At 45.7% G+C, this 52,388-nt stretch carries 51 protein-coding genes; 20 read left to right on the top strand and 31 right to left on the bottom strand.

From position 1 onward, the window contains the following. The 8 genes from ACNKW2_RS13765 to ACNKW2_RS13730 all read right to left on the bottom strand — a co-directional run. Window positions 1-1,431: thiamine pyrophosphate-binding protein (locus ACNKW2_RS13765; RefSeq protein ID WP_419149079.1), on the bottom strand; the 1,431-nt coding region annotated here is incomplete at its 3' end. 70 nt (window positions 1,432-1,501) lie between these two features. Next, window positions 1,502-3,490, bottom strand: a complete 1,989-nt coding sequence (locus ACNKW2_RS13760; protein WP_419149078.1) for an FAD-dependent L-amino acid oxidase — start codon at window positions 3,488-3,490, stop codon at window positions 1,502-1,504. A 388-nt stretch (window positions 3,491-3,878) separates the two neighbouring features. Further along, window positions 3,879-5,048 carry a glutathionylspermidine synthase family protein gene (locus tag ACNKW2_RS13755; RefSeq protein WP_419149077.1) on the bottom strand — a complete coding sequence of 390 codons (1,170 nt, stop codon included), beginning with the start codon at window positions 5,046-5,048 and terminating at the stop codon, window positions 3,879-3,881. Window positions 5,049-5,152: 104 nt separating this feature from the next. After that, on the bottom strand, window positions 5,153-5,737 hold the full coding sequence (locus ACNKW2_RS13750) for a DUF1190 domain-containing protein (RefSeq protein WP_336567050.1): 585 nt from the start codon (window positions 5,735-5,737) through the stop codon (window positions 5,153-5,155). A 9-nt stretch (window positions 5,738-5,746) separates the two neighbouring features. Then, window positions 5,747-6,151, bottom strand: coding sequence for a DUF350 domain-containing protein (locus ACNKW2_RS13745; RefSeq protein ID WP_336567049.1), 405 nt, complete (start codon window positions 6,149-6,151; stop codon window positions 5,747-5,749). Between the two features lie 16 nt (window positions 6,152-6,167). Next, entirely contained in the window at window positions 6,168-6,533 is a 366-nt protein-coding gene (locus ACNKW2_RS13740) for a PilZ domain-containing protein (RefSeq protein WP_336567048.1), read from the bottom strand. Between the two features lie 201 nt (window positions 6,534-6,734). Then, window positions 6,735-8,399: an energy-dependent translational throttle protein EttA gene (gene ettA, locus ACNKW2_RS13735; protein WP_336567047.1), complete on the bottom strand. Its 1,665-nt coding sequence runs from the start codon at window positions 8,397-8,399 to the stop codon at window positions 6,735-6,737. A 156-nt stretch (window positions 8,400-8,555) separates the two neighbouring features. Then, window positions 8,556-9,035 carry a hypothetical protein gene (locus tag ACNKW2_RS13730; RefSeq protein WP_419149076.1) on the bottom strand — a complete coding sequence of 160 codons (480 nt, stop codon included), beginning with the start codon at window positions 9,033-9,035 and terminating at the stop codon, window positions 8,556-8,558. Window positions 9,036-9,563: 528 nt separating this feature from the next. Here ACNKW2_RS13730 and ACNKW2_RS13725 point away from each other — a divergent pair. The 3 genes from ACNKW2_RS13725 to ACNKW2_RS13715 all read left to right on the top strand — a co-directional run bounded on the left by ACNKW2_RS13725 (window position 9,564) and on the right by ACNKW2_RS13715 (window position 11,091). Beyond that, window positions 9,564-10,100, top strand: a complete 537-nt coding sequence (locus tag ACNKW2_RS13725; RefSeq protein WP_419149075.1) for a hypothetical protein — start codon at window positions 9,564-9,566, stop codon at window positions 10,098-10,100. Between the two features lie 74 nt (window positions 10,101-10,174). Beyond that, complete coding sequence (locus ACNKW2_RS13720) at window positions 10,175-10,666, top strand: hypothetical protein (protein WP_419149074.1); 492 nt, start codon at window positions 10,175-10,177, stop codon at window positions 10,664-10,666. Window positions 10,667-10,704: 38 nt separating this feature from the next. Continuing rightward, entirely contained in the window at window positions 10,705-11,091 is a 387-nt protein-coding gene (locus tag ACNKW2_RS13715) for a rhodanese-like domain-containing protein (RefSeq protein WP_419149073.1), read from the top strand. A gap of 71 nt (window positions 11,092-11,162) precedes the next feature. Here ACNKW2_RS13715 and ACNKW2_RS13710 read toward each other — a convergent pair whose 3' ends face one another. The 4 genes from ACNKW2_RS13710 to ACNKW2_RS13695 all read right to left on the bottom strand — a co-directional run bounded on the left by ACNKW2_RS13710 (window position 11,163) and on the right by ACNKW2_RS13695 (window position 17,071). After that, window positions 11,163-11,969 (bottom strand): methyltransferase domain-containing protein, encoded by an 807-nt coding sequence (locus ACNKW2_RS13710; RefSeq protein WP_419149072.1) that lies wholly within the window; start codon window positions 11,967-11,969, stop codon window positions 11,163-11,165. An 8-nt stretch (window positions 11,970-11,977) separates the two neighbouring features. After that, a complete protein-coding gene (locus tag ACNKW2_RS13705) occupies window positions 11,978-12,733 on the bottom strand; it encodes a Nif3-like dinuclear metal center hexameric protein (protein ID WP_419149081.1) in 756 nt (251 codons plus the stop codon). A 136-nt stretch (window positions 12,734-12,869) separates the two neighbouring features. Next, entirely contained in the window at window positions 12,870-13,946 is a 1,077-nt protein-coding gene (locus ACNKW2_RS13700; RefSeq protein ID WP_419149071.1) for an efflux RND transporter periplasmic adaptor subunit, read from the bottom strand. Between the two features lie 14 nt (window positions 13,947-13,960). Then, the gene (locus ACNKW2_RS13695; protein WP_419149070.1) at window positions 13,961-17,071 is read right to left on the bottom strand and encodes an efflux RND transporter permease subunit; all 3,111 of its coding nucleotides are present in this window, start codon (window positions 17,069-17,071) and stop codon (window positions 13,961-13,963) included. Between the two features lie 255 nt (window positions 17,072-17,326). Here ACNKW2_RS13695 and ACNKW2_RS13690 point away from each other — a divergent pair, with 255 nt between their 5' ends. Then, complete coding sequence (locus tag ACNKW2_RS13690; RefSeq protein ID WP_419149069.1) at window positions 17,327-17,764, top strand: hypothetical protein; 438 nt, start codon at window positions 17,327-17,329, stop codon at window positions 17,762-17,764. 20 nt (window positions 17,765-17,784) lie between these two features. On the opposite strand, the gene ACNKW2_RS13685 is transcribed toward ACNKW2_RS13690, so the two are convergent. The 7 genes from ACNKW2_RS13685 to dinG all read right to left on the bottom strand — a co-directional run bounded on the left by ACNKW2_RS13685 (window position 17,785) and on the right by dinG (window position 23,504). Further along, the gene (locus tag ACNKW2_RS13685; protein ID WP_419149068.1) at window positions 17,785-18,570 is read right to left on the bottom strand and encodes an NPP1 family protein; all 786 of its coding nucleotides are present in this window, start codon (window positions 18,568-18,570) and stop codon (window positions 17,785-17,787) included. Between the two features lie 81 nt (window positions 18,571-18,651). Continuing rightward, window positions 18,652-18,819, bottom strand: a complete 168-nt coding sequence (locus ACNKW2_RS13680) for a DUF2496 domain-containing protein (protein ID WP_419149067.1) — start codon at window positions 18,817-18,819, stop codon at window positions 18,652-18,654. Next, window positions 18,816-19,088, bottom strand: coding sequence for a late competence development ComFB family protein (locus tag ACNKW2_RS13675; protein ID WP_419149066.1), 273 nt, complete (start codon window positions 19,086-19,088; stop codon window positions 18,816-18,818). The genes ACNKW2_RS13680 and ACNKW2_RS13675 overlap by 4 nt, the downstream gene beginning before the upstream one ends. 63 nt (window positions 19,089-19,151) lie before the next feature. Then, on the bottom strand, window positions 19,152-20,057 hold the full coding sequence (locus ACNKW2_RS13670) for a histone deacetylase family protein (protein ID WP_419149065.1): 906 nt from the start codon (window positions 20,055-20,057) through the stop codon (window positions 19,152-19,154). Further along, window positions 20,057-20,656: a primosomal replication protein gene (locus ACNKW2_RS13665; protein WP_336567029.1), complete on the bottom strand. Its 600-nt coding sequence runs from the start codon at window positions 20,654-20,656 to the stop codon at window positions 20,057-20,059. The genes ACNKW2_RS13670 and ACNKW2_RS13665 overlap by 1 nt, the downstream gene beginning before the upstream one ends. After that, on the bottom strand, window positions 20,653-21,432 hold the full coding sequence (locus tag ACNKW2_RS13660; RefSeq protein ID WP_419149064.1) for a TSUP family transporter: 780 nt from the start codon (window positions 21,430-21,432) through the stop codon (window positions 20,653-20,655). Before ACNKW2_RS13660 ends, ACNKW2_RS13665 begins: the two co-directional genes overlap by 4 nt. A gap of 2 nt (window positions 21,433-21,434) precedes the next feature. Continuing rightward, window positions 21,435-23,504, bottom strand: a complete 2,070-nt coding sequence (dinG, locus tag ACNKW2_RS13655) for an ATP-dependent DNA helicase DinG (RefSeq protein WP_419149063.1) — start codon at window positions 23,502-23,504, stop codon at window positions 21,435-21,437. Window positions 23,505-23,684: 180 nt separating this feature from the next. Here dinG and ACNKW2_RS13650 point away from each other — a divergent pair, with 180 nt between their 5' ends. The 4 genes from ACNKW2_RS13650 (at window position 23,685) to ACNKW2_RS13635 (ending at window position 30,197) form a co-directional block, all read left to right on the top strand. After that, window positions 23,685-26,021, top strand: a complete 2,337-nt coding sequence (locus ACNKW2_RS13650; protein ID WP_419149061.1) for a DNA polymerase II — start codon at window positions 23,685-23,687, stop codon at window positions 26,019-26,021. A gap of 388 nt (window positions 26,022-26,409) precedes the next feature. Next, window positions 26,410-29,178 (top strand): TonB-dependent receptor plug domain-containing protein, encoded by a 2,769-nt coding sequence (locus tag ACNKW2_RS13645; RefSeq protein WP_419149060.1) that lies wholly within the window; start codon window positions 26,410-26,412, stop codon window positions 29,176-29,178. 41 nt (window positions 29,179-29,219) lie between these two features. Then, window positions 29,220-29,906: a putative 2OG-Fe(II) oxygenase gene (locus ACNKW2_RS13640; RefSeq protein ID WP_419149059.1), complete on the top strand. Its 687-nt coding sequence runs from the start codon at window positions 29,220-29,222 to the stop codon at window positions 29,904-29,906. Window positions 29,907-29,918: 12 nt separating this feature from the next. Continuing rightward, the gene (locus ACNKW2_RS13635; protein WP_419149058.1) at window positions 29,919-30,197 is read left to right on the top strand and encodes a hypothetical protein; all 279 of its coding nucleotides are present in this window, start codon (window positions 29,919-29,921) and stop codon (window positions 30,195-30,197) included. 126 nt (window positions 30,198-30,323) lie between these two features. Here the strand turns inward: ACNKW2_RS13635 and ACNKW2_RS13630 are convergent, their stop codons facing one another. Then, a complete protein-coding gene (locus ACNKW2_RS13630) occupies window positions 30,324-32,657 on the bottom strand; it encodes a DEAD/DEAH box helicase (RefSeq protein WP_419149057.1) in 2,334 nt (777 codons plus the stop codon). A 109-nt stretch (window positions 32,658-32,766) separates the two neighbouring features. Between ACNKW2_RS13630 and ACNKW2_RS13625 the strand changes: the two genes are divergently transcribed. Continuing rightward, complete coding sequence (locus tag ACNKW2_RS13625) at window positions 32,767-33,594, top strand: M90 family metallopeptidase (RefSeq protein ID WP_419149056.1); 828 nt, start codon at window positions 32,767-32,769, stop codon at window positions 33,592-33,594. A gap of 78 nt (window positions 33,595-33,672) precedes the next feature. Here the strand turns inward: ACNKW2_RS13625 and ACNKW2_RS13620 are convergent, their stop codons facing one another. The 5 genes from ACNKW2_RS13620 to olsF form a co-directional block, all read right to left on the bottom strand. Then, window positions 33,673-35,472 (bottom strand): DEAD/DEAH box helicase, encoded by a 1,800-nt coding sequence (locus ACNKW2_RS13620; RefSeq protein ID WP_419149055.1) that lies wholly within the window; start codon window positions 35,470-35,472, stop codon window positions 33,673-33,675. Between the two features lie 129 nt (window positions 35,473-35,601). Further along, window positions 35,602-35,865: a GrxA family glutaredoxin gene (locus tag ACNKW2_RS13615; RefSeq protein ID WP_336567018.1), complete on the bottom strand. Its 264-nt coding sequence runs from the start codon at window positions 35,863-35,865 to the stop codon at window positions 35,602-35,604. 104 nt (window positions 35,866-35,969) lie between these two features. Then, entirely contained in the window at window positions 35,970-36,248 is a 279-nt protein-coding gene (locus ACNKW2_RS13610) for a peptidylprolyl isomerase (RefSeq protein WP_419149054.1), read from the bottom strand. Window positions 36,249-36,334: 86 nt separating this feature from the next. Then, on the bottom strand, window positions 36,335-36,817 hold the full coding sequence (locus tag ACNKW2_RS13605) for a TlpA family protein disulfide reductase (protein WP_419149053.1): 483 nt from the start codon (window positions 36,815-36,817) through the stop codon (window positions 36,335-36,337). Window positions 36,818-36,912: 95 nt separating this feature from the next. Next, complete coding sequence (gene olsF / locus ACNKW2_RS13600) at window positions 36,913-38,634, bottom strand: bifunctional ornithine lipid synthase OlsF (RefSeq protein ID WP_419149052.1); 1,722 nt, start codon at window positions 38,632-38,634, stop codon at window positions 36,913-36,915. Between the two features lie 115 nt (window positions 38,635-38,749). Here olsF and ACNKW2_RS13595 point away from each other — a divergent pair, with 115 nt between their 5' ends. Together ACNKW2_RS13595 and ACNKW2_RS13590 are read left to right on the top strand one after the other, a co-directional pair. Next, window positions 38,750-39,676 (top strand): 2-hydroxyacid dehydrogenase, encoded by a 927-nt coding sequence (locus tag ACNKW2_RS13595; RefSeq protein WP_419149051.1) that lies wholly within the window; start codon window positions 38,750-38,752, stop codon window positions 39,674-39,676. 326 nt (window positions 39,677-40,002) lie between these two features. Continuing rightward, window positions 40,003-40,137, top strand: a complete 135-nt coding sequence (locus ACNKW2_RS13590; RefSeq protein ID WP_336567012.1) for a hypothetical protein — start codon at window positions 40,003-40,005, stop codon at window positions 40,135-40,137. A 30-nt stretch (window positions 40,138-40,167) separates the two neighbouring features. Here the strand turns inward: ACNKW2_RS13590 and smrA are convergent, their stop codons facing one another. Continuing rightward, a complete protein-coding gene (smrA, locus tag ACNKW2_RS13585) occupies window positions 40,168-40,749 on the bottom strand; it encodes a DNA endonuclease SmrA (protein ID WP_419149050.1) in 582 nt (193 codons plus the stop codon). 70 nt (window positions 40,750-40,819) lie between these two features. Continuing rightward, the gene (locus ACNKW2_RS13580) at window positions 40,820-41,059 is read right to left on the bottom strand and encodes a hypothetical protein (RefSeq protein WP_336567010.1); all 240 of its coding nucleotides are present in this window, start codon (window positions 41,057-41,059) and stop codon (window positions 40,820-40,822) included. A 363-nt stretch (window positions 41,060-41,422) separates the two neighbouring features. On the opposite strand from ACNKW2_RS13580, the gene ACNKW2_RS13575 reads away from it, so the two are divergent. The 6 genes from ACNKW2_RS13575 (at window position 41,423) to ACNKW2_RS13550 (ending at window position 48,636) form a co-directional block, all read left to right on the top strand. Then, window positions 41,423-43,033, top strand: coding sequence for a diacylglycerol kinase family protein (locus tag ACNKW2_RS13575; RefSeq protein ID WP_419149049.1), 1,611 nt, complete (start codon window positions 41,423-41,425; stop codon window positions 43,031-43,033). Between the two features lie 81 nt (window positions 43,034-43,114). Then, window positions 43,115-44,497: a sigma-54-dependent transcriptional regulator gene (locus ACNKW2_RS13570; RefSeq protein ID WP_419149048.1), complete on the top strand. Its 1,383-nt coding sequence runs from the start codon at window positions 43,115-43,117 to the stop codon at window positions 44,495-44,497. A gap of 15 nt (window positions 44,498-44,512) precedes the next feature. Next, on the top strand, window positions 44,513-44,728 hold the full coding sequence (locus tag ACNKW2_RS13565; RefSeq protein ID WP_419149047.1) for a histidine kinase dimerization/phospho-acceptor domain-containing protein: 216 nt from the start codon (window positions 44,513-44,515) through the stop codon (window positions 44,726-44,728). Further along, window positions 44,725-46,209: a sensor histidine kinase gene (locus ACNKW2_RS13560; protein ID WP_419149046.1), complete on the top strand. Its 1,485-nt coding sequence runs from the start codon at window positions 44,725-44,727 to the stop codon at window positions 46,207-46,209. Before ACNKW2_RS13565 ends, ACNKW2_RS13560 begins: the two co-directional genes overlap by 4 nt. After that, complete coding sequence (locus tag ACNKW2_RS13555) at window positions 46,199-46,648, top strand: response regulator (RefSeq protein WP_419149045.1); 450 nt, start codon at window positions 46,199-46,201, stop codon at window positions 46,646-46,648. The genes ACNKW2_RS13560 and ACNKW2_RS13555 overlap by 11 nt, the downstream gene beginning before the upstream one ends. A gap of 20 nt (window positions 46,649-46,668) precedes the next feature. Continuing rightward, a complete protein-coding gene (locus ACNKW2_RS13550) occupies window positions 46,669-48,636 on the top strand; it encodes a response regulator (RefSeq protein WP_419149044.1) in 1,968 nt (655 codons plus the stop codon). Window positions 48,637-48,805: 169 nt separating this feature from the next. On the opposite strand, the gene ACNKW2_RS13545 is transcribed toward ACNKW2_RS13550, so the two are convergent. The 4 genes from ACNKW2_RS13545 to ACNKW2_RS13530 all read right to left on the bottom strand — a co-directional run bounded on the left by ACNKW2_RS13545 (window position 48,806) and on the right by ACNKW2_RS13530 (window position 50,766). Further along, window positions 48,806-49,063 carry a hypothetical protein gene (locus ACNKW2_RS13545; protein ID WP_419149043.1) on the bottom strand — a complete coding sequence of 86 codons (258 nt, stop codon included), beginning with the start codon at window positions 49,061-49,063 and terminating at the stop codon, window positions 48,806-48,808. Then, window positions 49,044-49,478 carry a hypothetical protein gene (locus ACNKW2_RS13540; protein WP_419149042.1) on the bottom strand — a complete coding sequence of 145 codons (435 nt, stop codon included), beginning with the start codon at window positions 49,476-49,478 and terminating at the stop codon, window positions 49,044-49,046. The genes ACNKW2_RS13545 and ACNKW2_RS13540 overlap by 20 nt, the downstream gene beginning before the upstream one ends. 2 nt (window positions 49,479-49,480) lie before the next feature. Then, complete coding sequence (locus ACNKW2_RS13535) at window positions 49,481-49,801, bottom strand: hypothetical protein (protein WP_419149041.1); 321 nt, start codon at window positions 49,799-49,801, stop codon at window positions 49,481-49,483. A 383-nt stretch (window positions 49,802-50,184) separates the two neighbouring features. Beyond that, complete coding sequence (locus ACNKW2_RS13530; protein WP_419149040.1) at window positions 50,185-50,766, bottom strand: BON domain-containing protein; 582 nt, start codon at window positions 50,764-50,766, stop codon at window positions 50,185-50,187. A gap of 526 nt (window positions 50,767-51,292) precedes the next feature. Here ACNKW2_RS13530 and ACNKW2_RS13525 point away from each other — a divergent pair. Genes ACNKW2_RS13525 through ACNKW2_RS13515 form a run of 3 tightly spaced genes read left to right on the top strand, consistent with a single transcriptional unit; the run spans window position 51,293 to window position 52,146 of the window. Then, the gene (locus ACNKW2_RS13525; protein WP_419149039.1) at window positions 51,293-51,739 is read left to right on the top strand and encodes a PA2169 family four-helix-bundle protein; all 447 of its coding nucleotides are present in this window, start codon (window positions 51,293-51,295) and stop codon (window positions 51,737-51,739) included. A 9-nt stretch (window positions 51,740-51,748) separates the two neighbouring features. Beyond that, on the top strand, window positions 51,749-51,925 hold the full coding sequence (locus ACNKW2_RS13520; protein ID WP_419149038.1) for a DUF1328 domain-containing protein: 177 nt from the start codon (window positions 51,749-51,751) through the stop codon (window positions 51,923-51,925). A 29-nt stretch (window positions 51,926-51,954) separates the two neighbouring features. Then, complete coding sequence (locus ACNKW2_RS13515; protein WP_419149080.1) at window positions 51,955-52,146, top strand: hypothetical protein; 192 nt, start codon at window positions 51,955-51,957, stop codon at window positions 52,144-52,146. The last annotated feature ends 242 nt before the right edge of the window (window positions 52,147-52,388 follow it).

Raw genomic sequence — 52,388 nt, 5'->3', positions numbered from 1 at the left:
TGCAAAATTCGCAGTTTTCGCGCAATTCGCGTTAAGTTTTCGCGCGCGGCAACAGCAGGTTTCATGGAAGGCGCCATCGCCTACTACAACCATAGCGCGCTTCTCGGGAAAAGCGCATTTTACACCGGTCCCTGCGGGGACTGAATAGCCAATAGATAACCAAGAGGCTTGTGCGATAAAGCCATCTTGAGCTGGGATTGTTACTGACTGTGCTGCGATCAAGGGAAAGCCAGCATCCACGGTCAATATGTCATCTTTAGTTAGGAATTGCCCTAATGCATTAAAAAAGCTGTCGTAGCCGAGCTCTACTGTGCTTGCGTTATTTGTAACTCGGTGTGGTTGCTGTAAACGAAGTCCTTTGAGTTTTGCACTGTCGTGTCTTATCGCCTTAAATGCTTCAGTAAGGCTTTGTAAGTAATCGTTTAATTGCACAGATGGAAAGAACTTAGCACCAACATAGACTCCCTGATGCGCAGCAAGCACAGTACGCTCACTGCGGATATCTTTATTGCCAGTATCTTTCCCTGTGGTCCATGCGCCAATACCGACTAAAACACCGTCTTGTGAAACCAGCTTATCTACTTCATCGGGAGACAGGGTAACGCAAGCTTCAAACTGTGGGTGTAACTCAGAGATCACAGACTTACTCATCGCCGAGGTGACAAAGCGGATATCACCATGCTCCACGCTATGATGACTATTGATTTCATCTAACAGCTGTAAAAACTCTGCTTGTAAACCATAGCGCTGTAGTTCAACACCGGCCCAAAATATACTCTTGGGACGGCTCAACATTAACTCTACCGTTGCCGCAGCAGCAGCTTTGGCTTCACTGAATGTCAACGTGGTGCCACTGCCGGAGTGAATATTAGCGCTTGGGGCATTACAGGTGCTGCGCCATACATCCTCGGTCACCTCAAGGTAAACCGGCCTTTTATGGGTTAACATTGCGGTTAATGCGGAGTCAATTTGATACGGTGCCTGAGCGGCATTAGTAATGCGCTCAGCGGCCACCGTAATGGGTTTGAACATATGGATATCGACAAACTCATAACCAGTTGTATGGGAGTACAGCAAGCCTGCTCTTTTTGACGTTTGATCTTCTTTATTGGTCGGTGCACCATTAATAAGAATTACGGGCACTTGCTCAACATAAGAGCCGGCGATGGTGTTAAGTAGGCTAAATGCCCCAACACTGTAGGTAACATAAAGTGCTGTTGGTCCTTTTAAGCGAGCGTGGGCATCAGCCGCAAAACCAGCACAGATCTCATTGGCGTTACCTGAAATCGTAATTGGCGAAGCTTCATCTGCCAAAATAGTATCCAGCAGTGCAGCGGTGTAGTTACCGGCAACACCAAACATTTGTGCCACACCCACTTGCTCTAAACGCAGTTTTAAATACTCTGCAACGGTAAAATTATGATTACTCATGATCAATCCTTTTAACTGATAAAGAGGAGGGTTGCTCCTCTTGTCTATTTAGTTTGCTGTGATCAACTGCTTATTTTGCTTCTGATGTATCGAAATAGCTAAGATCGACGCCAAGTACGCTCTCGGGTTGCTTACGACTGGCTTTGCTCTTGTTCGCGCAGTTAGGCTTAAAGTTAGGATCAATGTACTCCATTATCATGCTATCGGAATTTGCTAGGTAAGCTTCTTGGATAGCTTCGGAGGAGGTTTTACCTGTGGGGTTTTGTTGCTGGAATACTTTATCAAAAGGTGCTAAGCCAAAGCCCTTATTTAAGGCTAAATCTGCTGAGCGTAGCGCGCCCTCAACCCAACCTTGATAGTCAGAGAAAGCTTCACCGCAGGTGTATAGCTGAGGTAAAGGCTCAACCAAAGTGGACATGGCCTCTTTATCATCGGTACCAATTGCCCATTGGTGAACCCCAAAGCCAAATTGAAACTGCTCTGGGATGTTGAAATTAACATTCCCTTCCCAAATACGCGCACTGGTAAGAATTGGCTCAGGCACATAATGGGTATTAAAGATGTCTTTAAAGAACTTTGTGGCTTGGTTTACAACCGCTTCGGTGGCTGGGTAAATATCGCTAGGAACTGGCTGCTCAATGAACTCAGCTTCTCTGGGGTGGTGATATAAAGCGCCCTTATTTTGCAAGGCACTCCAAAAGTTGATATTGAGATAATCACAATAGATGGTAAGTGCCGCGGGTCGACTGTATTTTTGCGCTTCGATTAAATCGAGCTTCGCTTGGGTCTCTTTATCTGGGTTGGCATCGCGCTCGTCATACATCAATGCCGCAGCTAATGGGTCATCCAGAGCATAAAAAGGATACACAGAGCCGGTGGGTAAGTCGGCAAAGTTAGGGCCAAAAGACACCGCAGGGCGACCAGTCATACCCGTCCCCCACCAAGCCGAGTCATAATAGAGGTTGATTTTTAGCAAAGGCTGATTGGTTGTACTTTGTAGTGTATCCCATAGGTGATCGCGAGTATTGGCTTCTAGCCGTTGGAATGCGTCTGAACGGAGAAAGAGCTTTTCCAGCGCAAGGCGGGGTAAGGCTAAAATCACCTTATCTGCTGCAACCGTGGCTTTAGGTTGGTCGGGTTGATCCGCTTGACTGTAGTGTAAGATATACTCTTTACGGTTAGCATCAAAACTGATGCTATCGATCTGTGTTTTTAGGTGGATGTTATCTTTACCAATTTTATCCACTAGGGCATTGGGGAGGGTACTAAAGCCATCTTTAAAAGTTTTAAACTCAGCGCTAGCGGGAAAGTCCTCCAGCAATTGGTAGGCAACACCGGCGTTCATTTTGGATAAAAATGTGCCGTTGAAGCCCAATACTCGATAAAGCATAGTGATGCATTCTTGGCTATAGCCCATGTCACTGAGCAGATCCCATAGAGACCACTCATACAACGGTTTGTCTTGCCATTGGCACTCAAGCCGAAATGCCTGCCAAAACTCAGGTCCGCGTACAGTTGGGCGGCCATCAAACTGAGGGTTAACCTGTAAAATACGGTTAAACACCACATTGATGATGCTTTTTGGGTTTACGCCTTGCTCATTGGCATCAAGATTATAGAGTGCCGACCAGATTTGGTAATCTGACTCTTGTGCCTCTTTGGCAGAAAAACTCGTACCGCGAAAGAAGAGGCGGTTATTGCCGTCACTGTTCATTGGAAAAGGGACAATTTGATCTTCTAAGCCCAGAGTTAAAAACAGCGCCATTAAATCGTCCATGCCCTCGAATAAAAAGCGCATCCCGCCTTGTTCTTCTTTAACGGTAATGGTGCTATCAGGGGCTGCACCAGCTCGTTTGTCCTTAAAATGGATCAAGTCCGAGTCCAGTCGCCCGCCAGTTCTATTGCTGCGCTCAAAGATGGCAATATCATCGATATTGGCTTCATTTTGTAGTCGCCAAGCGCTATATAGCCCCGACATACCTGCGCCAACAATGGCTACTTTGACTTTAGACGGAATGGTTTGTGGTTTGATTTCTTTACCAAGTTTATAGTGAGTCATAACAGTTCCTTATACGATGATGTCTCACACTTTTGAGGCAGACTGCTTTTACTTCCTAGCTCGTCAAGTGGTTATGATGGTTGTAAAAATAGCTTTTTATTAATGCGCCGTGCTGGTGTATTGCTGCTTTACTAAACAGCCTTTATTCATTGCCAATGGACTATTTACCACGGCAAAGGTTATTAAGGTTGAGAATAAGACTGCTACTCGAAGTGCAATACCCCAGTGAACATCGCGAATGAGCTAATCGAACTTGGGGCTTACTGTGCAACTGCATAGCATTACCATCACAACAGGGGAGGTTGTTGTTGCAGTAGGGCCATGGATCCGCTCAACGCTTTGGTACTATATACTGTAGTACAAAGGTTAAGTTTGTGTTAATTTTTATTTACCCAAGGATGATGTGAGGTAAAAATCGGCTTAAATCTTGGGTGATGAGACTACTGTCTTCTCTGACGCCGATACCCACGGCATTATCGCCAACCATCCATGATCCTATCAAGGTACGCATATCAGAAAACTCTGGTAAGGCATGGTAGGCTTGGTAGATATAGCCTTCAGCGCCATAGTCACCAGAAGATTGCGCCAGCAACTGACCATGACGATAAATGTCGATATTAGCGCCTTCACGAGAAAATAAGGGCTTTTTGACATAACCACTGGGGTGATGCTGGAGCTTACTTTTGTCTGCTTCAAAATAGGCTGGCAGTAAGTTCGGATGGTTCGGAAAGGTCTGCCACAGTAAGGGCAGTATCGCTTTATTTGATAAAATGGCTTTCCATGCCGGCTCAAGCCATTGGGTATTACTCGCCGTCAGGGAGTGGCTATATTCATCAGTAAACATAAACTCCCAAGGGTATAGCTTAAACATCCAATGGATTGGTTGTGACTGGAGGTCAACAAACTGGTCTTCAATGAGGCCAATATCCTCTATAAAACCTTCTCGTGTTTTCAATCCTGCCGCCATAGCACAACTGCGCATATATTGAATTGTGCCTAAGTCTTCGCTGCTGTTTTTGCAGCAGGCAAAGTGAAGCGGCTGGCCGCGGTGGAATTTATGTAACTGATAAAAACGCTCAATCAATGCTTCTTGCAGGCTGTTAAATTGATCTGCGTTTCTTGGTAGCTGACCGGCGTCGACTTGCTGTTGCAGCCACAGCCACTGCCAGTAGCCAGTTTCAAATAACGACGTGGGAGTATCATAGTTGGCCTCAAGCAGTTTAGCCGGTGATTTGCCATCGTAGCTAAAGTCAAAGCGACCATAAAGGGCTAAGTCACGGCGTCGCCATGAGCGGGTAACCAGTTCCCATTGCGACTGTGGTATCGCGAATTGTTGTAACAGGGCTTCGTCATTGCAAACCAACTCCACTACATGGAGCAACATTTGATGTAACTCTTCGCTAGGAGCTTCGAGGTCTTGCTCAATTTGTTTCAGAGAAAACTGGTAGTAGGCGCTTTCGTCCCAATACTTTTCACCGTACATGGTGTGAAATTCAAACCCATGGGCTTGGGCTTGTGCCTGCCAATCGGGCCGCTCTTTGGCTGTTATTCTAAACATGGCGAGTATCGCTTAATTATTCTTGTGAGCCATTGCTGTTTTGCTATACCACTTGGTTGGTCTAATTAAGAAGTGTGGCGGCAGGTATGGAGCTAGGGAATTCCCTAGCTTCCCCAGCTGCTTCTAGAGGCACTGCGGCCAAAGCCGCCACGGCTTCTGGTGACTGATTTTGCTCTGGGTTTATAATTGAGCTTGGAACTTTTTACGGTGGTTGTGCCAGCAGTTCGAGAAGAAGCAACAAAGTCGTTTTGCGAGTTGCGATAGCTAAAAAAGTCGTCTCTTGCTCGGTATAATGGCTTGGCACCTGAGTAGTAGCCACCGCTTAGAAAGGCCGCTTTTTTGCGTTTGCGCTTTTTCATCATGTCCAAGCCTTCGTCGACGGCTTCAGCAAGGGCCGCGACCATAAAGCCAGCCATGATGGGGCGCCAAATACCACCAGATTCTTCACAGCGGTCGTAGCCAAAATCACTTTCACACAAGCGTTCAGCAGCGTACTTGGGGGCTTCCTGCTGATGGTTTTGTAAGGCTTGCTGGTATTGGTACTGACAAGCTTCTTGCTCGACACCAAAAGAGGTACACTCATCAACATCTTGAAAAATAAGTGCTGACTCGTCGCGGTCACCACAGGCTGTAAGGCCACCGGTTGCGCCCATTAATAAAGTCAATTTGATTGATTTACTCCTTTTCATCTCGACTCCTTAATAGGTCATACACGCGGCATTTAGAATTCCAGTCGCCAACGAGGCACCGCCTAAAAATAGCCCTGCACTGATATGGTTACTTTCGATTTTTTCCGACAGTTTGGGCATGTACAGTCTAACGATAAAGAAAGTAATTAACTGCATAACCCCAGCAATAACACCCCATACAGCAAAGTCGATTAGAGAGACGGCGTTGACGGCGGCGCTAGCAATAGGCAAAACAAAACCAATGATGGTGCCACAAAACGCAGTGGCAGCCGCAGGATTATTTTCTTTGACTAACTTCCACTCACAGTGAGGAGTAATCTTGGTGTATACAAACAAAAATAACAGCGTCAGAAGGTAGGCTAGGCCAAAGTAGGTAATAAAGGGAATAAATCCTTGTAATGACTCCAATATCATAGTTTTCTCTTATTTTTTAATTATCTTCATGGGTAAGCTGCTCCAGCTCACGATGCAGTATATCATCATCCCCTAGGTTCAATTCAATCAAACGTTTTAAATGTGACACACTTTCCAAATCAATTTGGCGACAATGCAAGCCTAAATGGCCCAGTTCAACATGGCGTACCTCTACCTCCATGGTGATTTTAATGTCACTGTCAGGCAAGTAAAAAGTAAGGCTAGCGGGATCATTTTTCAGTGGCACATAGCCATCAGGCAAGGTGACTAAGGCGCCATTGAGTGAAAGGTCTAAAATTTCGCAGGTAAAGTCACCACTCGACGCCATAAAGCGCGCCTCATTGGTAAAGGTTACTCTGGAAAAACGTCTGCGTTCTTTCATACTCGATCCTAAAAAAAGTCATAATTTAATAATAGCTTATTTAACGCAAATGAGAAAACTCGAGCGCTTTTAAGCTGGCTAAGCAAAACGTTAGCGATGAATTACAAGGGTAGTATTTGTGTTGATAAAAACAAAGCCGAGCGGGAGATTTATGGTAATAAAAAAGCCCCAATCAATGGGGCTCTTTTATGGGGTTGGTGATTAACCAATTTTTTTGTATTTGATGCGCTTAGGCTCTGCCGCTTCTGCACCATAGGTTTTCTTCAACCACTCTTCGTATTCGGTGTAGTTACCATCGAAGAAGTTTACCTGCCCTTCATCACGGTAGTCGAGAATATGAGTGGCAATACGGTCTAGGAACCAACGGTCGTGGGAAATACACATTACGCAGCCTGGGAATTCCAAAATGGCGTTTTCTAGGGCACGAAGGGTTTCGACATCGAGGTCGTTGGTTGGCTCATCCAGTAACAGTACGTTACCGCCAGCCTTCAGTAGTTTCGCTAAGTGGAGACGGTTGCGCTCACCCCCAGAAAGCTCTTTGACAAACTTCTGCTGGTCATTGCCTTTAAAGTTAAAGCGGCCGACGTATGCCCGGCTTGGTACTTCAAAGTTGCCAATTTTTAGAATATCTTGGCCGTTAGAGATCTCTTGGAATACGGTGTTGTTGCCGTCCATATCATCGCGGAACTGCTCAACTGTAGCAATTTCAACAGTCTCACCAATGGTGATATCACCGCCGTCAGGTTGTTGCTCACCGCTTAACATTCTAAACAGAGTGGATTTACCTGCACCGTTGGCACCGATGATCCCAACAATTGCACCTTTAGGCACAGTAAAGCTTAAATCATCAATTAATAAGCGGTCGCCAAAACCTTTGCGTAAATTATTCACTTCAATGACCTGATCGCCTAGACGTGGACCCGGTGGAATAAATAGCTCGTTGGTCTCGTTACGCTTTTGATAATCGTTTTGCTGCAGCTCTGTAAACTGTGCCATCCGAGCCTTAGATTTTGCCTGACGGCCTTTAGGATTTGAGCGCACCCACTCAAGCTCTTTCTCAATAGACTTTTGTCGCGCTTTTTCTGACTTTTCTTCTTGCTTCAAGCGTGCATCTTTTTGCTCAAGCCATGAAGAATAGTTACCTTCCCATGGAATACCATGGCCGCGGTCAAGCTCTAAAATCCAACCTGCAACATTATCAAGGAAGTAGCGGTCGTGGGTAATGGCAACCACGGTGCCTTCATAGTCGTGTAGGAAGCGTTCTAGCCAAGCAACCGACTCGGCATCTAAGTGGTTGGTAGGCTCATCCAGAAGAAGCATATCTGGCTTTTCTAATAGTAAGCGACAAATGGCCACACGGCGGCGTTCCCCCCCTGACAGGTGCTCAATTTTAGCGTCCCACTCAGGTAAACGCAGCGCGTCAGCGGCACGCTCAAGGGCGTTATCGAGGTTATGACCATCGTGAGCTTGGATAATCGCTTCCAGTTCACCTTGCTCTTTAGCTAGCGCATCAAAATCCGCATCTTCCATCGCGTATTCGGCGTAAACTTCATCTAACCTTGCCAGAGCTTGTTTTACTTCACTCACTGCCTCTTCAATGGTCTCGCGCACGGTTTTACTTTCATCAAGTACCGGCTCTTGCGGCAAATAACCAATTTTAGTACCAGGCTGAGGGCGTGCTTCGCCTTCAAACTCGTTATCAACGCCAGCCATAATGCGCAGTAGCGTCGATTTACCCGCACCGTTTAGGCCTAAAACACCAATTTTAGCGCCAGGGTAAAAGCACAGTGAAATATCTTTAAGAATAGTGCGCTTAGGTGGCACAACCTTGCTCACCCGCGACATGGTATAAATATATTGAGCCATGAGTTTCCAATCTCTAATTTGATTTAGTTGTATTTTAGAGAAAGCCTTACGGGGCTGCAATGTTGACAGGAAACTTTGTTATTGTGCTAGCAACAGGCGGTGAGTAATGAAATAAGCTGTGATGCCTAAATAGACTTCGTTGAGGGAAGAAGCGAGTTACTTAACTAACACCGAATACTCAAAATCATTATGCTGTGAGTTGGCGGCGATCACTACCTGATAGGTTTTTTTACCTAGCATGACATAATTGACTTTGCCGACCTTCAATGGCTTAGGAGTGCTGTCAATATCCATTAACCAGACGCCAGCTTCGGTATCTGCGGCTAAATTGATGAGCGGCCTGTCGCCACTGTTGGGGATGTACAATGCAGCATGATGGCTTTTGCCCCAAATCGCTTTGAGGTCATCGTTTTCTTTTATTAAGGTATAACTGGCGGGGCCCGATGGTCGGATTTCATTGTGCTGACTGACTTGGCATTGACTGCAAGCGATTTTGGCAGCAGTGCGGCTGGTTTGCAGTTGACCGTTGAAAATGATCCCTTGGCCATCGATTTGCCATAACGGTTGACCCTCTTGATATTGATTGCAGGCAATCAACATCGTCATCATCACTGCTATGCTTAAGTGCTTTTTCACTTTAGCCGCTCCAAAGGACCTAATTATTCATTCCATAAAACAAGCTAACGATAACTTATTTCCCCTCTATGTTTATAATAGCGAAACGCTATGTATGCTGTATAGATACAAACGTTAACGAATGTAAAAACAAAAAGAGGACTTCGCCAGACAAATACCGATACGGCACTTAGGCTTTTCTGAGGTTGAGAAGTGACTTAACTGGTGTACTTTAGATAATCAACTAGCACTAAGATGGCTGGCCTGGTAAGGTTTTTGTCGCTCCCTCATAGGTGCCTTGCCAAAGTGGAATATGACCGTTTCGGATGGAGTCATTCCTAAAAAAGGCTATACAAACATACTTCCTAGCCGAGTTAGCTTGGCGCTTATTCTCTCCTGTTAATGTGACATTTACGTCGCAAAATGATGTCTATTTGAATACAGCAGCACAGAACGGCAGAGCGATAGGCGATGAGGCTATTTTATATCTCAAGTTTTAGTTGTTTGTACCGATAAAAACCTAGCTTTACTAAGGAAAGAGGAAAGCCTATGACCATTCAAATTCAACCACTAGCAAGCTGGCCCAGCCTCAGCAAAAAGGCGAAGGTATCCGCGGCTCAGACGCCAGCGTCTTCAGCAAGCAATACCAGCTCTACTCAGAAAAGCTCAGAAACATCGCCTACGGCTGTGTTGTTGTCTAAGGAGTTAGATGACGAAGCGGCTGGCTATAAAGAAGATAATGCGGTGTTCAAAGAAGACTATGAAGCACTCGAACAAGCCATGGAGCTGGTACAAGCACAAATGACCCAATTGCAACAGCAAATTACCACCCTGAAACAAGCACCAGCACAGCGTTACCTCAATATCGATAGCTCACAACAAGATGTCGAGTCTACTGAGCGATTGCAGCTCGAGCATGTGGGCAGCAAGAAGTATCGAGATGCGACCAAAATTGATGAAATTAAACACTTAGAGCAGCAACTGTCAGAGCTCAAGCAGCTGCAAGCAGAGCTCAGAGTGAATATGTTAAAAATGATTTTAGCAGAGCGTAAGCGGCTGGAAGAGTTGGCGCGCAAAAATCGCTAAAGTAAGAAATTAGGGTGGCACATAGCTCTTGAACTATGCTTTAACACCTGTGTGAGTTATTAAAAGGACATAAGATGAAGAGCAAAGCGGCAGTGGGTATGCTGTTATTTAGCTTCTTTAGTCATGGGAACTGCCAAAAAGATGAGCACCGTCAATTTGATTTTTGGTTGGGGCAATGGCAAGTAGTGCGTGACGATGGCCAACTGGCCGGCAGTAACCAGATCACCAAAGGCTATAATGGCTGCGTGATTAAAGAGCGCTATCAGGCGGTATCGGGTTTTCATGGTGAAAGTGTTAACATCTTTGACGTCACCACTGGGCGTTGGCATCAAACCTGGGTCGACAGCAGTGGACTGTTATTACAATTACAAGGCGGCTGGGAAGATGGCGAGATGGTGCTGCAGGGTGATCGCCAAAACCTGCAAGGCGTAAAGATACAAGACAAGATCACTTGGCGGGTAAATGGCGATGGTTCAGTCCGTCAGCTGTGGCAAAGTAAAGTGGCCGGTGGTGACTGGCAAATCACCTTTGATGGTCACTATCAACGCCAGCATCAAAGCCAGTAACACAGGCCCTATAAACATAAATTACAATGAGGTTTTAAATGAAAAAGTGGATACTATTCACCCTACTAATAATCAGCAGCACAGCGTTTGCGGCCAAGTTTGAGTCTGTGTCACAGCAGCAGTTGTTGGTCAATCAAATGAGCGCTGAGCCAGATGTGATTGTGGATGTTAGAAGCCCTCAAGAATACGCCGCTGGTCACATCAAAGGCGCCATCAATATCCCATTCAATCAACTTGATAAGTATCAGCAGCAATTGCAAGCTCTCAAAGATAAAACCCTGGTGGTGTATTGTCGCTCAGGCAGAAGAGCAGGGATTTTTATTGACGCTTTGCAGCCTAAGGGCTATTCATTAAAACACCTTGAAGGGGATATGAACGGCTGGCAAGCCGAGTCGTTACCCGTTATCCGCGAAGACAACAAATAGAGCAATTATTGCCGAGAGCGAGAAGGAGTTAATGGCCGCAAAGAGCGCAAGTTAACCCCTTCATGGCTGTTTTAGCGCTTGTGCTGTAACATCAGGTGGGTATAACGACCTATCGAAGCATACGGCTCGCAGCGATTGTATTTCAGTTCTAACGCCAGCAAACTAGTAAAGTCCTCATCGGCCTTGTTTAGCTCTCGCAGGTAATCGTGGAAGCATCGCACCCCGGTTTTTTGCAAAGTAATGAGGTTGGCCTGCTGCAGCCATAGGTTAACATCCGCCGCTTGCAGCGGTTTATTCGGGCTCAGGCCTACCTTTTGTTTTACTTTCAGCCCTTTGTTGACGTAATCAAAGTTGCCATACACCATATTTGCCATCACTTGCGCTTCGTAATTGAAATACATCAGCGACAAGTAGCCATCGGCGCTTAGCTGGCGCTTGAGTAAATCGATGGCTTGTTGCTGCTCAACCAGCCATTCCAATACCGCATGGCACAAGACTAAATCAAATTGCCCCAACGCCAGTTGCTCGATATCTTGCAGTGGTGAGTGGATAATGGTCACTTTATCGCTGAGACCCGCCTGCTGGGCTTTTTGTGCAGCAATATCGAGCATTTCTTGGGAGATATCGACTAGGGTCACATGATGGCCCTGAGCGGCCAAAAACAAGGCTAACTGACCTTGGCCACCGCCCAAGTCTAAGATGCGTTTGCTGGGGTCCTGACCAAGCCAGCCCACTTGCTCCTGAATATCGCGTTTAAGCACTGCTTCGCGGATTTTCCCCTTATTGGTGCCATAAATGTTTTGCTTAAATTTATGGCTGAGTTCAGTAAAGTTCCTATCGCTCAGCGGGGCTTTATTAGCGTGTTTTTTCCTAGCCATGGGCAAGCTTATACTGGGTTATCGATATCAATAAATTCAACTTCAAGATCATATTGCGCCGCTAAGTATTCGCCTAACGCTTTCGCACCATAACGCTCAGTGGCGTGATGTCCGGCGGCGAAAAAGTGAATTTGCTGCTCGTTTGAAGAGTGAATGGTTTGCTCTGACGCTTCACCAGTAAGGTAAGCATCAACCCCTTGGCTGGCGGCTAAATCAATAAAGCCTTGTCCGCCACCGGTACACCAAGCGATAGTTTTTATTTCATGCTCGCCTGCAACGTTTAACAGTGGCTTACGCTGTAATTTTTGTTCTATTAGCGCGGCGAATGCCTCAGCCGTCATAGGTTGTTTTAGCTTGCCTTTGACTGCCACGCTGTTTTTATTCCAAGGCTCAAGAGGGCGCTCATATTCAATGCCTAATAAATCCCCTAACTGGGCGTTATTACCAAGCTCGGGGTGAATATCTAAGGGCAAGTGATACGCCAGTAAATTAATATCGTGAGCGAGTAAGGCTTGGATGCGGCGTTTTTTCATACCGGTGATGCACTGATCTTCGCCTTTCCAAAAGTAGCCATGGTGGACCAAGATGGCATCGGCGCCACGCTCAATAGCGGCATCAATGAGAGCTTGGCTTGCGGTCACGCCGGTGACAATTTTTTTAATTTCTTCTTTGCCTTCAACTTGTAAGCCATTTGGGCAGTAATCACTGATCTGAAATGGTTTAAGTAACTCGGTAAGTTGGTTGACTAATTTTGTGCGTTTCATCATATCCCCCAATAGTTAATGGCCGCTAGTTTAACTGTTTTAAGGGAAAAGAAAAAAGGGCGGGGAGAAAAATAGAAAAATGAGCCAGTTCATCCATGAAGTGGCTCATTGGGCTAGTAATTTTGTCATTGACCACTTAAGGGCGAGTTTGCACCTCAACTTGTTGACCGCTCTGCAGTCGTTCGGCGCCACGAATTGCCACTTTATCGCCCGGATTTAAGGCATCGGCTGTACTTGGGATCACTTCCACCCATTGGCCTTTACCGCTACCAACACGAACCGGTACTTGCTGCGCTTTATTCTCGGTGTCAATTTTAACCACATGCGTACCTTGCTTACGTAAGATTAAGGCGTCTCGATTGACTAGTAATGCCGCTTTGGCACTGGCCAGTGGTACTGTCACATCAACCAATTGACCCACCGCCCAGCTACTTTGCTGTTGCGGTGCGAGGGCGGCTCGGATCTCCACCGTTTGAGAGCGAGGATCGGTGGATGGGATCACCGCAGACACCACGGCGTTGCTGCGCTGGGGTTGTGATAGGTCTCCGGTGCTAATGGGCAATTCCAGACCTGGCTGGAGGTAGCGCAAATACTTAACTGGCACATACAGGCGTACTTCTAAGTTTTCAAGATCAAGTACTGACAACAGCGGCTCTGCGCGATTTACATCGCGACCGGGTCGCTTCAAGCGCTCACTCACAACGCCGTTAAAAGGGGCGTTAATGGTGGCACGGCGTAGCTTATCTTCAATCACTTGCAGTTCTACTTTAGCGAGCGCAATATCCGATAATGCCAAATCGTGTTTGTTTTGCATGGCATCAACCTGGCTCTTTGCAGCACTACTGCTTTCGGCCAGTTGTTGCAGGCGTTTAAGCTCTTGGCGGTATAATCGCACGTTAATTTCAGCCCGTTTTAGCATTTCTTGTTGCCGTGCTTTATCAAGTTCCAGAGGCAAGGTATCCATGCGCACCAGTGGCTCGCCTTTAACCACATGGGTACCAGGCTCCGCCACGTAGAGTAAACGGCCATTAACGCCAGCGGTTAGGGTAACGTCGCCCTTGCCGTAGATGGTGCCGTTAACGGCAATTTCACTGGTGAGTGATGCCTTGGTTACTTCGGCAACGCTCACAGGAACCACTGCCTGAGCGGGTAGGGCTATTAAACAGGCGATAAAATTCAAAAGTAGGTAGCTAAATTTAACAACGCTTTTCATTGTTCTCTCACTGATCACTGGTTGGCCACTAAACTGAGCGGCGTTTTTGTCGTTTCTGCTGTGGTGTTTGATGGCGGCGTTTGGCGGCCAAGTTGCAGCAAGCTGGGCATAAGAATAAGGGTAAAAATGGCACTGATTGCCATACCACCGACGATCACTGTGGCTAAGCCACGATAAATCTCTGAACCCACACCCGGCATTAGCATTAATGGCAACATGCCGAATAAGCTAGTTAGGGTACTTAAGTACACGGGTCTGGCTCGCAGGAATACAGCTTGTCTAACGGCATCTTGGCGCGGCATACCGCTCGCCATAGCAACGCGAGTTTGGTCAACCAGCAAAATGGCATTATTCACCACCAAACCAAGCAAAATGATAAAACCAATCATGGTTAATAAATCAAGCGACTGGAAAGTGAATAGGTTGAGAACAAATAAGGCCAGTACGCCACCGGCAATGGCTAACGGCATAACTAATAGCACTAAAGCACTGTCTTTGGCCGACTTGAATAGTGCCGTCATCAACAAGAACAGAATAAATAACGCCAGCGCAAAGTTAATCGCCATCTCTGTCATGGCAGAATTCATTTTTTGTGCATTGCCCCCTAATATTGCTCCAGCGCCTTCTGGCAAGCTGGCTCGAACCTTGGGCATTACCTGTTCAGATAAAATCGTTTGCGCTTGTTGTAAACTCATATTGGCAGGGGGAGTCACCACCACACTTACTGTACGTCGCCCATTCACACGGCGTAATTGGGTGGGCCCCACGGTGCGCTCAACGTTGGCCAGTTCCCCTAAAGTTTGTACCCCAGATAAAGGCGTCACTATAGGTAGGGCTTTTAACTCTTCAGGAGTTTGCCAGCGCTCACCGCGCAAAATAACATTCATGCGCTCATTGCCGTCGAAATATTCATTAACGAATAAACCACCAGTATAGGCTTGTACTGCTCGAGAAATATCACGGCGAGTAAGCCCTGCTTGAGTAATACGACGGTCATTAGGCGTTAGTTGTAACTCTGGCTCTGCCATGTCTAAGCGCGGTTGTGGCTGAGCGGTGGCCTCAGGAAAAGCGCTTTGCACTTCTTGCAAGGTGAGCTTGGCGGCACTGACAAGACTATCTAGGTCGGCGCCAGTCAGGTCGATATTGATATTGCGGCCATCACCGCCATTGGCCACTTGGATCATCGAGCCGCGGAAGAAAAACACTTGGGTATCGGGGAGGTCGACAAAGATTTCTTCTTTTGCCACCTGCATTAACTCCTCAACCCGCTGGGGGTCGGCTGAGTAAATAAAGCCACCGGCATTGGCGCCAAAGGCATAAAAGTTAAAATCTTTAATGCCAGGCTCTTTGTCACCGAGGTAATAGGGCATTAAGCGCTCTTTGGCACGTTGTAATAGCTCCTCTTCCATAAACTTCACATTACCGCCTGGGGGCGTGAGCAGATTAAAGAAAAAGCCATCCGTTGGTGCTCGCGGCATAAAGTCTGTTTTGGGTAACATGGTCATGGTCGCAACAACTGAGCCGCCCAGCAATACGGTGATCCAGCTCAATTGTTTCACTCGGTTATTGGTTAGTTTCATTATTAGCGCGGTCAGGCGTTGCCAGTATTGACGGTAAGGATCGGCCGTTGAGCCAGTGTCTGGCCACAAGTAATTCGCCAGTGGAATAATCGTAATGGCGCAGATCATCGAAGCGATAACCGCGATAGATAAGGTTAATGCCAAGTCGGAGAAAAGTTGTCCTTCAATGCCAGCCATAAACAAAATGGGTAAGAAAATGGCGACGCTGGTGGTGGTAGAGGCGAACAAAGCCCCGGTCACTTGAGCGGCACCTTTAAGTGCTGCCTTCTTGGTATCAAACCCTTCACTGCGTAGCCTAGCGATATTTTCTTGCACTATAATGGCGGCATCAAGCACCAAACCTACGGCAAAGGCAAGGCCTGCTAGTGAAATGACGTTGAGGCTGCGATCAAATATATTTAAGGCTAAAAACGCCACCATTAACGACACAGGTATGGTCGCTGCAATAACAAACGTTGCTTTAAAGCCGCGGAAAAACAACCAGAGTATTAAGCAAGATAGAAGCACCCCAAGGCCGAGATTGCCTTTCACCAGAGAAAGGGCGTTGCGGATATGCACCGAGGCATCAAAACTAAGCTCAATGGTAAGGCCTGCTGCTGCCAGAGGTCCTTGATTAAGCTCGTCTATGGCCTGGTTTATTTCATCTAGCAGTGCCACGGTATTGGCTTCATTGGCACGAATGAGACGAATGTAATAGGCCGGCTTACCATTGCGGCCACTCATTCCTAATTTGTCTGAGAAGGTTCTTTCAACCGTGGCGATATCACCTAAATAAATCGGTCTCTCACCAGAGTAACCCACACGCATTTGTGCCATATCAGACAAGTCGTATTGGCCGGTAAATCTGACGGTATATTGTCTTCTACCGACATCTGCCAAGCCCCCTGAGGTGTCTCTTGAACTGGCTAATACATTACTGATTTGGTCTAAGGTGATGCCGAGTGCGGCTGCTTTATGAGGATCAAAGGTGATCCGCAACTCTTTCGGGCGCTGGCTGGCCAAATCCACTCTGGCAATGCCGGGAATACTGGCAAAACGTGGTTCAACTAGCTCATCGATTTGCTGCTGATATTGCGCCATATCTAAATCTAGACTGTCACTGTCATAGTTGGACGGCGTGATTTGTAACGTTGCGGTGGCTTCGCCATTGTTACCGCCAGCAAACACCACAGGATCAAAGGCATCCAGCGGTAAAGGAGGGGCTTGATTTAAACGCGTTATGACATCCAGCATGGCCTGCTGCATATTCGCGCCAACGGCAAAGGTAAGGGTAATTGCACCGTTACCACGGTTAATATTGGTGTTTACTTCCAGCGCTCCCGGGGTATTTTTTACCGCGTTTTCCAGCGGCTCAATAATCACCGATTCGATTTCCTCAGGGGCGGCTTGGCGCCAACCAGAAAAAATGGTGATTTGCGGTTGCTCTATGTCAGGTGTTAGCTGGATCGGCAGCTTAAAAATACTCAGCATGCCAAACAACATGATGAGCACTAAAATGACAATTACACTCGCTGGGTTCTTGAGCGAACTTCGTGTCAGGTTCATGAGGTTACTTCCACTGTGAGTTTGAGTGCATTGTAGTGAGATGAAAAAAAAGTGCCACTCTTGTGAAAATCACGTTCACAGCATTTAGCGGTACTTTACCGTTATTTCGCGATAAGTTGCCAATTTCGAAATACCTTGTAACGCTTTATTGTATTTTGAAAAACTTTTTTTGATCTCGGCCACCCTGCCTTTATGAGTGAAGTGAAATAATCCAAATAAAATTGACATGCGAACCCGAAAGAAAAGGAGACTTTGATGTTTGTAGCATTACCCTGGGACCATATTATTGGTGCACATTTCGTGCAGTGGATAGTGGTTGAGTGCAAAGAGGTAGGGGAAAAGTTTGGTTTACCTCAGGCATTACCGCCACGGCGTGATATTGCTTATTTTACCCACCCTGAGAGTGCGGAGTCTGACGCCAAGCGTTTTGCTCGGTATAAAAATCAGCTGGTGAATGGTGAGTTAGATAGTAACTACTCGCCTTACCTAAGCGACCATCATGGCTACTGTCACTATGGCTGGGATCATACCTATCTTGGTGAGCTTATTCGCCACGCGGTGCTTTACTGGGAAGATGGTAAGCACCAAGCAACAAAACCGCACCGCAGCGATATTGGCTATTTTATCGACCCCAAACACAGTGAAAGCGACAGTGTCTTTTTTGCCCAATACAAACTCGGCTTAATAAAATAGTTGCCTAGTTGATTGCGCCACTACTGGGCGCGTTCGACATCCGCTTGAGAGAAAGCAGGGTAACCAGACGGCCGAAAACGATTTAAGTTATCTAGAAAGCGAGTGTCTTTAACTGGCACTGTGGCCGAGCCATAATCATAGCTATTCAGCTTGTCTCTTAACTCGGCATTGCTTAGGCCATCACCTTGCATCTCATACCAGCTAATAATAGGCGGGGTGACAAAAAAGTGGTAGTCATTTTCTGCCACTTCGTTTGTTTTTGCGAAGCGCAATGCGTGGGTGAGAATCCCGTCTTTATGATAAACAATTTTTAGCAGGCCATTTTCAAAGGGCAACTCAGATGCCGGTTTGGTATAAAGATCGCCATGGGCACTGTAGCTGCCATGAGTGATCATACCGTCTTTAAGCCACACCGCAGCGTACTCCCAGTCATGACGGTGGCCGCCACCAAAAAAATCAAACACTTGGTCTTTCTTAAAGTAAAGGGCATAAAAGTGACCGCAAAACTGGCCTTGGGCGGTGCTGGTGCAGGCATAGCGATGTAAGGTATTCGATGTCGCCAAAAACTGACTGTCACGGCAATCGCCACCCAGCCGTCCGGTGGTCTTGAGCCCTGAGTTTTGCTGCCCAGTTCGGCTTATTCCGGCACTTGGCAGGCAGCCGTCACCATCAAAGTCAAACACTGGGGCTGTACCGGCAATGGTATTTGGCACCGGTAAGGCTTGGTTTAAGGCATTAAAGTCATGTGCTATAGCCGTTGTGGAGACTAGGGCTGTAGACAAAAATAGGCTAGATGTTGAGGTCATTGCTGTTCCTAATTAGTTAACTGTAAGGGGTGGAGCATCACCACAATAGAACAGCAGTATGACGTATTTGTATATTATTTGTTAATTTTTTTGGGGTTCGCTGTCACTCAACTTGTTTTCAAAATCGGCTTTTACGATCTCTAGAGCGGCTAAGGCATCTTGCGCTGAGACGTCATGCTGTTCCAGTAGCATGATGAGATCCACCGCTAATTTTACATGGGTAGGGGCTTGGTCTAGTGCGTTATTCATGGTTGTAACTTTTTCTTCTTTGCGACTTCTGCAACGGCAACATCAATGGCTTTTTCTACTGCGGCTTCCATTTCCACACGTTCCGATTGTGGCAAGTAAAACTCCATATCAACATCGTAGCGAATGTATCGAGCTGGTAATTGATTGAGCACAGTACAACAAAAATCCGCCATCACATCATCATCGTACACTGCATCAAGCTTACGACTAACAATGTGGTCTACCACTAATTTTTCATAATAATTATGGATATCGTCATGTAACTTCATATTGCCTCCTGCAACAAGTGCTTTGCGTCGCCTAAAAAGGATACACCAAAGTGTATGATCAGTTTATATCATAATAGCGAGGTTATCGAACAAAGCCAAAAAGGTTTGTTCATGAATATCAACAAGGTGCTCAACATTACGTTGATAACCACCACCAAGTGCAATGGCTAATGGCGTATTATGCTGTGCGGCCAATTGCATGACCAAGGAATCCCTGGCTTTCACACCTGATTTAGAGACATTGAGCTGACCGAGCTCATCGCCTTGATAGATATCTGCGCCGGCATTATAGAGAATAATATCGGGCTGGTGGAGGCGAATAACCAATTGCAGAGCATCGCTTATAGTTTCCAAATAGCGCTCATCTTGGCACCCTTGTGGTAATGCAAAATCATAATCGGAGGCGGGCTTTACCCTAGGAAAGTTGCTTTCACAATGAACCGAGCAGCTGACTATGTTATCACGCAGTGCTGTACAGGTGGCGGTGCCGTCGCCTTGGTGAACATCACAGTCAAATATCACCACCTTTTCAGCTAGCTCTTGGTTAATAAGGTGAGCTGCGGCCACGGCCCAATCGTTGAAAATACAAAAGCCACTGCCAAAATCTGGATGAGCATGATGATAGCCTCCGCTTAAGTTGGCTGCCACGCCGTGTTGTAAGGCAAATTTAGCAGCCTCAATACTGGCTCCCACTGAGGTAATGGTGCGTGAAACCAGCGTCTGGCTCCATGGGAAGCCCATTTTCTTAATCGCCTTATCGCTTAAAGTACCTTGTAAAAAGGCATCGACATACTCTGGATGGTGGCAACCCAAGAGCATTTCTCTGGTCGCGGCTTGCGACGGAGTGCTGAGGTACTGTGCTAATGGCCCTTGTTGCAGCCGGGCATGCAGCTGCTGGTACTTGGAAATAGGAAAACGATGGTGCGCGGGTAAATCAAGTTGGCTGTAGCTGTGGTGATAATAAATCATTAGCGGTTTTGATTTTTCTCGACTTCTTGAATTTTTTGTTCAGTGGCTGAGATAGCCTTACGGCATCGACCTAAACGGCCATGAAGGGCTAAAATTTCACCATTGAGCTTGCTGGCTTGCTGTGGCGATGCTTTATCCATTTGTTGTTGACGAATATCGATCATCTCTTGTAAACGGCGCTCAAATTCATGGTTTTGTGATAACTCTTGGTACAGCTCATGGGATGATTGCATGATTTTTTGCACTGCTTTTTTATACACTTTGGCTTTTTTAGGGGCCTTATTTTTGTTTTCTTTTGCCCACACTGGGGTGGATTTTAACACCTTTAAAATGGCTTGTATTTGACTGCCAATGCGCTCAATGGCAAACGCGAAGGCGTGGCGCTGTTCGGATGGTGGCAAATGTGACATGGCCTCGGCAATTTCATCGACATAATCGCTTAATTTCAGACTTTTGGTGCGAAATACTCGGGTGTCGAATAAGCTCGGTTGCGCTTGAATGTAGCGGTTTTTGTCAAACCATTTGGCGTTATCGAACTCGGCCGCTTGTTGCTTTAAGCGATCCAGTTGCTGTTGCAGTTTGAAAAGTCCCACACTCATGAAAAGTAGGCCTCTACAATAAGCTTACCGGCAAGGGCGATGACCACCACATTAAATAGAGGCTTAATCAATTTATTGCCAAATTTAATGGCGGAGTGAGCGCCTAACCAAGCACCAAGCATTAAAAACAGTCCCATGGTCACCCCCAGTAAAAAGTTCACGTGGCCCAAGGCTACGAAGGTGATCAGCGAGATAAAATTAGAGACAAAATTCATTGAGCGAGCGAGGCCGCAATTTATCAACAAGCTCATTTTATAGAGCATGCTATTGGATGCAGTCCAAAAAGTCCCTGTGCCTGGGCCCGCCATGCCATCAAAAAAGCCCAGCGCTAAGCCTTGCAGCCATTGTTTCACTTTGAGCCCAGTGGTCTTGTTTGGCAAGTGGTGAGACTCGGTGGGGCTGAGCTTGCCAACTAGGCTATAAATGGCCACGGCGATTATAATGATAGGAATTAACTTATTGAGAAATTCAATGCTGAGCCTATCTACCAGTAAGGTCCCAAGCATGGCGCCAATGGCCGTTGCCAGTATCGAAGCGAGCCAGAAGCTGGGTTTAAAAAGTTGCTTTTTGTAGTAGGTAAAGCTGGCTGTCAGTGAGCCAAAGCTGGCGGCCAGCTTATTGGTTCCTAAACTTAAGTGTGGCGGCAGGCCAGCGGTTAACAGTGCCGGCACAGTGAGCAAACCGCCGCCACCTGCAATAGCGTCGATAAAGCCGGCAGCTAACGCCACGGCGCAAAGCAGCCCCCAAGTTGTGGGCTCGAGTGCAAGTTCAAACATGGTTAGTCAATTTGCCTTCTATAAGGTGGCAGAGTATCAAGCATGGCTTTACCATAACGCTTTGTTATCAATCGCCTATCTAAAATGGTGATACGGCCAGAATCGGTTTCTTTGCGCAGCAGTCTACCACAGCTTTGGACTAATTTCTTGGCGGCATCCGGTACAGTAATGGATAAAAAAGGATTACCTCCTTTACTTTGTACAAACTCCGCTTGCGCTTCTTCAATGGGGGAAGTGGGCACGGCAAAAGGGATTTTAGTGATGATCAGATTCTCTAAGTATTGCCCTGGTAAATCGAGTCCTTCTGAGAGGCTTTGCGTACCAAATAAAATACTGCCGCGGCCAAGATCTATATTGGCCTTATGACGAGTAAGTAAGGCTTCCCGAGAAAGCTCCCCTTGCACCAAAATATTGAGTTTTTTATTTCTAAGCTTTTCAACTACGTGGTTCATTTGCCAGTAGGAGGCAAAGAGTACTAAATTGGCTTTTTGCTTATCTAGGTAGTCGGGTAGCGCTTGCGCTAAGTAATCACTAAAGGCTTTATCTGTGGGTTCGGTGGCCGTTTTAGGCAGGTGCAAAACGGCTTGATTAGGATAATCAAACGGTGAGTCGGCTTTGATGTATTTTACCCCTGGCTCTTTTGCTAAGCCACTTTCATGGGCAAAGTGATCAAAGTTACCCAGCGCACTTAACGTCGCCGAACACAGCACGGCACCGGCACATTCCCGCCACAGTTTGTCTTTCAAAAAATAACCGACTTCAATGGGGCAGTCACACAATAAATGGTCGTGATGATGTTTATATTCCATGCGCTTGATCCAGCGGGCATGGGGCACGCTCTCATTGGTTTTAGAATAGCTTAACCAGAGCTTGTTCAGCTGCTCAAGGCGGTTGATGTACTGACCACTTTCAACTAACAGCGGATCGGCTAAGAAGGCTTGGACATCGCCATCGGAAACATCACCAGACAGGGCATCATGCATTTTGCTTAGACAGCGTAAGGCGTCTTGAGTAGCATCGGCAATGTCTTTGGCCTTAACGGTGAGTGATTCTGGGACTTCGCCGTGACTAAAGCGGTAGGTGTCATCGTCGCTGTAATTGAAGTCAGCTTGGTCTAATATATCGCGCACCGCTCTTAAGTGCTTAGCGGCATCATTAGCGGCATCGTTGAGCTTAAAATTTTGCCCAATGGCTTTTTGTGATACTACGGTATTAGCCATTTTACCACTGAACTTAAGTAGCTTTTCGAGCCACTCTATGGTGCCTTTGATGGTTGCCGCAGCAGAAGAAAAGTCTCGGGTAATATGGGGTAAGTGGTGGGCTTCATCAATGACGTAAAAGGTGTCGTCAGGCTCGGGTAAAATGGTGCCACCACCAAGCTCAAGGTCCGCCAATAACAACGCATGATTGATCACCAACACGTCCATTTGCGCAATTTTTTGCCTGGCTAGATGAAAAGGGCACAGGTGATGAGATTTCAGTTGCCGCTGACAGGCATGCTTATCGCAGGCAATGATGTTCCATACTTTATCTGGAATGGTGTCTTCCCAGCTATCTCGGTCACCTTGCCAGCGTTTATCTTGATAAGCCTGTGCCAGCTCTCGTAAGCACTTTTGTTCCATTTGCGTCAGTGGGCTACTGGTGGTGGGCATCATCGACATTTGCATATCATCGTCGCTGATTGCCGCCATGAGTTTTTGCACACAAATATACCGTTGCCGACCTTTGACTAAATCAAACTTGAAGTCAATTCCTGAGTATTGCTGCAGAAAAGGCAACTCTTTGTTGATCAGTTGTTCTTGCAGAGCCACGGTTGCGGTTGAAATCACTAACTTCTTTTTGCTGGCTAAAGCAACCGGTAAAGCGCCCAATAAGTAGGCTAACGACTTTCCTGTGCCCGTTCCAGCCTCAATGACACAAACTCGCTGAGTGCGGTGGTAATTTCCCGATAAGGTTTTGGCTATTTCAGCCACTAAATAGTTTTGACTTGGGCGCGGACGAAAGCCATCTAGGGCTGCAGCAACACTCTGATGTGCTTGGCGAATATTTTTTTTCAGCTTATCTGAGAGCATAAAATGTTGTGTCTCTGTTGGTTCTATGTGCAAAGTTTGAGCGTCACAGTGCGATACGGCCCTGAGCCTGAATGACTATTTAAGTATGTCAGTTTAGCGCTGCTTTTAGGTTGCCATTGGTATTCAATCAATAGGTGGATATAATCACAGTAACTCATCTATTTTAGGGCGGTATCTAGGTTGACACAAGCGATATATCAAGGCTTTGTTTTGTCTCGCCAGCAGCTGCAGGTAAATGGTCAGCTGCGCTTGTGTTATTGGCTTAAATCCTCTCAAGGGTTGTTGAAGGCCTGGGTGGAAGGTGAGCAGGCCTTATTCTTTATTAAAGCAGAGCAAAGTCAAACGGCTCAGCAATTACTGGCTAACCATCAGCTTAATGCCAGCGTTGCAGACACCGAACTAAAGCACTTTGATCAAAGTGCCATGGTGATCCTCAAGTTTACTTCGATAAAGCATCACTACGAGGCAAAACTGCTGTTAAGTGCTCATATGCCTCTATACGAAGAAGACATTCGTCACTGTGACCGGTATTTAATGGAGCGCTTTATTCGTGGTGCGGCGTGGGTAAAAGGGCGAGCAAAGCAAAAAAATGGCTTTATTGAAATTGAAGATGCCCAGTTTAAAGCCTGTGACCATTATTGGCCGCCGCTAAAGCCGCTGTCTTTAGATATCGAGTGTAATGGTGAAGGGGTGCTGTTTTCTATTGGCCTTGCCAGTGAGGATCATAAGCGGGTGTTGATGATTGGCGAGCCGCAACCGTGTGACACTGAGGTGATTTGGGTGGCGGATGAAATTGCGCAGCTACAACAGTTAGAAATAGAGATCCGTCAGCTGAATCCCGATGTCATTATTGGCTGGAATGTCATTGAATTTGATTTTGCGGTGCTGGCAGACCGTGCTGAGGCCTTGGGGCTCAGTTTACGCCTAGGTCGCGATGGTGGTGCAGTGTCGGTGTATCGAGGCAACTACACTCGGGTGCTTATTCCCGGCAGGGTGGTACTAGATGGTATTGATATGATGAAAAATGCCACTTATCACTACGAAACCTTTAAGTTGAGCTTTGTTGCCGAAAAAGTACTTGGAACAGGAAAGCTACTTAGCCAAGATGATCGTTTAGAAGCCATTATCAACTTATTTCATCATGATAAACCGGCATTAGCGGCGTATAACCTGCGAGATTGTGAGCTGGTGCTCGATATTTTTGCAAAGCTCAACTTAATTGAGTTTGCCTTGGCAAGAACACAACTCACCGGGCTTGAGCTAGAAAAGATGGGCGGCTCAGTGGCGGCTTTCACTAACCTTTATCTGCCGTTATTGCACCGCAGCGGATACGTCGCTCCCAACCTTTCAGAGCATGGCCTTCACTTTGACAGCCCCGGCGGCTATGTCATGGATTCCAAGCCTGGTCTATATAAAAACATCCTAGTGTTGGACTTTAAAAGCCTATATCCATCGATTATTCGTACTTTTTGCATCGATCCCATGGGCTTGATTGAGGGGTTGAAATCACCGCAAACGGCCATTGCTGGATTTAACCAGGGTATGTTTAGTCGTGAGCATCATCACCTTCCTGAGCTGGTGCGAACCCTGTCAATGGCTCGAGAGCTGGCAAAACAAAATGGCGATAGGATGTTGTCACAGGCGATAAAAATCATTATGAACAGCTTGTACGGGGTATTAGGCTCTAAAGGCTGTCGCTTTTATGATCCGCGACTATCCAGTTCGATTACCATGCGCGGACATCAAATTATGCAACTGACCAAACAGTGGATTGAAGCTAAAGGCTATGAGGTGATTTATGGCGATACCGATTCCACCTTTGTCAGTTTGCCCGAGCATTTGTCGCAAGATGAGTGTCAGCAGATAGGGCGGCAACTTAGCCAAACCATTAACCGTCAATGGCAGCAACACTTAGTACAAGAATACCAGCTAAAAAGCCACTTAGAAATTGAGTTTGAAACCCATTACAGTCCGTTTTTTATGCCTACTATCCGCGGCCAAGAGGTGGGATCGAAAAAGCGCTACGTGGGTCAAATACAAACACCTAATGGCCCTGAGCTGGTGTTTAAGGGCATGGAGTCAGTAAGAAGTGACTGGACAGACATTGCCAAAGAATATCAGCAAGCGGTGATCCGAGCCTTGTTTGACGGCTTAGATACTCTGGAAATTACAAACAGGTATATTGATAAGATTTTTTCCGGCGCAATGGATGATTTTTTAATTTATCGAAAGAAGCTGGGGAAACCTTTAGATGCTTACACTAAAAATATTCCTCCTCAAGTTAAAGCAGCGAGGTTGGCCATAAAGGAAGGCTTATCAGTCAGCACGAGCAAAGGGACTGTAATACCCTACTATTTATCCACCCAAGGGCCACGGTATGCCCTGCCTGGCAAGCTGAGTAATATTGACTATCAGCAGTATGTTGAGCGACAAATTTTGCCAATCTATCACATGCTCCCAAACGCCTCTGATTTAGTGTATAGCTATGCGGGCCAACAAAAGCTCGATTTAGGTTAACTTTGTGCAGCAGTTAATGCCACAGGAGTACAGAATTAGCGAGGTGGTCCGTATCATACGTTTCGTTTTGCTTTCACTCTCAGCCATCACATCAAAGTCTTTTTGTGTTAATTTTAAGACGAAATAAGCGTATCTTTTTTACCTCGTGTGTTTACTGTAACTATATGTTTTATAATTTTTTTTGGTTTTTTTTTGTTTTTGGCATGGAACAAATTAGCTATATATTGCAAATGGATGTTGACCTATTGTTAGTAATAAAAGTAGTATAGGGGTAATTGCTAAAAGCAGTTGGTTGTAATCACTCAGTAAAGAAAGTGGTAGCAAACCAATCTGTTAATGTAATTTTTAATAAAATCTTATTATAAAAAACTTAATCAGGGATAATCCAATGTTAAACAGAAATGTAACTAAGGCTGTACGCCTAGCCCTAGCATTTGGTGCTGGTTCGGCTGGCTTAATGTCGACACAAGCATTTGCAGAAGAAGCTGAAGAAGGCGCAGAGAAAGTTGAGCGTATTCAAGTAACAGGTTCACGCATCAGCCGTACTGACCTTGAAACAGCAACACCAGTAAGTGTTTTCACTGCTGTTGAAATTGAAAAGTCTGGTGTTTCTACTGTTGCAGAATTTCTACGTGAAAACGCAGCAACTGGTGGCTTCAACGAATCAGCAACCTTAAGCCAAGCTGCCGGTGCATCAAGCATTGGTCTACGTGGCTTTGATGATGTTTACACGCTTGTGCTTTTAAACGGCCGTCGTATTCCTAAAAACTCAGCTGGTGGCGTTTTCACCGATATCAACCAAATTCCTATGGCTGCTGTTGAGCGTATCGATATTCTTCCTGACGGCGCATCAGCGATTTATGGCTCAGATGCGGTTGCTGGTGTAATCAACATCGTAACTAAATCAGATTACCAAGGCGTTGAAGCTACTGCCAAATACGGCATGGCACTAGAAGAGAACGATGGTGAAGAAATTGGCTTCCAGCTAACGGCTGGTGCTAGCTCTGACAACACAAACGTATTATTCTCATTAGATTATTTTGAGCGTCGCCCAATCATGGCTAAAGACCGTGAACTAGGCTCAACTGCTTATATCCCTGATATGGAAGGCGGTGACGGTCGCTCTAACTGGGGTGTGCCAGGTCGTCTATTCCTTGGTTCTCCAACAGCGACTGCAGAGGGCGAATCTGGTTGGCAACCTTGGGCTACTTGTCCAGCTGAGTCAGTTCGTGGTACTGCTTGTGCGTATGACTTTGCTCCACTTTATCAACTGCAGCCAGCGTCTGATCGTCAGTCAATCTTTACGTCGATTTCACACCAGTATTCAGACGATCTGAAGTTTGATGGTCAATTCCGTTACACAAGAGCGTATACTAAAACGTCAAATGCTCCAGCGCCAGGTGCTGTAGACATCACCAACAGTCCATTCCTTGAAGACTTTGTGGTTAATACACAATACGCTGATAATCCAGAACTAGGTCAACAGATCTACGATGAAATCGCTGCAGGTGATGGTTTTGCCTACGTAGGTCGTCGTTACCTTGACTTCCCTAACCGTCAAAAAGACAACACCAACGAAACGTTTGAAGCCGTAACTGGTTTCGATTATTTCATCAACAACGACTGGACAGTTGACTTTGACCTTGGTTTCTCACGTCTAACTAACCGTCAAGTCGGTGCTGGTGGTCAGCTACTTGCTGGTAACCTAGAAGCTGCATTCGCAGACGGTACACTAAACCCGTTTGTTATTAATGACTGTAGCTCAGATGCTCTGAAGCAGTTCTGTGATGACCTAAACTCTGCAATCCACCGTACTTCTGAGTACGAAGTATCGTTCGCTTCAACAGTGGTTTCAGGCCTAACTAGCCTTGAACTTCCTGGCGGCCTAGTGGGCGTTGCAGCAGGTATCGATTACCGTCGTGAAAACTACCTTGACCGTTCAGACCAAGCGTCTGTAGATGGTGATGTAATCGGTGGTGCGGGTTCTAACGGTGGTGGCTTCAGCACAAACGAAGCAGCATTTATCGAGCTTTCTCTACCTGTTATCGAAGGCATGGAAGTGAGCCTAGCGGCTCGTAACGATGCGGCTGACTGGGGTCTAGACAGTGCGTCTGAAACGACTTACTCAGTGAAAGCGTCTTACCGTCCGACTGATGCTATCTTGATCCGTGGTTCATACGGTACTGGTTTCCGTGCACCGTCACTTGACAATCTATATCTAGCTGAATCACAAGGTGTTCAAACTGCGGTTGATACTAAGCTTTGTAACGCAGCAATCGCCGCTGGCGGTAGCAGTGAGACGTCACCAGAGTGTCGTCAACAAGAGATCAACTCTAAGAGTGGTGGTAACCCAAGTCTTCAACCAGAAACATCAACTTCTTACAACCTAGGTGTTGTTGTTGATGTTACTGAAGAGCTATCAGCAACTGTTGACTACTGGTCACTAGAAATTGAGAACCAAATCGGTAGCCTAGGCATTCAAGAAATTCTTGATGCTGAAGCAATTGGTAACCTTACTAACCTAGTAATTCGTAACAGTGAAGGCACATTGACTGATTCGAACCGCAATGGTTACGTTAAAACACAGCTTGAGAACTTGAACGTTGCTGACTCTAAGGGTATTAATGTTAACATTAACTACGCAACAGACTTAAGCTTCGGTGCACTAAGCGCTGACCTTAAAGTTGAGCACTTCCTTGAGCAGAATCGTCAGACTTCAGCGGTTCAACCACTGTGTGACAACAATGTCTTTGCTCGTGATTATCGCTTAAACGGTTCAATCAGCCTAGACTCAGGTGACTGGTCTACTAACTTGAACATGCGCTTCTTACCTGGTTACAACAACTACGAGAAGTTTGACACAGATAACAAGACATGTGACGTAGTGGGTTACTTCGACGTTGATAAAAACATCGACGAAGACGGTAACGTATCATACGCAGACTACGGTCGTCCTGTAGATGTGGCTTCATACTTCCAGCTTGACCTAACAACTGCGTACACCTTAGATGAATCACAAACAGTGACATTTGGTCTACGTAACTTGTTTGACCGTCAGCCGGTTAGAAGTGGCGTTAATGACTGGCCATTCTATAGCCAAAGTACGTTCAACAACGTAGGCCGCTTCGCATACCTACAGTATGATATCAAGTTCTAATAACTATTTGATTTTACACTGATAGAGGAAAAGGGCGTCGTATGACGCCCTTTTTTATAATAATTATGATAAAAAATGCAAAACCAAAAATATGCTTTGCTACTCCCATATTAGAAGGCGAGTTTGAAGGAGTAGAGGAGCTAAATCATCAACTAGCAAAACGATTCTTACAATTTGAGCAAGACAAGGAGCATGTAAACGATGCTCGAATTAATACTACTGTTGGCAATATTTTCGACAGCCGAAGAGATATTCTAGCTGTTGAAGGGTATCCGGAAATTGAGCAAATTCGCCGCCATATGAACGGGGCGCTCACTTCGTGGATAATCGAAACGGGCAAAATGTCACGGCAAGACCTTGAGCAGTGCATGTTTGAGATAGAGTCATGGTTCCATATAACTCGTTTTGGTGGCACTAAAACAGTACATGAGCACGGTCAGTGTGGTTGGTCCATGGTGTATTATGTTGACGAAGGCGATCCTCCTACCGACGAATACCCCAGAAGTGGTTTTCTGCAGGTCTACGATCCTCGGAAAATACAAACGAACCCCGCAGACTTAGGCCAAGTTAATTTTAAACCAATGTTTGACTATGGTGGTTTTACATTTAGGCCCAAAACAGGTAAATTCGTAATATTCCCGGGGTATTTGGAACACGAAGTGCTGACATACTTTGGAACAAATCCGAGAATAATGATTGCAATGAACTGTATGATAAAAAGAAAGTAAGGATAGTTAATTATGAAAACATCAACAGTAATCCTCCTTTGTACTTCTGTTTTAACGCTCTCAGCGTGTGGTATGACCGATAGTGCAAAACAAAAAGACGCAGAAGTCATGTCAGAGCTGGCAGAAGTAGAAAACGATGAGAACTACATTTGTAAAACGGTTTCTCGGATTGGCTCTAACTTTAAAAAGCGTCGCTGTATCACCAAAGAAGCCCATGAAAGAGAGCAAAAGTCTGCCAAAAAGGCATTAGAAGAGGTTGATCGTAATTGGAGTAACCATACTGGTGGCTAAGTATTAACCTCAGTATTAAGGTGTGATAGCTGTAATAGGCTAGTGCACCTTTTTATACATGTTAAGGTTTTAGCTGTACCCATAAATGCTGTGCTATTTCGGGAAAAAATTTAACCCTAATACCTATCAGATATTAACCAACTTACTGGCCTTTCTGTAACTAATTTTAAAACCACTCCAGGCTGGCAGCTCCCATTTTTTTGGCGCATCTTTCCGTGCTCCGCTAAGGTATTCAAGCTCGATTCTTTTCGCTTTAAAATGGTAATTAACTGTCATTTTCAGTTCAGGCAGCGACCACTCAAGGGGAAACTTTTCCATAAAAGGGCTTAGCTCCCAGCTTGGTACTTGTTGCAATATCAGGTCATCGATTTCAATTAGACTGAGGTCTTCGAGTGACTCAACTCCGAGCTCTGTTAAGCGTTGGCGAAGGAACTCCTCACAACTTGGTAGTGACTGTGCTATCTGGTGATACTGACTGTACAGCTCGGTGTAGCGAAGCGTTTCAGTGAGCTGCTTTGCGGCTCCAGGCAGTAACTCTCCCCCGATTATTAGCTGCACAAGTGCTGTGATTAGGTCGTGATGGTTAGTGGGCGCCTGCTGGTATTCACTCAGCAGTACGTCGGCGTAGCTTATTTGGTAAGTCGCCACAATATCATGGTTTTCTATGTGCGCCTTTATCAGTTGCGCATCACCAATATTGGCTTTCAATAGTTGTTTTTTACTTAAAGGCGCGTTGCACACCGCTAAGGTTTTGGCTTGTTTGGTGCCTTTTCCAGCCAGAGCAAAGGTATCCAACACCAATAAAGCGTCGGCTTGCTCTGATACTCTTGTTTCTTTTGCCAATAACACTTCCACATGGGTGTTATTAAAACCATTACGGCGGTTGTGTTTGTTAATATAAACCCAGTGCGGCATGCACTTCGCTATTGCTACTATTAAGGCTGGATAATCATAGCTGGCGGCTTGCTGCAATGGCAGTAGGGCAAAGGCGTCGCGCAATTGTTGGCTAAATTGCTTGGCTTCGCTGATGGCTTCATGGTCGATACTGAGCAGGTCGTCCACTTGCCCTCTGATGGCAGCAATCGCCACCTCAATATCGCTGCCATGGGGTAACCGTTTAGCAAGTTCACTAATGCCTTCGACGTCCTTAGGAAGTTGATACACCTTAGCTGGCACACAGAGCACTGAGATAAGATCTATCGCTGCTTGGCGTAATGTGTTGCTAGGCAGGTTACTGATGAGGTAGCCATATTCATAGTCTATTGGCAGCGGATAAAGTTGCTTGCCAAGTGCTGTGGCGAGACCTTGGTCATCGATTGCTTGTAAGTGCTGCAGCTGTGAGACCGCTTTTTCTAATGATGCAGTGGGCAGGGGGTCTATAAATTCCAATGAGTGGACCCCTTGGGCTGCGCAGCCAGATGCCAGTACTAATTCCAGCAGCGACTCCCGTTGGATTTCAGGAGGCGTGTTGGCATCAAGGGGGGCGTGCTGGCCATATAAGCGAATGCAAATTCCCGATTGCGTTCTGCCTGCGCGGCCTAGGCGTTGCTTTGCCGAATCTCGGGCAATGGCATCGAGCCCAAGTACGGTTTTGCCGAGGCGCAAATGAGTACGGCGCTCAAGACCAGAATCGATAACACAGGTAATATTGGGAATGGTCAGCGAAGTTTCAGCGACGTTGGTGGCTAATATAATGCGCCGTTGTGGTTGCTTGGTTAGCGCAAGCGTTTGGGCTTGTGCACTGCAGCCGCTATACAGGCCGATGGTCAGTGCATCGAGCTTATTAAGTGCTGACAAACAGGCTTGGATCTCGGCCTTACCAGGCAAAAACACTAATATGTCCCCAGTCGAGGTTGGCAATGCCTGCTGGCATGCAAACAAAACCCGCTCTGGTAACTGGTCTTTGCTTGGCATTGCCCGCGGGTCGGATGCCTGATACTGCTCTGTCACAGGGTAGAGTTGGCCTTGAGATTCTAATATAGGCGCTGATAGATACGTCGCTAATCGTTGCGCGTTTAATGTCGCCGAAGTCACAATCAGTTTGTGCTGATGCCGTTGTTTCAGCAGTGCTAATAGCAAGTCCATGTCCCAACGGCGCTCATGAAATTCGTCGAGCATGACGACGTCAAACTGCTGCAGTTGATCCTCAAAGAACCAGCGTAATGCCACACCTGGGGTGGCGTAGATAATGTCGGTGGTGGCTGAGTATTGTGTGATAAAGCGAATGGCGTATCCTATCTTTTCTCCTACCTTGGATTGACATTGCTGAGCCACAAACTCAGACAGCGAAGTACAAGCTATTCTTCTTGGCTCAATGACCAATACACGACCCTGTTGGCTCGCCCAAAGTGGTAACTGGGTCGATTTACCCGACCCTGTGGCGGCGCAAACCACCACGGCACCTTGCTGTGTTAAGGTCTGGCTAAATTCATCTTTTATGGCATCAATGGGTAACTGCATAGGAACAACACCAAGGTCTTTTTCGGCGATGATAGCAAATTTGAGCTTGAAAATATTTGTCGATGGTCCAATTTATACAACAAGTATTTCTTAATAAGGGCCTAAAGCCGTGATAGAAATAGTGCTTATTTTAGGCCTAATCCTATTTATTGCCTTGTACTGGAACTTTTCCTTGCTACAACACAAGTGGTGGCAAAGAAAATATCTGCAACATACTCTGAGCTCAATGGATAAGCAGGTGTTGCTAAAATACATGCCTATTTATCGTAACATGACTGATGCCGATAGAGCGCAGCTAGAAAAGCACATGGTGTGGTTTCTGGGGGAAAAGCAGATACTGGGCCGTGATGGCTTAAGGGTGACTAGAGCAATGCAGGTGGTCATTGCCGCCGATGCTTGCTTATTGGTACTGAAGCAAGCTTGGCCGCTCTATCCCAATGTGAAAGAGATACTGCTTTACCCCAGCAGTTATTATGCCCCACAAACTTCTCGTGATGCTGCCGGTTTGGTCAGCTTTCACCAAGCTGTGCGGCAAGGTGAGTCATGGCCTGGTGGTACTTTGGTGTTGAGCTGGCATGATGTTTTAGAAGGAAACCGTCTCCCAGAAGACGGCCATAACTTAGTATTCCATGAGTTTGCCCATCAGCTTGACCAACAAACCGGGAATACCAATGGCACTCCTTTGTTGCCTAAAGGCATGAGCTATCAAGAGTGGGGGCGGGTGTTAGCGAAGGCCTATCAACAACTGAAAATGCAACTTTCTTATAATATGCCACACGTGATCCACTCCTATGGCGCCACCAACGAAGCGGAGTTTTTTGCGGTGGTGACCGAAACCTTTATAGAAAAGCCTACGGCACTAAAACAAGAGAATCCTGAGCTATTTAACTTGCTGCATGACTATTATGGTTTCAACCCGTTAGACTGGCAGCGCTAGGCTGAGTGAATAGCCATAAAAAAGCCGCTTCAATGAAGCGGCCTTTTCAAGCGAATGCTTTTCAAGCGAATGCTTTAATTACGAAAAGCTAATTTCTTTTCGTTCACGTCTTTCTCTTCTTTGACCTTCAGGGCGACGTTTGTCACCGCCACTGCGAGGGTCTTTGAAGCTGCGTTTACGCTCACGAGAATCGCCACCTCGAGAGTCACCGCCACGGGCCTGATCGGCAGGGTGGGTGCTCTTCGACATATTCATTGGGCGCTGACAAATGTGAACACTCTTAAAGTGTGACAACGTATCTGCCGGCATGTTTTGTGGTAGTTGTACCGTACTGTGTTCATTGAACAAGCGGATTTCACCAATAAACTTGCTAGAGATATCAGCCTCATTGGCAATGGCACCAACAATGTTTTTCACTTGCACACCGTGGTCACGACCCACTTCGATACGGTAAGTATCCATTGGGCCTGCAGCACGGTCACGGCTACGAGGTTTGCGCTCGCCACGGTTGCCATCGCGTTCACGACGTTCACCACGCTCTTTACGATCGCGCTGCTGCAGCTTAATTTCTTCCACTTTTAATGGTGTTTGCTGCTGCGCTAGGCAAAGTAGTGCTGCGGCCAAATCTTCCTGAGATAGCTCGAGCTTTTCACCTAAACCAGCGGCTACTTTGCTAAAGAACTCAATGTCTTTGTGCTCTAATGCTGCAGCAAGTTTGGTTTCCAGTGCGCCAATGCGTTTTTCTTCTACAATTTTCGCACTAGGCAGTTCAACCTGAGCAATATCAGAGCGAGTGTGACGCATGATATTTTTCAGTAGGTAGCGCTCATTGTTTTTAACAAACAAAATCGCTTTACCTTGACGACCAGCACGACCTGTACGGCCAATACGGTGGACATAGGCTTCACTGTCTTGTGGGATATCATAGTTAACCACTAGGCTCAAACGTTCAACGTCAAGGCCACGGGCTGCAACGTCGGTTGCAATAACAATATCAAGCAGACCATTTTTCAAGCGGTCAACGGTGCGTTCACGTGCTTGTTGGTTCATGTCACCATTAAGCGGTGCGGCTGAGAAGCCTTCGCGCTCTAACAGCTCAGCAAGCTGAACGGTATCGTTACGTGTACGTACAAACACGATAGCGCCATCGTAATCTTCCGCTTCTAAGAAGCGTACGATCGCTTTGTTTTTGTGTGCAGTTGCACGCCAGTAAACTTGCTCGATCGTTGATACGGTAGAGTTACGCGGCGTGATTTTAACTTGCTCAGCGTTATCTAAATATTTATTACAGATTGACTGGATCTGCTTAGGCATGGTTGCAGAGAACAAACAAGTTTGCTTCTCTTCAGGCGTTTTTTCCATGATGCTTTCAACATCATCGATAAAGCCCATGCGTAGCATTTCATCTGCTTCATCAAGTACAAGTGCACTTAACCCTGAAAGGTCAATGGTCTTGCGGTTGATATGGTCAATTAAACGACCCGGTGTTGCCACAATAATTTGGGCACCACGGCGTAGAGCACTCAGCTGAATGCCGTAGCTTTGACCACCATACAGCGCCAGTACTTCAACGCCTTTTGTATATTTAGCATATTGCTGAAATGCTTCAGCAACTTGAATAGCTAGCTCACGCGTTGGCGTAAGCACAAGGATCTGTGGTTGTTTAACGGATGCGTCTATTTGGTTTAACAATGGCAGTGCAAATGCTGCCGTTTTACCTGTACCCGTCTGCGCTAGTCCCAGTACGTCTTTTCTTTCTAGCAATAACGGTATACATTGAGCTTGGATCTCAGAAGGTGTTTTATATCCTTGCTCTTCGACTGCTTTTAAAATTGCAGGTGAAAGGTCTAAAGATTCAAACGTAACTGGTTCTGACATTAATGCGCCTCAACTATTTTAAAGAGGCGCGAATTGTACAGGAAAGATAAAACAAAAGCTTGCATAAATTCACACTATTTTATATGTGCCTGATATTGGTTAAAATTTAACCTGTACAGTTTTGTGAATTTACTGATAAAGGCCTAGATTGGCTTTTGCGTAGGCTTCAAACTCGGTAAAACCGCCAATGTGATCTTGGTCGATAAAAATTTGTGGCACGGTTGGGCAAGGTTTGCCAGCCGATTGTTCTAGGTCCGCTTTCGACACCCCTTCTTTAATGATATCCACATAGCGGTAATTAAAGTCATCACGTTCTGTCTTTAGGCGCTCAGCAACTTCTTTAGCACGAACGCAAAATGGGCAGCCATCTCGGCCAAAAATTACAGTAAACATAACAATCCTCTTTTCATCACTTTAAGCTAATGTATGCCAGTATAGTGACATTTAATATCAGGTAAATCTAATTAAAAAGATGACCACAATCTAGAAAAGCGATGTTAGCTACGATAGACCGTTTTAATCAGATGGTAGCCAAACTTGGTTTTCACTGGACCATGCACCTCGAACAGGGGTTTTTTAAACACCACATCGTCGAAGGCCTTGACCATATCGCCTTTGTTAAACTCGCCAAGATCCCCCCCGCGTTTTTTTGAGGGACAAGTAGAGTGTTGCTTCGCCAGCTTGCCAAAGTCAGCGCCTTTGGCAAGCTTGGCTTTGATGGCTAAACATTCTTTTTCGGTTTTCACCAAAATGTGGTACGCACACGCCTTAGGCATGACCTTTCCTTTCTATATAGAAACTTAAAGATTCGATCATGCCGAGCCTGATTGCGCAAATCAAGTAAAATCAGCGCAAACAAAAACTACAGCCGGGCTCGGATCCCAAGCTCTGTTGAATAGCCCATGGCACGCTGAGTTATCTTTAACTCTTCATCGATAACGTAATAAGTAGGAAATCCGCTTATTTTGTAGTGTTGGGCTGTGGTGCGGTTACCCATTAAGACTGGCATGGTGAGCGCTAAATCGGCAACAAACTCGGTCACGGCTTGTGTCGAGTCGTAGTCTAAGGCGATGGCAACGGCATTCACTTTGCCCTGTTGATAAAGCTTATCGATGTTGGGCATGCTAAGACGGCAAACGCTGCACCATGGGGCAAAGAAATAGACCACCGTTTGCTGGCCTCTTAACTGGGTTGAGGAAAAGGTTTGCTTACTGTTATGCACTGGGAGATGAAAAAAGGGGGCGGTTTGTTCTCCTGAGTCCGGCAGCATGTTCCGTTGCTGATAGCTGGACACAGCGAAAAACACCATGGCAATAATAGCAATTTGACCAATAAGCTTGAGCATGTGTAAGAGAGCCTCAGATTAGCAATGTAACAATGAATAAGACCGCAGTGTAGCGGTCTTTATTGCATTCAAGCAACCAAGCTAGGGTTTAGCGGCTAATTAAAGCGGTTTTCACCTAAATAGCGCTTCGCTTTTTGCGGTTTGAGCTTAGTTAGGTCAACTAACACCAAGCCATCAATGCAGTTATTAAAGTCTGGGTCGATACTAAAGCTCAAAAAGTTAACACCTTGCTCCTCACACAATTCAGTGTATTGCTTAAATAGGGTCGGCACTTGAGCACCCATATGAGCGAGAATGTGCTTCAGCTCGGCAAAGTCTTCTTTTACGTCGTCGCCCTGAAAACGTTGGTTAAACCGAGTCAGCTGATCCTTACTGAGCTTCATTTCATTGTTTGGTGTGGCCAGGCCCTGTAAGTTAGAAAAATAGTGCTGGTAGTGGTACACCAACATGGCTTTTGCTTCATCAGGTAAGGCATTAGAGAGGCTTACAGCGCCAAACAGGTAACGGTGCTCTGGATAGCGTTTCACAAAGGCGCCAATGCCATACCACAAGTAGTCGAGGCTTTTGCGTCCCCAATACTTGGGTTGCACAAAGCTGCGGCCTAACTCTATTCCATGCTCAAAATAGGGCGTCATGGCATCGCTGTAGCTAAATAAACTGTCGGTATACAGCCCCGCTTGACCGTGCTCAGCGAGCACTTGTTTGGCACTGGCCAGACGGTAAGCTCCAACTAGCTCAAGCTGTTTAGCATCCCATAGCAATAGGTGATGGTAATGCATATCGTACTTATCTATGTCACGGCGATGGCCGCTGCCTTCACCGACAGCCCGAAAAGCAATTTCTCTCAGTCGGCCCAGCTCGCGAAAAATCACCGAACTGCCAGTGTATTGATAAACATATATATGCATACCATCTGGCGTTTCACCAATGCACTGACACTGCTCGATGGCACTTTTTAAGGCTTTGCGGCATTCGGGCACGGCGATGGGCGTCTGCGTTTTTAGTGGCAGAGTTTTTTTACTGGCAAGGCGGTATAGCTGTTTTCTGATCAGCGCCACAATCTCTTTGTCTTTAAGATTGTCAATTAAGTACGACTCCGGTGGAATACTGGCGCCGATTTCAAATTCCAGCGATTTTTGCCGTTGCTTAAACATTTCTTTTACCAGTAGCAAGCTTGCCAGAGGTTTATAAATCATACTGGTGCCATAAAACAGTGGGCTATTTTTGGCTTTAATGTAAATGGGCAAAATAGGGCAGTTGGCTTTTTTGGCCATTCTTAAAAAGCCAGAGTTCCATTTACAATCTTTAATCCCTGTGGGCCCTAATCGCGACACTTCACCGGCTGGAAAAATCAACAGCGCGCCTTCGGCTTTTAAATGCTTATGGATATTGGCTAATTCTTGTTTTTTACTGGCGCTTGAGAGGTTATCAACTGGCAATAATAAAGGGTGCATTGGAGTGACTGACATCAGCATGCGATTAGCGACCACTTTTAAATCGGGGCGCACTTGCGCCAGTACTTTTATTAGCGCCAATGCATCCAGCGAACCAATCGGGTGGTTCGCCACAATCACCACCGGCCCCTCGCTGGGAATGTGCTCGATTTGTTTGGGCTTAAAGCGGGCATCAAAATCCAGTTCGTCTAACACTTGTTCAACGAATTCGAGCCCTTGTAAATGGGGGTAGGTATCGGCAAAAGCGACAAATTCTTGTTCGTGCAAAAGGTAACCCAAGCCCTTTTTAACTAAGCCTTTTACCTTGGGAGAGTTTTCAAGTTGTGGAAGATTTGCTTCAATGACTTTATCTACACTAATCATTTTGTTCACCTGTTGGCGTTTTTTGCAAGGTTAGAAACTCTTAATGACAAACACGTTGCACTGTTATGTCATTTACTTTGCAATTTTGCCGGCATGGGTGAGTTGAGGAATTTTTATGGCGTTACTGGTATGTGTTTGCAATCGCAATAATGACAAATTAATGGCAGCCTTGCGCGCCGCTTTACCGCAAGAAACCATTTTGGAGTGGCCGTTGCAGGATGAGCAAATGCTCACTCAAGTTGAGTTTATTTTGGCGTGGAATGCGCCCTCGTCACTGTGGCCAAAGTGTCCCAACTTAAAAGTGGTGCATTCGTTTGGGGCTGGGGTGGATGGCATCCCTATTAATCTATTGCCACAGCATGTCGAGGTGGCTCGGATAGTTGACCCGTATTTAGCTGACGATATGGCGCAGTACGTTTTGGGTCATATTTTAAATCATAAACTGCGCGTGCAGCAGTATCGTCAGCAGCAATCAGAGCAAGTGTGGCGACCAAAGCGAGCAAGGCCTGGGCATTGTGTCGGGATTATGGGCATGGGCCAGCTCGGCCAAGCAGTTGCGGCACAGTTACTAAGCAATAAATTTACCCTCAAAGGTTGGTCACGCAGTGAGAAAAGTGTTGCTGGGGTCGATCATTACCATGGCCACGATGCTTTGCCTGCTTTTTTGTCTGATCTTGATTACTTGGTCTGTCTATTGCCGTTAACAGCAGATACTCGTGGCATATTAAATGCTGAAGTGTTTGCCGCACTGCCAGATCATAGCGTGATCATTAATGTTGCCAGAGGAGCTCACCTCGATGAAGCGGCACTGTTGCGTGCGTTGGAGCAGGGCTGTCTTGGTGGCGCGGTATTGGATGTCTTTGCTGAGGAGCCGTTACCTGAACAGAGCCCCTTGTGGTGTCACCCCAAAGTAACCATAACCCCCCACGTTGCTGCACTGACCAGTTTGAGTACTGCCACAGATCAAATTGTCATGAATTACGAGCGCATGAAGCAACAACAAACCTTGCGCCACGTGATTGATAAAAGCGCCGGATATTAAGCTTTATACCAATCCGTATTAATACTTGCTCAATTTGAGGGAGTAAATTTGCCGCTAACTGCGTTAAAAATTTCTCATTTAGAGCAACTAAATAGCAAAATTTTTGCCTTGCCTATATGGATATAGGTACCAGGGCGATAGCAGGACGCGGGAGCGGAGTTATCGACAGAATTTTCTTGCCGCAAATGGACCACTTAATTAAGCGAATTGGTATTAATCGTGGATTTTTATGGATTACTGGTTGAACCACTGTATAAAAAAACATCTTGAGAGTTACTGAACGATGCATTAATTTAACAAAAAAACAATAATAAAAGGTCGGTCAAATGAAGCATAATCAAGGTGGCGCAAAACTATCTCTCGTTGTCGTTTCGGTTATTGTTTTAGGAGTGTCTGCGTGGTTTAACCAAGCTAATGCAGCAACAACTCAGGGGTCGACAGAAATTGTAAATACGCAATAAAGCCAAACACTCAGTTTGGCTTTATTGTTTTCAGCGCTTGGCATGGCGCTCGCGGTTCTCTTGCTTTTTTTCTTCGCTTTTTCTTAATAATACATAGGTAGAGCCACTACCGCCATGACAACTCAGTGCTGAATGAAAAGCCAGTACTTGAGGCATTTCCTGCAGCCACTTATTGCTATAGCTTTTCAGCACCGCAGGAAAGGGCTTGCTCTTTAGCCCAGTACCATGGCGCAGCAGCAATACCCGAATACTGCGACTGTGGCAGTCTACAATAAAGTCGAACAAAGCCTTACGTGCCTCTAAAAAGGGTTTGCCATGTAGGTCTAAGGTGGCGTCAATTTGGTATTTACCTAGCCGTAGGTTTTTGAATACTCCCTCTTGCACGCCACTTTTCTTAAAAGACAGCAAGTCATATGGGTCGAGTAGCTCAACGTATTCGGTTGATAGGTAATTGGCATCGAATTCCAGCTCTTGCTCAGCGGCTTGGCGCTTGGCCAACTGCGCGAGCGTAGGCTCGGTTTTTTTTCTTTGCAGTTCTGCTTTGCTGTCTTGGGCTAGGGGGGTAACGTCGCCCATTGAGGCTAAAAATAACTCTTCGTCGGTCATGGCCATACTGCTTCTCCACTCACAAGCAATGATGACCATGATTTTAGCGTAAGGATTTGGATAAAGAAACTATTGCCTAGTGAACTTCCAAATGGCCAAAGGTATACACTTTAAATAGATAAAATGTATTAATTAAAATTAAGCTTAAATTTGAAATAACACTAGTATTCATCAGATCGAGACTAAACGAGATAAAAAGTACGCTACATGCGCACACAGCTGCCCCTCTTAGAAGCATTTTATGATTAATAAAAAAGGCGCCAAAACCCAAAGCTAATAATACTAAGTTAAGTAGCCAGTCGAGCTCGTTTGTCATTGTCTGTTTGGTTCTCCAAATGTGCTGAAAGAATCGGCATTATGGTGTTTAATTAGGCCATATTCAAGCAATAAAAATTATGATTTTGACATTAGAAAAATTAATGGATTAATGGTGGCTGAATAAATATGTGTAGGGGCCTGCATAACTGTGTAACGACACCTTTAGCGGTTTCGACTATAGTTGTAAGCAGAGCAAGTTTGTTTATACTAGATTCTTGAAAATAAAAGAACTATTACTCTTGTCAGCAGAGATTAAGCAACCCATGTCTATACTGATCGATCTGCAAGCTTAGTCATACCGCGCTTTTTTTATAGCGCGCGTTACAGCAATAGACTGCAAAAAAAATTTAAGGATCAGCAAATGAAAATGCTCAAGTACTATTTACTCGCCACGGTTTTGTTGGCGGTATTAACTTTTTACAGTATTGGCTCATGGTTAATGCTGCCCCTCGCTTGGTTCACCCTTTCATTAGGGCTGGTCACTTTTGCTTATGCAACAAACAACCCAGGCATTTTTAGAAAGCATGGCACGGGAAAAATCCCTTGGTATAGCACTTGGTTGTTTTGGCCCTATTTAGGTGGCGCACATCTGTATAACGCCATTGAACGAGGGCGCGATGTAGTCGATGCATTTCAACCGCTTACGGATGATTTGTTTGTTGCTTGTCGGTTGTTTCCAAGTGATGTTGATATGTTAAAGGCACAAGGCATTGAGGCTATTTTGGATGTCACCGCCGAATTTGATGGTCTGAACTGGTCAGCAGAGCAACAGCAGCTGCATTATCTCAATATTCCTGTATTGGATCACCAAACACCCACGTCAGAGCAGCTAGCCCATGGCATAGCGTGGATTGCGGCGCAGCATGAGCTAGGGCGTAAAGTTGTGGTGCACTGTGCTTTAGGGCGTGGTCGCTCGGTGTTCTTTTGCACGGCCTACTTATTGGCTACTCATCCTGAGTATAACGTTCGCCAAGCGCTGGAGAAAATTCAAAACCGTCGCGAAACGGCCAGGTTAAATAAGCAGCAGTTAAAAGGGTTAACTAAATTACATCAAAGCGAAAACTTTACCCATGCTGATGATGCGGTGTTAGTCATCAATCCTGTGGCGGGTGGCGGTAAATGGGCACAACACGAAAATGAAATCATCGGGATTCTCAGCGAACGCTATAAATTACATACTTATTTTACTGAAGCGGATAGCGATGTCGCGGCCTTAGCAAAAGAAAAGTTAGCGCAGCACCAAGCAAAAGTCGTGATTGCTGGTGGTGGCGATGGCACCTTGGCCGATGTCGCCCATGGCATCAATGAGCAAGACGTCTTGTTTGGTATTTTACCATTAGGTACCGCTAACTCGTTAGCCACGGTATTGCTTGGACCGATGTCAAAGGTGGAGCCTGTAGAGCGTGCATGTGAAGCCATTTTAGCAGGTAAAAGTAAGTCCATTGATATTATGGACTGCAATGGCCAAACCGCCTTACTGGTGATGGCCGTTGGTTTTGGTCATGAAATGATTGAGCACGCAGATCGCGAAGAAAAGAACAGCTCTGGGCAGTTAGCCTATTTACGTGGCTTGTGGCAGGCCGTAAGTGAAAACAAACCACTGCAAGTGGATGTGGAACTTGATGGCGAAGCCATTGAAACTGTTGAATGCGTCAGCCTGGTGGTTGCCAATGCTGCTCCTAAAACCACTTTATTAGCACAAGGAGAGGGCGAACCTATTTACGATGACGGTAAATTAGACATTACTATTTTGCCCTATGATGCTGAAAACAATCAAAGCCTATCCGTTACTGAGCTTATCTTACCCAAAGGGACGATAAAATCTGATAAAGTGGTTACTCATCAATGTCAGCAATTAAAGCTAACGTTTAAGCAGCAGCAACACTTTGCCCTTGATGGTGAGGTTATGAGCGCAAAGAGCATAGAGATTTGTAACCACAAGCATGCACTGACAGTGTTGGTACCAGCCTAGCCATCTAACGTTGCTACACAGCTTAAGTGACACTGGCTATGGAAGTCTGGCTGCAGCGATAATGATAAGAGAGGGACACAGTTGAACAGCATTTTATTAGTTGATGACGATCAAGAGTTTGCCGAGCTGGCGAGTCGTATCATTGAATTTTTGGGTTACGATGCTTGTATAGCTCATGACTTGGCCGCTGCTCGGCAGTGGTTAGCAGAGCAACGATTTGTACATATCTTTCTCGATTTTATGCTACCCGATGGCAGTGGTTTGCATTTAGTCGATGAAATACGAGGCGCAGGAAATAATACGCCAATTACTATGGTGACCGGTCACCCCGCGGTCAAGTCGGCCATTGCTGAGCTTTGCCATGATGGCCTAAGTCACCTTACTAAACCCATTGATGCGCAAGACATCAAGTCAGCGTTATCACCGCAGCAAAAAGCCACGCCAAAAGCGACTGCAACCGCCCACTTTGGCACACTCCTTGGTGAGTCTGCGAAGATGCACCAGTTGTACGAGATGATTGAAAGAGTAGCTAAAACGGATGCCAACGTGATGCTGCTTGGTGAAAGTGGCGTGGGCAAAGAAGTGTTCGCCGAAGCCATTCATCGTGCTAGTAACCCTAAAGGAGAGCTAGTTAGCGTGAATTGTGGTGCTATCCCTAAAGATTTAATCGCCAGCGAGTTATTTGGCCATGAAAAAGGTGCCTTTACCGGGGCGCAGGCACAAAAGTTGGGGGTGTTTGAGCGCGCAAATAACGGAACCTTGTTCCTTGATGAGGTGACCGAGATGCCGCTTGAGCAACAACCCAACTTACTTAGGGTGCTGGAGACGCAAAAGGTGACCAAGGTTGGCGGCAGTCAAGCCACGGCGGTTAACTGCCGTGTGATTTCTGCCAGTAATCGCAGTGTTGAAGAAATTGCTCAGAATGCTATTTTGCGAGAAGACATTTACTTCCGCTTAGCCGTGTTCCCAATTCATATTCCACCATTACGACAGCGCAAAGAAGACATAGCGCTGCTAGCCGAGCACTTTGTGGAGCAGTTAAATCGCAAAGGCAATACCCAGTACAGCATTAAAGCCGACGATTTAAGACGCTTAGAGAGCTATGATTGGCCTGGTAATATCCGCGAGCTGAAGCACACCATTCATAAAGCCTACATCATGGCGGATCTCGAGCGTAATACATTGGTTTTTGATCAAGAGTTTGCCTCGCCTTTTGCTAAGGCTAAACAGTTGCAACACAGTGAGCCTGAGCAAAGTGGTACAGAACATCGCCATGGCAATCAGCAAGTCACGATGCCGGATGTCACTCCGGGTAAAACCATTGAAGAAGTAGAGAAAGCGTTAATTTACCAAACGCTGGACTCGGTTGAAGGAAATAAAACACTGGCTGCCCGCATGCTTGGGATCAGTACTAAAACCTTATATAACCGTCTTAATGCCTACGAAGGAGAAGCCCAAACCTAGCCTTGAGGAGACCTAATGAGTAACGAGCAACGCAGTGAGCTAGAGCACCTAATACATGATGCCAGAAAGCCGTTAAATCAAATTTCGATGCAGGCTGAACTGGTAAAGCTGATGGCAGCGGAGCCTGCTTCCAGCGGTAAAGTACAAGAAGCCGCGGACAAGATTATTGCTGCCAGCAAAAGCTGTAGTGCTTTACTACAAACCATCTTGGAGCAAGGAAAAAATGAGTGAACAGTGACAACATCATGAGTTCGTTTATGAAGGTGGGTGGCAAACTCAGTTTTATTTGGTTCGCGGTGGTGGTGTGTGTCGCCATGGTCGCGGGTAATACCATGATTGGGTTTAATAACGTCAAAGAGCTCAACCAGGTGCAAGCGAGCATTCGCAACACCAGCGAAGTAATGATGGCGTTAGATAAGTTACACATTGCCATGTTGAATGCCGAGTCAGGCCAACGTGCTTTTATTATTTCCCAGCAGGAAAGCGATTTGACGCCATTTCAGCATGCTTTGGATACCTTATCTTTACGCATAGCTGAGGTGCAGCAGCGTCGTTCGGAGAGCGAGCAACAACAAAATAAAATCGACCGTTATGTTGAAGGGGTCAAATCACGCTTCCAAGCATTGCAACAATCGATTAAAAATGTCCGCAATACTGCGCAATTTCAGCAAGCACAACAGCTTGCTTTGACCAAAGGCTCTGGCGGTGAGCTGCGGCAATGGTTTAGTGAGATTATGGTGGTAGAGCAGGATATCCGTGCGGTACAGCTTAATCAATTAAAGCGCGTAAAGGCCGAAGCCCAACAGAATATCGTGGTATTTACACTGCTAGGTGCTGCCATGATATCAGCCATTTTAATGCTGCTGGTGGTGAACTTAAGAAACACCAACAAAGCCAAGCACGCGTTGGAGTCGGTGAATAGCCAATTAGAAGAGAAAGTTAAAGCGCGCACCGAAGCACTGGAACACTATGCTGATGAGCTCAATCGCAGTAATAGAGAGCTGGAAGATTTTGCCTTTGTGGCCTCTCACGACTTACAAGAGCCACTGAGAAAAATACGCGCGTTTGGTGATCGCATCGAAACAAATTATGCCGCTCAGTTAGATGACAAAGGTCGAGATTACTTGGCACGCATGACCGGGGCTGCAAAACGCATGTCTACGCTTATCACTGATTTATTAGAGCTTTCGCGGATAACCACCCGAGCAAAGCCGTTTGAGTCGCAAGACTTGAATCAACTACTGCAGTTTGTTTTGGATGATTTGGAAATAACCTTAGTTGATAGCAACGCGCAGGTGAACCGTGTCAGCTTACCGACGATTCAATGCGATGCTAGCCAAATCCATCAGCTGTTTCTCAACTTACTGTCTAATGCCCTTAAGTTCCGTGTGCCAGAGCGTCAGCCAGTCATTAATATCACAGTGACTGAAACAGAATTAATGGGCCAACAGGCCTATGAGTTTACCATTAAAGACAACGGCGTCGGATTTGATCAAGAATATGCAGAGAAGATTTTCTCTCCGTTTCAGCGGCTTCATGATCGAAACCAGTACGCCGGCACAGGCATCGGATTAAGCGTTTGTCGGCGTATTGTCGAGCGCCATAGCGGCACCATTTCGGCGCACAGCAAACAGGGCGAAGGAGCCACCTTTATTTTTGTTTTACCATACCAACCGACTGAAATTATTCAGGAAATAAAAAATGAATTATAAAAAAGCAGAGCCGATACAAATTTTAATGGCGGATGACGATGAAGACGACCGTTTACTGGCGCAGGATGCCATGGAAGAAAGTCGGGTATTAAATGCCTTTCGTTTTGTAAAGGATGGCGTGGAGTTATTAGAATACCTCCGTAATGAAGGGCAGTTTGCCGACACACAACAATATCCGCGACCCAACCTTATTCTGTTGGACTTAAATATGCCGAGAATGGATGGTAGAGAAGCGCTACAAGAGTTGAAAAAAGACCCCAATCTTCGCGCTATTCCAGTGGTTATCTTGACCACATCCAAAGAAGAAGAGGACAAACTTAAAGGCTATGATCTCGGCGCGGCGTCTTATATTACCAAACCGGTGGATTTTGATGGTTTAGTAGAGCTGATGAAGAATTTAGGCAAGTACTGGATAGAAATCGTCGAATTGCCGCAGTAATGCCAACAGGTTTGGAGTGAATGATGACAGAAGAGACGGTGAGTGAAGTCAATGTCTTGCTGATAGAGGACGATGAAGACGATTACATCCTCACATTAGATTACTTACAATCCATCAGTGGTTTTAAGTTTAATCTAACTTGGCACTCGCAATACGCTCAAGCACTCGCTGCACTTGAGAGTAATTCCTTTGATTTGTGCTTATTAGACTACCAGTTAGGGCCTGAAACAGGCCTAAATGTGCTAAAAGAAGCGCGAGCTCGGCAGGTGCATACACCGATTATCATGCTGACTGGGCAATCCGATGAAGTACTTGATAATCAGGCGTTAAAAGCAGGTGCTGAGGACTTTGTGCTGAAATCGGAGATCAGCAGTGCGCGGTTTATTCGTTCAATTCGCTATGCGCTGGCGCGTAAAGCGTTAGAGCGAGAACGTATTGAGCGTTTAAGAGTTGAGTCAGATAGCCGCGCGAAAGATCGCTTTTTAGCCCATTTAAGTCATGAGCTGCGTACGCCGTTAACGTCCATTTTGGGTTACACCAACTTGTTGTTATCCCGTGAAGAACTGCAAACTATCAAGCCAGAGCTATCAATCATTAACAGTAACGGCGAACACCTATTAAATTTACTCAACGATGTCTTAGATTTATCAAAAATCAGTGAAAACCGCTTACAGTTGAATGAACAAGAAATATCACTCAGCCACCTTATGAGCGATTTGCACAGCCTGTTTAAAATGGCGGCAGCTAAAAAAGGCTTGCAGTTTACCATTACGGCGTTAACTCCACTGCCCAATCGAGTGGTGATTGATAAAACCCGACTCAAGCAAGTACTAATTAACATCACTTATAATGCCATTAAGTTCACAGCCTCAGGGTTTGTTAACGTAACCATCGCTTTAGACTCGCAACAACGTTTGCTGTTTAAGGTTATCGACTCAGGCATTGGCATTCCTGAGGAGAAACGCAAGCGCATCTTTAAACCTTTTGAGCAAGTGCAGCATGTCACTACCCGCAGCGATGAAGGAGCAGGGCTAGGATTAGCGATCAGTTCAGCCTTGATTAATCTGATGGGCGGACAGCTGGAAGTGGATTCAACTCTCGGTGAGGGCAGTGAGTTTGCTTTTTCTGTTGCCATCACTATTCCAGCTGCTAGCGAATTAGTTGAGCTTACTCTGAACGAAGCCCAAAGTAATAGCGATACTGAGCTGCCAAAGCAATTAAAAGGCCGAATTTTGATCGTTGAGGATATTGGTGAAATTCAAATGCTATTACGCACTTTGGTGGGAGAAACGGGGGCAACGGCTGAAGTGGCGGGAGATGGTCAAGAAGCGGTTAATATGCTTACGGTCCCGGATCATCAGTTTGATTTGGTGCTGATGGATTTACACATGCCAAAAATGGATGGCCGAGAAGCGATAGTGCAATTGCGCCAAGCTGGTGTGAAAACGCCGGTAGTAGCATTGACCGCTGCAGCGCAAAAGGGAACGGCTGCTGAGCTTATGGCACTGGGTTTTGATGATATGTTAAGTAAACCCGTGGTGGTGGAAGAGCTTGGAAACTGCATGCAACGCTTTATTGGTACTAAGCACACCGTGGCCGCACATGCGCCAGAGCCAGAGCAAAGCCATCATAGTACCCACCCCAATGTCTTAGTGGTCGAGGACGACGACGATACACGGCAATTGCTGCAGTTATTGTTAGACTCCATAGAGGTAGAGGTGACAACTGCGGCCAATGCTGCACAATGTTGGCAGCACCTTGAGGCGGGGCAATCTTTTCACTCTATCTTGCTGGATATTGGTTTACCAGATAAGTCAGGAATGACACTGGCTGGCGAGATTAAGGCACGCAATCCAGAGCAGCATATTGTGATTGCCAGTGGTTTTGATCCCGATCCGGATTCATTGGCTCAGGTGAAAATAGACAAGGTGTTACTGAAGCCCGTGACCTTAACTGACTTACAAGAGGTGGTAGACACTTTGAGGTAGTAAATTGGGCGCTAACGACATTAAGATTTCCCCGTTAGATCAACTAAATAGCAAAACTTCTGACTTGCCTACATAGATGAAGATATTTGGGCGGTTGTAGGACGCGGAAGTCCAGTTATCGGCGAAGTATTCTGGCCTCCAATAGACCACTTAATGAAGCGAGTCAGTATTAAGCAAACCCTATTATAAGCTTTTTTGCCAATGCCACTCGTCGCAGTGCCCCAATTTTGCCAAAGCGGGCTACCAAGGCACCAAACACAAAGCTAAAGGCAATGCCTTGGGGAGAGCTGATGGCGCCAGTAAAGTCTTTTTTGGCGCGCAGCTGGCATAACCGATTTAGTTGTTGAGCATCGATGTTGTCTCGTGTTGCAACTGTCACCTCATGGTGTAGCTTGGTGGTGATGTAATCAGCCAGTTTGGTCATCATCTACCTCCGGTTGTTGCAATGACTGCGATAAACCCGTGGTGAGTCCATGAATACTATTATTAAATAGTTTCAGTCCAGTCATAATAAGGTAATAAATTATGGCAATATTCAGTGTCAACACGATGCCTGCGGAGAAATACCAGCTGATCCCGGCAAAAGTTAGGGCATAGGCAAAGAGCACGTGTAAACTGGCCCACACCAATGCGGTTAAAAATAATGTCAATGTGAGCAGTGCAATGGCAATAAGCAAGCCTTTGAAGTTAGCACGAAATTTTGCCGCCAATAGGTGAGCATGACTGGCAAAAAGCTGCTGGTAACTGCTAAGCAATAATGCTGCAGCTTCTTTTAGCTCACCGAGCGCAGGAGTGCGCTCGGTGTCGTGTTGCTCACTATGAGATTGAGCGTGTTGCGCCATAATTACTTCTTCCTCAAAATCATGGTTGCTAACATGCCAAGAGAAAAGGCGATACCAGCCGTTTTAACTGGGTTTTCAACGGCGAATTTCTTTACTCCAGACGTTTCCCATGAGCGCTCTAATTCGCGACGTTTATCGGCTAGTGCTGCACTGGAGTTCTGACTTTTTTCACGCAGAGCTTCTTCGGTTTTCGAGGCTGATTGATGAAATGAATCAACCGAAGAGTGTAGCGAGTCTGCCATTTGATCCGCCACAGGGTGGCTTGAGTCATGACCGTTTGCTTTGCGCTTGGTAGTTGCAGTTTGTTGACTTTGGTTACTCATAAACGACTCCTTCTTCGTTACATTCAAAGTAATTGATGCAAAGCATTTGCCAGAATTAAATCCTTTAAAAACAGTTGTTTATGTTTTTCTTTTAATCCAGCTTGTAGTATTTTTCTGCTCAATGTAAAAGTTACAGAGCAAATCTACAAAATCACAACGGGCCGGCCAGAGCGGAATAAATAAAAGTGAGTAGGTCGCTGAGTTTATGCTGATAAATAGACAAAAAAAACGCCACTAGGCAGTGGCGCTGAGAAACCAGTCAAAGGGAATGGAACCGGTAGCACATAAACAAGTGCTGATTAATATATAGTCAATACAACCCAATTCGATCACATTTGTAAAAATATAATCACGAGGGGAAATGTCCCCCTCGTGTTAATGCGCTATGAGTCACTGTATCTTTCCATGTTGTCAGAGATCTCAAGGTGGTTTTCTACCTCGGCGACATCATTGGCATTTTCTGCAATTTGCACTGCGAGTTTACGCTCAGCCTCACTTTCAACATGGCCAGTTAAGGTGACATTTCCTTGTTCCACCTCGACATCAATACCTGTACTGTCTATGTCCGTGTCAAATAGATAGCGAGAATTGATCACGGTAGCAATTTTCATATCGGTGAACTCACCGCTTGCTTGTTCCATGCGGTCATCATTGTGCTTTTCTGTCATCTTGACGACAGTTAGCTCGTTATCAACTTCCTTAACACCGTCAATGCCAAGCACCAGTTCTTCAGCCAACTTCTTATCAACTGAACGGTCCACTTCACCGGTTAAAATAACCGTACCATCACGAACGTCTGTATTGATATCAAAGTTATTCAATTCGCCATTGAAAAGTAATGTTGCTTCGGCTTTGCCATCAATCCAGGCATCTGCTGCCTCAGCTTCCCAATTATTGTCCGCTGCCATAGCAGAAGTCGCCGACAATGAGGTTAGAAATAGTGATGCAATTACAGTCTTCTTCATAACGTATCTCCTTTTATGCTTGAGTCGCATTCAATAGTGCAGCGTCCATGCCAAACTTTAAGTATATGATAATTAATAGTTTTTATTATTCCATGCCATGAGGTAGCAAGATTTACCGAATAACAATGCCATGGAGATTGTAATTATTACTGCCATGATGAATTTCAGTTGAACGGAGTGTTTAAGGCTAAATAATTAGCTGAATTAAACCTAGGTCATGCTGCAATTAATGTATAAGAAGTGAGGTTGCAACCAGATTAGTGCAAAGCCAATGAGCAGTATATTGGTGTGGTTAGCTTGTTGACTAAGCAGGCATTTTAGCAAGCCGCTATTTATAAAAGGTAAAGATGTATGGGTGAGCAAATAACACAGGAATTATTTACAGCTGCACTGTAACTTTTTCATCGTTAGTTTCAGTGAAAATAAAAAACTTATTAAAAACAGTGGGTTAATTTCTGGCATTAGAGCTGCATAGACTAGTCCGAGTTGAAAAATCTATTCTTTTATTACATTTAAGGAGCGAGATATGGCAAATTCAAATTACGATATGGAACCATTAAAAGAGCTTATTAAAGTATTAAACGGTGGTGTTGATTTTTATACCGAAGCCAAGAAAAAGCTTAACAACTTAGAGTTAAATAATGTATTTGACCAAATGATAGTGGCTAAGGCTCAAGCTATCTCTGATCTACAGCCATTTGTATTGATTGATGACGGTGAGGTGGAGACCGATTCGGCGACCAGTGTGGAAATTCGTGAGGCATACACCAAACTAATCGGTAAAGTCAGCACTGACAAAGAACACACTTACATCTCTCAGCTTGAGGAAGTTGAAGATAAGGTGCTGGCAAAAATAAACAAGTCTTTACAGCGCGAGCTGCCAGTTAAGTGTAAGAGTACACTTCTGGATATCCAATCCCGCATGCAAGGCTGTCATGACCAAATGAAGCAGCTGCAAGAAATGACAGCATAGGAGAATGAGATGTTAAGTTGGGCTCTAATGTTCCTGTTTTTGGCATTGGTGGCAGCTATTCTGGGTTTCTCAGGTATTGCAGGCGCCGCGGCAGGAATGGCAAAAATCTTATTTTTTGTGTTTATCGCATTTATGGTGATTTCGTTTATTTTTGGTAAAGCAAGAAAGGCAAAAACACCTAGGTAGTAAATAATTTTCAAATTAAGGAGATAATGATGAGAATGGCAATGATACTGGCCAAGGTTTTTGGCTTTATAGCAATCTTAACACTATTTGGCTGTAGCGAAGGCCCTGCTGAAGAAGCCGGGGAGCGCATTGATGAAACAGTGGAAGAAGTAGGCAATAGCGTTGAAGATGCTTGCGAAGATGTTAAAGAAGATTTAAATACCAAAGATGAAGATTGTTAAGCTCGATTTGGTACGAAAGAGGGAAGTTATAAACTTCCCTTTTTTATTGCTGGCCAAAATAAATATTAGGCTTCGATGATAAATCACCCTGGCAGAGTTTAGTCTGTTAACAATAGAGTAAGACTTCTCAAAGAGCAGCACTGTAGTGCTGAGCACTTGATAAGCATAGTGAAAGGCAATAAAAAACCTGGTAGTGTTTAGAAATCTGTGTCATTTCACTAGAATACACAAAAGAGGAATGA

It is taken from the genome of Pseudoalteromonas 'SMAR', assembly GCF_048515945.1.
Classification (GTDB): Bacteria; Pseudomonadota; Gammaproteobacteria; order Enterobacterales; family Alteromonadaceae; genus Pseudoalteromonas.
The sequence above is the reverse complement of the archived record's forward strand: the minus strand, read 5'-3'. Positions and strand labels throughout refer to the sequence as shown.

Excerpts from the sequence above, each read along its gene's own strand:
- ACNKW2_RS13760 (WP_419149078.1), bottom strand. The coding sequence starts at position 3,490 with ATGACTCACTATAAACTTGGTAAAGAAATCAAACCACAAACCATTCCG.
- ACNKW2_RS13755 (WP_419149077.1), bottom strand. The coding sequence starts at position 5,048 with ATGTTTAGAATAACAGCCAAAGAGCGGCCCGATTGGCAGGCACAAGCC.
- ACNKW2_RS13750 (WP_336567050.1), bottom strand. The coding sequence starts at position 5,737 with ATGAAAAGGAGTAAATCAATCAAATTGACTTTATTAATGGGCGCAACC.
- ACNKW2_RS13745 (WP_336567049.1), bottom strand. The coding sequence starts at position 6,151 with ATGATATTGGAGTCATTACAAGGATTTATTCCCTTTATTACCTACTTT.
- ACNKW2_RS13740 (WP_336567048.1), bottom strand. The coding sequence starts at position 6,533 with ATGAAAGAACGCAGACGTTTTTCCAGAGTAACCTTTACCAATGAGGCG.
- ettA (WP_336567047.1), bottom strand. The coding sequence starts at position 8,399 with ATGGCTCAATATATTTATACCATGTCGCGGGTGAGCAAGGTTGTGCCA.
- ACNKW2_RS13725 (WP_419149075.1), top strand. The coding sequence starts at position 9,564 with ATGACCATTCAAATTCAACCACTAGCAAGCTGGCCCAGCCTCAGCAAA.
- ACNKW2_RS13720 (WP_419149074.1), top strand. The coding sequence starts at position 10,175 with ATGAAGAGCAAAGCGGCAGTGGGTATGCTGTTATTTAGCTTCTTTAGT.
- ACNKW2_RS13715 (WP_419149073.1), top strand. The coding sequence starts at position 10,705 with ATGAAAAAGTGGATACTATTCACCCTACTAATAATCAGCAGCACAGCG.
- ACNKW2_RS13710 (WP_419149072.1), bottom strand. The coding sequence starts at position 11,969 with ATGGCTAGGAAAAAACACGCTAATAAAGCCCCGCTGAGCGATAGGAAC.
- ACNKW2_RS13705 (WP_419149081.1), bottom strand. The coding sequence starts at position 12,733 with ATGAAACGCACAAAATTAGTCAACCAACTTACCGAGTTACTTAAACCA.
- ACNKW2_RS13700 (WP_419149071.1), bottom strand. The coding sequence starts at position 13,946 with ATGAAAAGCGTTGTTAAATTTAGCTACCTACTTTTGAATTTTATCGCC.
- ACNKW2_RS13695 (WP_419149070.1), bottom strand. The coding sequence starts at position 17,071 with ATGAACCTGACACGAAGTTCGCTCAAGAACCCAGCGAGTGTAATTGTC.
- ACNKW2_RS13690 (WP_419149069.1), top strand. The coding sequence starts at position 17,327 with ATGTTTGTAGCATTACCCTGGGACCATATTATTGGTGCACATTTCGTG.
- ACNKW2_RS13685 (WP_419149068.1), bottom strand. The coding sequence starts at position 18,570 with ATGACCTCAACATCTAGCCTATTTTTGTCTACAGCCCTAGTCTCCACA.
- ACNKW2_RS13680 (WP_419149067.1), bottom strand. The coding sequence starts at position 18,819 with ATGAATAACGCACTAGACCAAGCCCCTACCCATGTAAAATTAGCGGTG.
- ACNKW2_RS13675 (WP_419149066.1), bottom strand. The coding sequence starts at position 19,088 with ATGAAGTTACATGACGATATCCATAATTATTATGAAAAATTAGTGGTA.
- ACNKW2_RS13670 (WP_419149065.1), bottom strand. The coding sequence starts at position 20,057 with ATGATTTATTATCACCACAGCTACAGCCAACTTGATTTACCCGCGCAC.
- ACNKW2_RS13665 (WP_336567029.1), bottom strand. The coding sequence starts at position 20,656 with ATGAGTGTGGGACTTTTCAAACTGCAACAGCAACTGGATCGCTTAAAG.
- ACNKW2_RS13660 (WP_419149064.1), bottom strand. The coding sequence starts at position 21,432 with ATGTTTGAACTTGCACTCGAGCCCACAACTTGGGGGCTGCTTTGCGCC.
- dinG (WP_419149063.1), bottom strand. The coding sequence starts at position 23,504 with ATGCTCTCAGATAAGCTGAAAAAAAATATTCGCCAAGCACATCAGAGT.
- ACNKW2_RS13645 (WP_419149060.1), top strand. The coding sequence starts at position 26,410 with ATGTTAAACAGAAATGTAACTAAGGCTGTACGCCTAGCCCTAGCATTT.
- ACNKW2_RS13640 (WP_419149059.1), top strand. The coding sequence starts at position 29,220 with ATGACGCCCTTTTTTATAATAATTATGATAAAAAATGCAAAACCAAAA.
- ACNKW2_RS13635 (WP_419149058.1), top strand. The coding sequence starts at position 29,919 with ATGAAAACATCAACAGTAATCCTCCTTTGTACTTCTGTTTTAACGCTC.
- ACNKW2_RS13630 (WP_419149057.1), bottom strand. The coding sequence starts at position 32,657 with ATGCAGTTACCCATTGATGCCATAAAAGATGAATTTAGCCAGACCTTA.
- ACNKW2_RS13620 (WP_419149055.1), bottom strand. The coding sequence starts at position 35,472 with ATGTCAGAACCAGTTACGTTTGAATCTTTAGACCTTTCACCTGCAATT.
- ACNKW2_RS13615 (WP_336567018.1), bottom strand. The coding sequence starts at position 35,865 with ATGTTTACTGTAATTTTTGGCCGAGATGGCTGCCCATTTTGCGTTCGT.
- ACNKW2_RS13610 (WP_419149054.1), bottom strand. The coding sequence starts at position 36,248 with ATGCCTAAGGCGTGTGCGTACCACATTTTGGTGAAAACCGAAAAAGAA.
- ACNKW2_RS13605 (WP_419149053.1), bottom strand. The coding sequence starts at position 36,817 with ATGCTCAAGCTTATTGGTCAAATTGCTATTATTGCCATGGTGTTTTTC.
- olsF (WP_419149052.1), bottom strand. The coding sequence starts at position 38,634 with ATGATTAGTGTAGATAAAGTCATTGAAGCAAATCTTCCACAACTTGAA.
- ACNKW2_RS13595 (WP_419149051.1), top strand. The coding sequence starts at position 38,750 with ATGGCGTTACTGGTATGTGTTTGCAATCGCAATAATGACAAATTAATG.
- ACNKW2_RS13590 (WP_336567012.1), top strand. The coding sequence starts at position 40,003 with ATGAAGCATAATCAAGGTGGCGCAAAACTATCTCTCGTTGTCGTTTCG.
- smrA (WP_419149050.1), bottom strand. The coding sequence starts at position 40,749 with ATGGCCATGACCGACGAAGAGTTATTTTTAGCCTCAATGGGCGACGTT.
- ACNKW2_RS13580 (WP_336567010.1), bottom strand. The coding sequence starts at position 41,059 with ATGACAAACGAGCTCGACTGGCTACTTAACTTAGTATTATTAGCTTTG.
- ACNKW2_RS13575 (WP_419149049.1), top strand. The coding sequence starts at position 41,423 with ATGAAAATGCTCAAGTACTATTTACTCGCCACGGTTTTGTTGGCGGTA.
- ACNKW2_RS13565 (WP_419149047.1), top strand. The coding sequence starts at position 44,513 with ATGAGTAACGAGCAACGCAGTGAGCTAGAGCACCTAATACATGATGCC.
- ACNKW2_RS13555 (WP_419149045.1), top strand. The coding sequence starts at position 46,199 with ATGAATTATAAAAAAGCAGAGCCGATACAAATTTTAATGGCGGATGAC.
- ACNKW2_RS13550 (WP_419149044.1), top strand. The coding sequence starts at position 46,669 with ATGATGACAGAAGAGACGGTGAGTGAAGTCAATGTCTTGCTGATAGAG.
- ACNKW2_RS13545 (WP_419149043.1), bottom strand. The coding sequence starts at position 49,063 with ATGATGACCAAACTGGCTGATTACATCACCACCAAGCTACACCATGAG.
- ACNKW2_RS13540 (WP_419149042.1), bottom strand. The coding sequence starts at position 49,478 with ATGGCGCAACACGCTCAATCTCATAGTGAGCAACACGACACCGAGCGC.
- ACNKW2_RS13535 (WP_419149041.1), bottom strand. The coding sequence starts at position 49,801 with ATGAGTAACCAAAGTCAACAAACTGCAACTACCAAGCGCAAAGCAAAC.
- ACNKW2_RS13530 (WP_419149040.1), bottom strand. The coding sequence starts at position 50,766 with ATGAAGAAGACTGTAATTGCATCACTATTTCTAACCTCATTGTCGGCG.
- ACNKW2_RS13525 (WP_419149039.1), top strand. The coding sequence starts at position 51,293 with ATGGCAAATTCAAATTACGATATGGAACCATTAAAAGAGCTTATTAAA.
- ACNKW2_RS13520 (WP_419149038.1), top strand. The coding sequence starts at position 51,749 with ATGTTAAGTTGGGCTCTAATGTTCCTGTTTTTGGCATTGGTGGCAGCT.
- ACNKW2_RS13515 (WP_419149080.1), top strand. The coding sequence starts at position 51,955 with ATGAGAATGGCAATGATACTGGCCAAGGTTTTTGGCTTTATAGCAATC.